This window comes from Bremerella cremea, from assembly GCF_039541315.1.
Lineage (GTDB): Bacteria > Planctomycetota > Planctomycetia > Pirellulales > Pirellulaceae > Bremerella > Bremerella cremea.
In genome coordinates, this window is record NZ_BAABFZ010000005.1 from 461,372 (window position 1) to 519,042 (window position 57,671).

The window sequence follows — 57,671 nt, forward strand, 5'->3', positions numbered from 1 at the left end:
ATGAAGTCGAGCCGCCACATCCCCTTCTTTTGCAGTTCGAGGATCGGTGCTAGTTGCTCGTCGGTAGCGCCGGCGGCCTGGGCGGCCCGAATGGCATCGAGCATCGACGTCATCGCCACCGCGGCCCGTTCGGTCAGGGCCTTGGTTCGATCCTGGATGATATGCACCCGATCGACTAGTTCCTGAGCGTTCACGTTATGGCAAGTCTGGCACGACTTGTCGGCCGTCAGCAGAGGGCTACCAACCCAGTGGCTACTGACTTTCATCGCTCCTTTACGTTCGTAAGGCATATGGCAGTCGGCACAGCTCACGCCACTGCGGGCATGGATCCCCTGGCTCCAAAGCTCGAACTCGGGATGCTGAGCCTTGTATATCTTCGCGCCCGTTTCTCCATGTTTGTAGTCGATGAAGTCACTTCCGTCGGGGAACTTGTGGTTATCGTACAGCTCTTCGATTTGCTCGACTTTCAGTCCGTTGCCCCACGGGAAAAAGAGCGTCTCTTTGGTTGCACAATAATACTCGACATGACACTGGGCACAGACGAACGTCCGCATTTCCTGCCGGGTCGCGTCGCGATTGGGGTCGTAGTCGCGATCTTTCTTGCCGTTTCTCCATCGCTGGATACTTGGCAAATGCGGGACCGGGTCGTCACTTTTCGCGAGCGCAGCGATCCCGTTCACGAAGCCTGGTCGAGTCACACGGATCGCCATCGATTCGGGATCGTGGCAATCGATGCAGCTCACCGGGTGTGCCTTGCCAGATGCCGTGGTGCCGTCGGGGGTCATTTCGATCTCGGCATGGGCGTCGGCATAGTCCATGGTGCTCATCTTCTCGAAGCCCTTCATCACGGCAGGCCAGTTGAAGTCGTGCGCCAGTTCTAACTCGGTAACGTCCATTTCGCCTTGTTCAATCAAACCAAGCCGCCGGTAAGTCGGCACCACCGACGCATGGCAATGCAGACACGCCCCGCCCTGCTTTCGCTCGGTCACCCGTTTGGTTTTCTCTTGATCGCTGAGCATGTAAGCGTGCCCGCGTGCCTCGCGGTAGTCGAGACTGAAGGCATAACCAGCGAACAGACGCTTCAGCCAGGGATGCGCCTCGAGCTTGCTGGCGGTCATCCCGTCGGAACCACCGTAGTCGCTCTCTTCCATGTCGACCGTTCGCAGGTACGAGTCGTACTGGTGCGGCCAATTCACGCCCCACGGAGCCGGATCGGTCGAAACTTCGTCGACCTCTTCCAGACGCACGAACGGAATCCGTGCTTCCTGCTTCCTCTCGAAGATATTCATCAACAGCGCTACGACGCCGAAGGTGATCACTGCGAACAACAGCATCAACCCAACCAGGCCAAAGAACGAGTTTCCGCGGCTTCCCTTCGAGGGGGACATGGATGGTTCAGAACTCATGATCAAATCCTGTTATCGTGAGTTGGGTTCCAAGATGGGGTAGACGCGAGCGTGCAGCGCGTGCCCGACATCGGCGTGACAATGCACGCACGACATCGTTTCTTCCTGATGATTCACCGGAAGCATGTTATGGACGAAGTCGGCGTGGCAATGCAAACAGGCATTCTGCGTGACCTGGCGATTGCGAGGCTTGATTCGTAGCGGCTCTGGATAGTCGTTCAGCGTGAACGCCAAAGAGTGAAAGAAGCCGTTATCGGCCTTGGTGACCCACTTGCCGATGGGATCGTGAGACAAATGGCAGTCGTTACAAACGGCAACATTGTGATGGCTCGACTTCTGCCATGTGTCATAAGGCTCTTGCATGACATGGCAGTTGATACATGTCTGGGGGTCGTTACTCAGATAACTGGCCCCTTTTCCATAACCAAACGTGAACGTACCCAGCCCGAGCACAATCCCCAGCAGGATCGCGAAGCAAGACGAGAAGAGCCCCACATAGACGCGGGCCCTTGAATATCGCTTCCATGAATTCTTGCGACGAGAGGTGGTTGAGCTCCCGTTTTCCATACATCCCAGCCTTCCGTTAGCCAATCAAACCCCCAGCTTTCAGGGCGGATTCGATCGCGGGCGTAGTGGTTGGACCATTTGGGTGCCTAAGATAGCGTTCGGGGGGAATCGCTTCAAATCATTTTCCCTGAATTCGTTATAAGTTTTTTATACCGCACAACCCGCACATACTTTGCGGGGGCTGAATACTCCATCGGGAATAAGATTCGCTAATATCCTCATCAAAACCACCCATTGAGATGGCAATCTAATTTCAACAAAGCAGATAACTTTTTCACATTGCGGTTTCTACGAACAACCTATCGTTGGGGGAATCTTCGATTCGATTCATTGTTTTCTAGAGGCGGAAAATCTACGAAACATTGGAAGAAGTAAACGGATGCCCTCACGTCGAAATCTCTATTTAATCGTATCTCTCCTAACGCTTGGCTCGCTGGTCGTCGGTGGATCACAGGCCTTTGCCGAAGCCGACCTGGCGGCCCCTGTTGCTGCCGTGGAAGTGGCTGCACCGGCAGAAGCCACGGCCGATGGCCACGCATTAATTGACTATGCGTGGGTGATCTTTGCCGCCGCGCTTGTCATGCTGATGCAGGCAGGCTTCATGTGCTTAGAGTCAGGCCTGGCTCGAGCGAAGAATTCGATCAATGTCGCCGTGAAGAACATGGCCGACTTTGTACTTTCGGTCGCCGGTTTCTGGTTCATTGGCTTCGGTCTGATGTTCGGAACCACCTATTACGGCCTGTTTGGCACGAACGACTTCTGCGTATCGTTCGAGAACGCTCCTTGGCTGGCTGTCTTCTTTGTCTTTCAGGCTACCTTTTGCGGAACCGCGGCGACGATCGACTCTGGTGCCGTCGCCGAACGATCCCGCTTTGTGACTTACCTGTTTATCTCGCTGATCACGTCGGCACTCATTTATCCCGTGTTCGGTCACTGGGCGTGGGGCAGCCTGTACCACAGCGACTCCAGCGGCTGGCTGGAAGACCTCGGCTTCATCGACTTCGCCGGCTCGACCGTGGTTCACTCCGTGGGGGCCTGGGTGGCGTTGGCGTCGGTCATCATTATTGGACCGCGACTGGGACGCTTTAACCAAGATGGCACAGCGAATCGCTTCCATCCCCACAACTTGCCTTTGATGTACCTCGGTACGTTCATCCTGATGTTTGGCTGGTTTGGCTTTAACTGCGGAAGTACCTTAGCCGTCGATGCCGAAGTCGGTCCAATCGCCATGACCACGCTACTTTCCGCCTGTTTCGGCGGGCTTAGTTCGACTTTGATTAGCTGGTCGCTCGGAAGTGCCAAACTGCCTCAAGCCGAAGACATCGCCAACGGCGTGCTAGGTGGCCTGGTCGGGATCACCGCCGGCTGTGCCACTGTTTCGGCAACAGGTGCCGTGCTGATCGGTCTGGTCAGTGGCGTGCTGGTCTTCCTCGGCATGATCTTCATGGAGAAGGTTTTGAAACTGGACGACGTCGTCGGTGCGATTCCGGTGCATGGTTTCTGCGGTGCCTGGGGAACGGTCGCGGTTGGCTTCTTCGCTCGAGAAGACGTCCTTACCGGAGCTGGTATGACCCGCTGGGAATTGATCGGTGTTCAAGCGATCGGTGTCGCGGCTTGCTTCGTGTGGACCTTCTGCACGGGGTTCGCCTTGGTCTATCTGCTGAAGTGCGTTACGCCTGTCCGTGTGAGTGAAGAAGACGAAATCATGGGCCTGAACGTTTCCGAACATGGTGCCAAGAGCACGCTGTTCGACCTGGCGGCCACCATGCAACAAGCCGCCAATGCCGAGCACATCGATCGCCGGTTCCTGGTCGAACCGGAAATCGGTACCGAAGCAGGCGATCTGGCCGAGGCGTTCAATCGTTTGATCGAAGCCATCGACTCGGAACGTCACCGCACGCGAGACGCCGTGCAATCGCTGGAACGCCAGAAATCACTCGCCCAGGCAGGCCTCGCCCGGTACAAACAACAAGTCGAGTCGAGCCTGGAGTCGATCGACGAACAACGTAACTCGCTTCAGTCGGTGGTCGAGACCTCTTCAACCAACGCCCAGAGGCTCGTCAGTTCGGTTCAGCAGATCTTCGCTCGCATCGATACGATGGTCCGCTCGCTGGGGGATATTTCGCAGCAGATGCAAAAGACTGCGTCGCTGGCCGAACGAGGCGTGGCGACTGCCAGCAGCAGCGGCGCAACGATGAGCCAGTTGAATGAATCGTCGACCGAGATCGAATCGGTGCTCGATATGGTTCGTGAAGTGGCCGAGCAGACCAACCTGCTCGCATTGAACGCCACGATCGAAGCTGCCCGGGCCGGTGCCGCTGGCAAGGGATTTGCCGTGGTCGCCACCGAGGTGAAACAACTGTCTCGTGCTTCGGCCGAATCGACTCAGCAAATTAGTGGACAGATTTCTCGCATTCGCAGCGATACCCGGGAGGTGGCCTCGAATCTGAGTGAGACGGCAAACGTCATCGGCCAGGTCTGTGCCATGAACGACGAAATGAATCGCTTCCTGCAGAACACTTCGACCGACCAACGGGCCTCGGCCGAACAGGTCCGTCAGATAGGTAGCGAGATTGAACAAATGGTCGAGCAAATGCTGAAAGGCATGCAGGAAATCCGTGTTTCCAGTGAAACGATCGGCCACCGAGTGCGGAATTCGTATCAGGAATTCACCACGGTGCTGGACCAAGCCGGCCTCGCCTAGTTCGCGAGTGCCGATGACCGGCTGGTTCGCCCCACGATCCAGCTTGCAGTGCCCCCACCTATTCGGGACTCCCCCCGAGTTTTTGGGGGCATTGTTCTTTTCGAGATCAATACCTGGAAGTGAGACTGTTGTCTTGACGTTTATTGTAATGACGCCTATCCTGGGGGGATGGCTGTATCTCCACAGAAATCTCGAACGCGTCCTCCTGGCGGAAAGTTTGACTCCCTGGAACAGGAAGTCTTCCTGAACCTTTGGCGCACCTACGACCGCCTGAAAACGATCGAGGAAGAAGTGTTCGGCAAAGTCGGCTTATCGGCTCAGCAGTACAACACACTTCGCTTGTTGAAGTCAGTGCATCCTGCTTCGATGCCCACGCTGGTGCTAGGCTCGCGCCTGATTTCTCGTGCGCCGGATATGACTCGTCTGTTAGATAAGCTCGAACAACGCGGTTTACTAACACGAGAGCGGCGTCCCGAGAATCGACGTGTGGTGGAAGTCACCATCTCGCCGGCGGGGCTTCAACTGCTGGAGCAGCTTGCCGAACAGGTTGAACAATGCCATGCGCGGCAATTGGGTCACCTCTCTCCTGCCCATTTGAAGCAGTTGGCCGGGCTGCTTCGCGATGCTCGTGCCCCGCACGAAGATGCCACGAACCTCTCGCTGGTTGACGATTGATATAACGCGGCTGCCATGCCGCCTGAAACGATAGGCCAAAGGACGATGATCGATACCCCGAAGACGACTCAGGTAGTGGTAATTGGTGGCGGTCCCGCAGGAGCCACGGTCAGCACCATTCTCGCCCAACAAGGCGTTCGCGTTGAGCTGCTCGAGCGCGAGAAATTCCCACGCTTCCACATCGGCGAATCGCTGATCCCGGAAACCTACTGGGTGCTGAAGCGATTGAACATGATCCCGAAACTGCGCGAGAGCGCTTTCATTAAGAAGTACAGCGTGCAGTTCGTCAGCGACTCGGGCAAAGAGTCGGCACCGTTCTACTTCCACGACAATAAAGATCACGACTGCTCGCAGACCTGGCAGGTCCGCCGAAGCGAGTTCGACGAAATGATGCTTCGCAATGCCGAAGAACATGGCGTGAAAACGCACGAAGGCACGCGCGTCCTCGACGTGCTGTTCGAAGGGGATCGTGCAGTCGGTGTTCAGGTCATGGGCGAAGATGGCGAGAAACGCGAAGTCCGAGCCGACGTGGTGGTCGATGCCAGCGGCCAGAGCTCGATGCTGCTGAACAAGCTGAAGCTGCGTGTGCCTGATCCAACGCTGAACAAAGGTTCGATTTGGACCTACTACAAAGGTGCCTACCGCGGTGAAGGTCGGGACGAAGGTGCCACGACGGTCCTGCAGGTCGAAGATAAAAAGGGGTGGTTCTGGTACATCCCCCTGCACGACGACATGGTCAGCATTGGGGTGGTTGGTGACTTCGACTACTTGTTCAAGGGCCGTGGCTCGCACGAGCAGGTCTTCGCCGAAGAACTGCAGCGCTGCCCTGCCGCCAAGATGCGAGTCGAAAACGCCGAGCAGGTCACAAAGATCTTCGCCACAAAAGACTTCACTTACAAGTCGAAGCAGGCCGCCGGCGATGGCTGGGTTTTGATCGGTGATGCCCTCGGTTTCCTGGATCCGCTCTACTCGTCTGGCGTCCTGCTCGCTTTGAAGTCGGGCGAATTGGCTGCCGATGCGATTGCGGAAGGTTTGACCAAGGGAGACACTTCCCGGGCCCAACTCAGTAACTGGGAAGCGGACTACATGGTCGGAATGGAACGGATGCGAAAGCTCGTCTGCGAATACTACGACGGCTTCAACTTCGGGCAGTTCGTGCGTCGGTTCCCGAACCACCGCGGCGACATCACCGACCTGTTGATCGGCGACCTCTTCAAAGAAAGCCTCGATCAGGTCTTCATCTCGATCGATTCGCTCAAGGCAGAAGCCGAGACGATGACGAAGTAGCCGCGCCGCATTACGCACGTCTGACACGAACGGTTGCCCACGCTCGCTGGCAACCGTTTTTTGATTCGAAGTGTTGGCGGTGTGGGTATCATAATAAATTCCCGTCAGGCGTTGAAATCTCACAAAACAACTGGCATTGCCCCACCCAGTGCCTAGCATAATAAGTACGCCCAAAACTGAACGTCCCCGAACGCAATGGCTGACGCTATGAGAATAACGACCTCCTTCCTACTGCTGGCTCTGTTTACGGTTCTGACAACGAGCGCTTCGGTATCTGCCCAGGAAGCCACTCCTGAGAAAGAACCTAGTGCCGAGCCAAAGGGCGCCGAACAAGACCGCGAAATTCAACGTCGCATCAGGTCGTTCGGGCGGATCGAACTCGGCCCCGACGATGTCGCGGTCTACGAAGCCCCGCCGGAAGGATTCAAGTCGGAACGAGCTGACATTCCGCACGGCAAGCTCGAGACGATTACCTACGACTCGAAGACGGTCGGCACCGAGCGGAAGATGCTGGTTTACACGCCGCCTGGCTACGATTCCGATAAGAAGTACCCGGTGCTTTATCTACTGCATGGCATCGGTGGCGATGAAACCGAATGGAACCGCTTCGCCAATCCGCAGCACATGCTGGATGGCTTGATTGCCGATGGCAAGGCAGTACCAATGATCGTCGTAATGCCGAACGGTCGCGCCCAGAAAAACGACCGAGCCGAAGGGAACGTCATGGCCAGCGCACCAGCGTTCGCCGTGTTCGAGCGTGACTTGCTTGACGATGTTATTCCTGCGATTGAAAAGAAGTACTCCGTCGATAGCGACCGTACCAAACGTGCCATCGCCGGCCTCTCGATGGGAGGCGGCCAGTCGTTCAATTTTGGCTTGCAGAATCTGGATACGTTCGCGTGGGTCGCCCCCTTCTCGGCAGCTCCCAACACGAAAGCTCCTGAAGAATTGATCCCAGACGTCGCCAATGCGAAAGACAAGCTCAAACTGCTATGGATCTCGTGTGGCAATCAGGATGGCTTGATTTCGATCAGCCAGCGGATGCATCGTTTCCTCAAGGAGAACCACATCCCGCATGTCTGGCATGTCGACGGCCATGGTCACGATGCCGCCCACTGGAGCAGCAGTTTATACTGGTTCGCTCAAAGCGTCTTTCAAAACGAGCCCTATGCTCTGCCGACAAAGTCTTACGGCCAGAAGTCCGATAGCTAGTCTCCGCACTCGCTGGCAATTCGACGTGCGCCGTCAGGGAAGCAGGACGGCGCACGAATTCTTTCGCGATCACAAAAGACCAAGGTCGATTTGATTTCTCTTTCTGATCGATGCACAACCTTGGGGGCCTGCGCCGCTGTTTTCGGCCTCGATTACCCACGCATGGTCGGACTTGCGTTGACCCACCTGCGGTAGCCATTAATACTGAAGTCGCCCATCCGAACGCCTTTTCCGCAACGAGGCCCTCATGCGACTTCTGCAACTATTGTTATCGCTCCTGCTTTTGCTGACGCTCTCGGCAACCAGTTTCGCCGCCGATTCGCCACCCAATGTGATCATGGTCTTCATCGACGACATGGGGTGGGGTGACTTCTCTTGCTTTGGGAACGAAGCGGCGACCACGGAGCATTGCGATCGTTTGGCAGCCGAAGGGGTTCGCTTCACGCAGTTCTATGTGAATTCGCCGATTTGCTCTCCATCGCGCACAGCGATCTCAACCGGGCAATATCCTCAGCGTTGGAAGATTTCTTCGTACCTGGCCGATCGCCAGATGAACAATCGGCGTGGCATGGCCCAGTGGCTTGATCCTGCCGCTCCGATGCTGGCTCGCCAACTGCAGAACGCTGGCTATGCCACCGGGCACTTCGGCAAGTGGCATATGGGTGGCCAACGCGATGTGGGCGAAGCACCGCTGATCACCGAATATGGTTTCGACGCGTCACTGACCAACTTCGAAGGCCTCGGAGACCGCGTGCTGCCGCTGCTGGATGCTTATAACGGAAAGAAACCTCGTCGGTATGCCTTGGGGAGCGACAACCTCGGCCGCGGTAAGATTACGTGGCAAGACCGGAGCGAAGTCACCCAGTCGTTTGTTGACGCCGCAGTCGATTTCATTCGCCAAGCCCAAGCCGACCAGAAGCCGTTCTACGTGAACGTTTGGCCTGACGACGTTCACTCACCATTCTTCCCACCGAAGGCCCGTCGTGGCGACGATTCAAAGCGTCAGTTATATCTCGGTGTGCTGGAAACGATGGACGAACAGCTCGGCACGCTTTTTGAACTGGTTCGCAACGATCCCAAACTTCGCAACAACACGCTGATTGTGATGTGCTCGGACAATGGTCCCGAGTTCGGCGCTGGCTCGGCTGGTCCTCTGCGAGGCCACAAGACAACGCTGTACGAAGGAGGCATTCGCTCGCCACTGGTGGTCTGGGGTCCTGGTTTGATTGCCCCCAAAGACAGTGGTCAGGTCAACGAGAGTTCGGTTTTTGCCGCCTTCGACCTGGTGCCTAGCTTGCTGCAAATCTGCCAGGCCGATGCCAACGGGATCGAGTTTGACGGCCAACCACTACCCGATGTGCTGCTGGGGAAATCGAAGGCGTCGCGCGAGAAGCCACTCTTCTTCCGCCGCCCTCCCGATCGTCCGGCGTTTAACCAAGAACAACTGCCCGACCTCGCTGTGCGGGATGGCAACTGGAAACTGCTTTGTGGATACGATGGATCCGAAGTGCAGCTATTTAACCTGCATGATGATGTCGGCGAGACCAAGAATGTTGCTGCCGACCATCCGGAAGAAGTTGCTCGCCTGAAGGACGAACTGATGCAGTGGAATGCCTCGATACCGGCTGACAACGGAGCCGATTGGGAACCGACCCCATAGCATCCGCCTTGCGGTGCGAGCTTCCAACTTGGTGGCTCGCCACCCAATTATTCGGTGCGATCGACCTAATTCCGAGGACTGGAACATCGCTTGCAGCAATCTTTCCTGGGGGACAACTTTTTGGACCTTAGTAAGGAGAAAGCCATGCATTCCATCAATGCAAGTGAATTGAAGACTCGTCAGAATCAAGGCGAACGACTTACGTTGATCAACACGTTGAACCAGGACAACTTCGAGAAGACGAAGATACCTGGATCCATCAACATCCCGAAGACCGCGCCCGATTTCGAGTCGCGCGTTGAACAAACTATTGGCGGGAAGAATCAGCCAGTGGTGTTGTATTGCGCCAGCGAAGAATGCCCTTCTTCAACCGAAGCGGCGAAGAGACTGGAAGATGCCGGCTTTTCGGAAGTGTACGACTTCGAGGGAGGCGCGAAGCAGTGGCAAGAAAGCGGAGGCACGTTAGCCACAGCTTGATCTTGGCCAAACTCGCTTCGCCAGCCTAGCATTGAGAAGAGAGTTGGCAGATCGTTCGTGAACGAAATGACTTATGGCGTTGTACTACTTAAGTGCAACGCCTATTTTTGTCTCACCAAGTTATCAAACGCACTTCGTTTTCGAACTCTTCATGAAGTCGATCACGGCATCAGCGCAAAACTTGCCATCCCTGGGCGGAATCGACATAGGCTTTCTAGAACTAGCCAATCTCGTCCTAAAGGGGTATCTATGCCCTCCCATTACGCCGGTCCCGACGCGCGTCGCTGGAAGTCGTTCGAAAACCTGACCACAATCATCGGGGGCATCATCATTGGATTTGCCGCTCTGAATGCGGTGATGTGGGTTCTTGCCAGCCAAGATAGCTTTATCGAAGAAGTGGCCCGCAAAGATTCCCGGATCAGTTTGACCGAGGCACGTCAGGGTGCCCACGATTTGATCCATGAATCGCGAATCTACGCAATCGCCTATTCCATCATGGGAACCGGAATCATTGGTCTGGGAATCATGATGATGGTTAGCACTCGGCCGCTACCGACCGTCGCGATTCTACTGGGCGGCTTTATCGGGGCGTTCGCTTTGATGAAAGGCTGGGAAGCCTTTCAAGCATTTCAAGACGGCGAGACGTGGTTCATCGTCCGCAACCTCGTTGCGATGATGTTCCTGGGCAGCTACGCGATGCAGGGCATTTCGCTTGGCATCGCGGACGAGCATCCAGCAACAGAAACCGCCGCGGAGGAATCACTTCCCGACGCGGCGGCAGGTTTTAAATTTCAGCCGACTAATTATCGAGATCTTTGATCCCGATCTTCATCTCGTCGGAGTTGCCAACCAGCTCTGGTGCATACATGGCCTGGGCGACGGCTGGCAACGCACTGAACTTACCTGGGATCTCGGCCCGCATGCGATAGGTCAGCGTATGCTTGCCGCGTGGCAGCTCTCGCACGAAGAAGTTGACCTTCTCGTCGCGAAGTTCCATGTAAGCCCCCAGCGAGTTGCCGTTGTATCCGCTTTGCAGATCAACCGGCTCGAACCCGGCGGCCTTCTGGTCCTCGAACATCAAGTACTCGTAGTCGTTCTTGCTCTCGATCACCAGGTCGATCTCAACCAGATCGCCGCTTGTGATCTGCGACTCGTTTTCAAGCAAGGTTCGCGTGTACTTGACCACTTTCTCATCCAAGGCCTGACCGCGAGCCCCCACCGCCTTGGCAGTGGCATCTTCGTCTCGATCGAGTCGATAGAAGCGACGTTCGATCTTCACTTCGAGGCCTGCCTTGGTGATGAAGTTCTCCAGCGTGAAGTTCGTCAGGTAAGCACTGAAGTAGACCGGGCCTTTGCCTTTGCGGCGTAGCTCGACCTTGTGCTTGCCATCGGTCACTTGCAGACCGGTCAGTTCCACCGTGTTATCGACCGTGAACAAGTTCTCTTTGGTGAACTCGGTTTCGGCCTTCTTTTCGCCGTCGATGAGGATTTCAACCGTCATCTCAGGATTCATCTCGTCGGTGGCCCGCAGGTAATCGGCCATTGCCTCGACGCACAAGGCGGTGTCGCGAGTCGACTTCCAGTAGGTGGCATGCTTCCGATTGTTCAGCAGGTACTTCACCAATCGGCGAGCCGTCACGTTCTGGGCGTCGGTCGCGGACAACAACTTCAAGTAGTAGGCATTGGCTTCGATCGCGTCGCCGTACCAGTACCACCAGTGGTTGTCGGCTGGCATCTTCAGGTAAGCCGTTTCGTTTTCCTCGTCCGAAACCAGGTACTGATCGAGGTTACGACGCAGCATCGTCAGCTTCTCAGCGTCCTTCACCTGGTGCGTGGCCAGAGCGAAGACCGACAAGCCATAGACCGAAAGGTGCGTGCGATCGCGATAGATGAACTCTCGCATCTCTGCATTGTCGTGCCCCAGTTCAACCAGCGTGGCATAGACGATTGCGTCCAGGTTGCCGGCGTTTGGTTTCCAAGGCTTCTTCTCTTGCGGCTTGGCGTTCAGCTTCTGGAGCTCTTCGTTCTGGTAATTGATCAGCCACTGGCGACCGCGAGCGATCACGTCGGGCACGACCGCGGCGTCATTACGCTGAGCGATCATCAGGCCTCGCACCACGACCGCGGTCGTATGGGGATAGCTACGTTCGCCATAGCCTGAGAACCATCCCCAGCCGCCATCGCTGTTCTGCATCTCGGTCAAACGCTGGACACCAGCATTGACCATTTTCTGCAGCTCCGCTTCGTCGAAGACAGGATTGTGTCCCACGTGCCAGCGTTTGCTGCGTTCTTCCGGATCGCCAAGTTCCTGAGCGTTCAGGTTATTCTGATGCTCGGCAATCGACTTCAAATCGATTCCCATTTCGCTCAGCACCTTCCGCGTGATCACGGTCGGAACGAAGCGGTTCAAGGTCTGCTCGGTGCAGCCATAGGGATAATCGCTGAGGTATGGTAACGCTTCGACCATGGCAGCTGCCAGACTTGGCGAATATCGCACGACCAGACGCGAATCCTTGGGACGACGGTCCTGTGGAACGTTGATCGTGAAACCGTTGGCATCTTGCTCTGGCTGAACCGTGCCAGCCCAGGCTTCCGTCTTCAACATGCCATGCACGAAGACCGGGAAGCTTTGCGACATGGCGTCCGATTCTTCGTCGGTGAGCGCCTTCATCGTGATGGCCGCTTCCCCTTCGCCGGTGACCTTCACGGTCCAGTCGACACGCACTTCGCCTCCAGCAGGAATGGTTACCTTCTGCGTCAGTGGCGAGTCGCTCGACATCAGTTTGCTCGGCACATCGAGCGAAACCATCGCGGTCTTTTCGGATTCGAGGTAGTTATGCACGTTGGCCGAAAGGACCACTTCGTCCGTTTGCACGAAGAAGCGAGGAGCCTGAAGCCGAACGATCAGATTCTTTCGAGTCACCACATCCGTTTCAGCGGAACCAACTTTGGTTCCCTGGCCCATGGCCCACGTGCGAATCTTCCAGGTCGTCAGATTCTCAGGCATATCGAGCTTGAACTCGGCCTCCCCCTTCTCGTTCGTTTCGACGCTTCCGACCCACAATGCGGTGTCGGCGAAGTTCGAGCGAACGGTCGGCTCGACCAGGTTGGCTTGCTCGCCACCCCCCATTTCTTTGTCGCCAACTTCCATCATGGCATCGGCCACCGGAGCTGCCGCCATCGGCGCGGCACTCTTGGCCAAAGCCCGCGACTGCATCATCATGCCGCCACGCCCCATGCCAGCGCCCTCCATTCCTCCGAAGCCTACGGCATCGTTTTCCATGACCATCTGATTGTTGAACTCGTCGGCCACGCTATTGCCGAAAGCTCCCAGGAACTGCAAAGCCCGCTGCCCCTTCGGAGTCAGATTGTGGCTATACAAACTGAGGCTATCTTCCGTATTGGGATGATGGTGGCGACGCCACTTCCAGAAGAACTCTTTGATGTCGGTGACGTTGGAACCACCACTAATGTACTCGACCGCTTTGTCGTAGACCGTCAGCACGGTCGAGCCAACGAAAGGTTCGCCCGTCAAGTCGGTCAACTTCAACTTGATCGTTCCCTGGCTACCCGGCAGGTATTCGGTCGCGTCGGTTTCAACTTGCAAGTCGAGGACGCGCGATTCTGGCGGGACCACGATATCTTTCGCTTCGTTGTGCACTTTGGCATCGGAAATCGTCAACGCTTCGACAAAGAAGTTCGGCATGTCCTTCTTCAGGACCGCAATCTCGTGAACGGTGCTCTTTCCGGTCAGACGAACAATCTTCGGCGGCAGATACACACTGTTGGAAGGTCGCACGAAGAGCAGCACCGTGCTTCCGACGCGGTTGGTGTTGATCTGAAGCTTGACGGTATCACCAGCTTCGTACTGCTTTTTGTCGGGAATCAGTTCCAGGTCGTTGAAGCGATACTCTGATCCGTCGAAGCCTTGGCCCCGAACGGTGAAGATGTAGCCACCTTCTTCGGTGTGACCGGCGTCGTCGGTGACGGTGAGGCTCAAACGATACTGACCGGCAGCCGATGCTTTCATCGACTGCGTTTTCGAGCCTTCCCCATTAAGTTCGACGTCCCAGGCCTGAACTTCGGTTTCAACGGGCTGCTTCTTATCGTCGTAGGTGATCTTCAGCAGCTTCAGCTTGCCCTTGCCAGCGACATCGCGGGAATCAAGCGTTTGAGCCAGGAACCGAGCTTCGATCGTGTCGCCCACATCGTAGTAGCCACGATCGACCCAGGTATAAACCTTGAATGGCTGACGAGCGACCAGCACCTTGCCGGTACCGACAATCGTGCGACGCGACTCGTCACGCACTTCCGCGGTGATGGTGTACTGATGGTCTTCGTTGCCATGCATTGCCTTGGCGATCGCCGTGTCGATCTCGACATCGACGGTGCCATCTTCGCCGATCTTCACTTCCTGTTCGGCGACCAGTTCCGGTGGGTTGTGCGACCAACCGATCCATGGCGGAATTGGACGGACGCAGCCGACCCAGCGGTTGAAGCCTGGGTACCAGGAATAGTCGTAAGCAAACCACCAATACCCCTTGCCGTAGCACCAATCCCAAGGTGCGGACGGATACCAGCGTTCGTTGTAAGGCGAGCGTTCGACTTTGTACTTCACCGTGGCGTTGGTCACTGGCGAACCGAAGTAGTACTTCGCGTTGATCTTCGCCGTGATTTTCTCGCCCAGCTCGACCGGCTTGGAAGGAGCGTCAACGGTGACTTCAAACTCAGGCTTCTTGTACTCTTCGATGCGGAACTGAACGTTGCCCCGGTCAGTGTACAAGTTGTATTGCCCCAGCTTCGCATCGGACGGAATATCCCAGGTTCCTTCCACGCCACCGTAAGCATCGGCAGTCAGAGTCTTGTGGAAGATCTCGTTTCCCTGGGGATCGTGCAAACGGACCGAAATCTGCTGGCCAGCGAACTGGCTGTTGTCGGGCATGTCGTATTGCGACCGGCGTGTCCAGAACTTGAACTTCATCGATTGATCCGGACGATAGACCAGTCGATCGGTAATGCCGTATGCACGAATCTGGGTGTAGTCGCTGTTATAGGACTGGCCATACCAGACGTGCTGGAAGCCCATGAACGCGAAACGACCTTGATCGGTGCGTGCCATGGTCAGCCACTGATAACGCTCGGTCATCTGGTCCGAGCCCAACGTCACCTGGCCGTCGGCGTCGGTGAACTCGGCGAAGTTCTTCACGTCGACATGGAACTCGTTCCGGTTGCGGACGTTTTCCATCTTGTAACCGAAGAATTCGACGTTGGCCTTAGCGATGGGCTGTCCGCTGACGGCATCTGCGACGAAGTAATACTTCTTCTTGTCGAGCTGCTTGCTAACGATGACCGTATCGACCACCCAAACTACGATCTTGCAAACGTTGCCATCCGCCATCTTGGCTGTCACCATGTAGGCACCGGCGTTATTCAGCGGGGCATGCACGTCAACGCGACGATCGAGATGGTCCGGGCGAGGCTCGAGTTCCATCGACCACTTGGCGACCTGTTCTTTCAGATAGGCTTCGCCACCTTGAAAGAGAATCCGTTCGCCAACCTGCTGGAACTGCAGCTTCTGATATTCAACCTGCTTCGGATTGGACTTCAGATACGCCTTTACGTCCGCCAAAAGCTTTTCGACGTCGATCTTGTGCGCAGTGAAGCTGACTCCCTTGCCGTTGCGAAACAAATACTGCAGCGTCGCTCCTTGGCCAGCGGCATTAACCTGCCCCCCTTGAAATTGTCCCAAGTTGCCCACAATCTGCTGCAGTCGATCATCGCGATACTTGTTCGATCCTGGCCCGACGTCGGCGATTGCCTGTTTCCAGACTTCGGCGGCCCGTGGGTATTGGCGCCGGTTCTCGAAGATCGAAGCCAACTGGTCGTAGGCCTGCGAACGCTGGGCGTTTTTGTCGCTGATCAGCTTCTGCCAAACCTTGATGTGATTGAATTCGTCTGGCAGATCGAAGCGTTTGATGCCGGTCGCCAGACGCGCGATCGTTTCGTTTTCCTTGAGTGTGCCAAGCGAAAGGAGGTGCGTCGTTTCGTCGTCGGCATCGGGACTGGCCGGTGCGAAGAACCATTGGAACTGACGGAGGGTTTGGACACCAAACTGCGAGTTCAGAAAGTTCGCCCAGCTCAGTTGCACATCGCCAACCTTCTTGGCGTTGTACTCGCCGACCTGTTCCATGGCCCAGCGCATCCGCTCGCCATCATTCTTGGCGGCGTCCCAGCTTTTGGGGACATAGTAATAGATGGGGTTCCCTTCGGCGTCGACCGGAGCCCCTTGGTTCGATCCGCCGTAGTTGTAGCTTTCTTCGTAGTCAGGCAGCTCGCTGATATCGGTCAGGTATTGCAGTTGCCAGGCGGCGCGGCCGTAGCCACCGCTTAAGAAGAACTGAGTCACGTCCTGATACAGATCGCCCATGTCAGGCTCGGCGTTCTGCGTCTTGGCGATGTTCATCGCTTCGACATAAAGCTGCAGCGCTCGGGTACGGTCGCGGTCGATGCTATTCACTCGCTTGCCGCCGCCCCGGACCGGACCACGTTCAAACTTGTTGTCGTTAATCACTCCCCAGTGATTCAGCCGTGCGTACTGTTGAGCACATGCCTGCAACACGCGCCACTGTCCTTTCTGAGCCTTTGCGGTCATTTCCAGAAAGTTGTCCACCTCGGGATAGCGTCCCAAACGCTGCAAGGCGTTGATCGGCAGATTAATCGTGCGAGCGAGCTGCTTGGGATCTTGTTTCGGATCGGCAAACAGCTTCTCGGCCGCTTCGAAAGCTTCCTTGAAATTGCCTTGTTTGAAGAGCTCTTCCATTTGCGTCACGGTCGGGGCATTTCCTTCTGCTGCATGATTCAGCGGGCCAATCCATACCGTCATAAGTGCGGCACAGCAAAGCAGCAGTGCCAAAGGAACCATGCGGACGAGGGGGTAATTTGTCATGGGGCGTCCTTGATGCGATCTATTTCTGATTCGACGGGGTTCATCATACCGCCGGCCTGTCGAAGTCTAGACGAACCTAACCTGAGTTCCGATTTCCATAAATGGCTGATTCATGAAGAGTTTTGCGTCTGACATTTTTCGCTATTTTTATCGATAAATCCCTTTCACAAAAGAAGTTTGGAGGAATCTCCCACTTCCCGGGAGTATCTCGGTAAGATGTCCGCGAATAGGACTAGGAGGCATAAGCCGCCACTTAGTAAGATGGCCTGGAACATACCCGCCAGGCGATGTCCTACCCCCCCATCATTGCCGATATAACCGATTATCGAAACAAAATCGGTCGCTTCCTCGTCGTATAAGCAGAGGCGAATGGCAATCCCAGTCCGGCAGCCGTCGTAAATGGCGACTAGCCTTGAGATAAACCTTACCTAGTGCGAGTGTTCGAGGAATGACTCAAACCACCAACCCTTACCAAACCTGGTTGGGTCTGAATGTAGCAGGACGACCTGATTGTTACACCCTTTTGGGGCTTCCCATGTACGAAGCCGATCAGGGGAAGATCATGGTTGCCGCTCAGAATGCGATGGCGCGCGCCTCCATTCCGATGGCGCCTGCCGACGAGCCACTTCGTCAGATGCTGGTTTCTGAGATCCAACTCGCCCAGAATTGCCTGCTCGATCCTGCCCAAAAGCAGTCGTACGACCAGCAGTTACACGCTTACTTCAGCAGCCAAAACACGCCTGCGGCCCCCGTGGCGACGCCGGTTCAAGCAAGTGCTCCTGTGCAAGCCGCTCCGGCTACAGTCGCAGCCCCTGCCGCGATGCCGATGGAATCGAAGCCATCCGATTCTTCCGGCGACATCAATTTGAAGTCGAAGAAGTCGTCGGCCGCCTCGAGCGCGAAGAACCGGGCTCGCAAATCGTCGTTCGCCCTTTATGCCGGTGGCGGCTCGATCTTGCTTTTGGCTGCCATTGCTGGGGGTGCCTATTACGCACTGAAAGAACCAACGCCAGAGCCAGTCGCGCAGCTCGACCCTGCTCCGGTTACCCCGGTGGAACAAGAGCCGGAACCAACCGACGATGAGACGGTCGATCCACGCGGCACCCGCAAACCGCCACGCCCTCCGAAGGGAGATCGTCCGACGTCGCAAGATCTGGCGAATTCGATCCCAGGCCTCGGCAAGCCTGAAGACACCATGGCGGGCATGCCCGAGATGAGTGCCAAGCCGCCGGAACCCAAAGCGACTCCCCAAGACGAAGCCGCCCTGAAAACGGCCCTGATGAACGCTTGGACCGGGATCGCTTCGCGCGACTTCGCGAAGGCATCGATCGCCCTCGACGAAGTTCGTAAGACCCCGAAAACTCCAGCCGGAACGGCCGATTTCGAGCGCGTCGATCAGTTCGTTCAAGACTTGATGGCTTACACCCGTGCCCTCAACGAGGGAACCTCGGGCCTTCGCGAGAACGAAGAACTGACGGTCGGCAGCACCAGCTTCACCGTGACCACGCTAGACGATAACCGCGTCGTGATTCGCTATGCTGGCCAGAACCGGGGTTACGACCGCAACGAACTGCCGGAAGGCTTTTTGCGGGCGATTGCCAAGAGCCGCTTGAAGGGTGACGACGCCCAGAAGAAGCGGATTGAGGCTTCGCACCTGCTGCTCTCGCCGAAGGCTGACATCGAATTCGTCCGCAACCTGTGGATGCAATCCGGGGCTGATGGTGGTGCGTTGACCGCCTTGGAAGCCGAGAAGAAGAAGTACATGCCCGGCGAAATGGTGGCTACGGCTCCGAAGCCAGACATGTCGACTGAAATGACGTCGACCGAGAACACTCCTCCAGCGATGCCGGCCGACACAGAACCTCCGATGAACATGGCCGGAGGCGACGTCGCATCCGCCGAGAAGCTGACTAGCCTGATGAATCAGGCCCGAACCCAGCTTGTCGAACGCAATCCGACCGCGGCCGCGCAAGCGATCGCCCAGGCCGAACCCCTGGCAAGCGTTCCCGCCCATCAAGAGAAAGTCGCGCAACTGAAAGCTCTGGTCGACCTCAACCAGAAGTTCTGGCAGGCCGTTTCCGGTCGCCTGGCGAAGTTGCCACCGGATGAAGATCTCGACGTGAACGGAAAGATCGTTCGCGTGGTCGAATCGGAAGCCACCCGCCTGGTGATTCGCGTCGACGGCGAGAACAAACGCTATACGCTCAGTGATTTGCCAGCCGGTCTGGCGAAGTTTCTGGCGGAAACCGAACTGCCAACCTCCGCCGATTCCAAGAAGATCATTGGTGCCTTCCTGCTTGTCGCCCCCGAAGGTGGCGCCGAAAAGGCTCGCGAAACCTGGGCCACCGCATTTCTGTCAGACGAAGAGATGGATGCCCTGATCGGGGCAATGGGAACGCCGTTGAACCTGGCGAACGATCTGATCAAACAGGTCCCGGTTCCTCCGGAATCGGAAGTGGCGGCGCCGGCAGCCAAGTTCCTCGAGAAATGGAACGCCCAGATCCAGTCGGCGATGCGACTCGACGACCACGCCAAGGTCGGCCGCGACATGGCAGCAGACGCCAAGAGCCTGCCCAACGGCTCACCGGGACAGTTCGCTGGCTTCCGCTATGCCTTAGCTGAAACAGCCCGAGGGGGCGACTTCGAAGCTTGCAATGAAATCATCACCGACTGGTCGGTTCGATTTGCTATCGAACCAGGCGAATGGCACCTCAAAGCGATGCAGCTAGCAGCAACTTCGAGCACGTCATCGAAGGTGCATGCCGCTATCGCTCAGCACGCCATCGATCAGGTGCCGCAGCTCAAAGCTGCCGGCCAAGGTCAGATCGCCACTCAAATGGTGAAACTGGCCGAAGAATCGGCCTCGAAGTCGCGCGACAAAGCGATTGTCGACGCCGTTAAGCAGCTTGGCGCCTCCCAATAACGGGGAGTGCGCAACTTTGACGATTTTCTAGAGTTTTCTGCTCTGGCAATTTGAAGCACCGGATCTCGGGATTCCGATTATTCCAATGAATGGTGTGATTGTTTGTTGGCTAACTCTTGTCACAAACGACCGCCGATGAATCCCACCAGAGGATGAGTTACCCGCCATCCTTCATTGTTTCGGCCACGGATCGGCAGAGACAGACTCGAGAGACGGGAAGGACGCCCCGAATGCCAGCTGCCAGAAAACTGACCTCCCAATTGGCGGTCGTGACCATCGGTCTCACGGTGATTGCTGCGCTATGGTTCTGGGGTGTCGCTCCGACGCCAGTCGCGGCAATCCCGCATGTGATATCGCAGCCGCATCCGTACGATCCCGACTGGCCCGAGATCTATCTGATCTTGTCGCAGAAGTGCTCTGGCTGCCACCGTCCTGATTCCAAACGGGTCGATCTTTCTTCTTACGAATCCTTGCTAGCAGGCAAGGCGGGCAAAGATCCGCTGATCGTGCCTGGCGATCCCGATAAGTCGGCCTTGTTTCTGTACGTCGAATGGGACGAACACGCCAAGCCATTCTCCGGCGTCTCCCGCACTCCCGAGATGCCACCGAACAAGCTTGAATGGCTTTCGCCTGGCCAGCTCGAAACGATGAAGCGTTGGATTACCAACGGGGCCCTCGAGTACTGCCTGCCCGAGAACTGCAACATCACGCCGCTGACCGAGATGGAGTTTCCATCGGCCAAGCAGTGTCAGGCCTGCCATCCGAAGCAGTACGACGAATGGTCGCGTTCGATGCATGCCTATGCCCAGCACAGCCCCGTGTTCGAGGCCTTCAATCTGACGTTGATGGAACGCACCAACGGCACCCAAGGAACCTTCTGCACTCGTTGCCATACACCCGTCGGCACTGCCCTGGGCGAGAACGGTAACCGCCGCAACGTCCATCGCTCGCGCATCTCGATGGAAGGGGTGACCTGTGTCACGTGCCACCGTCGTAACGCCAAGCATTACAAGTCGAGCGGTCGCGTCGGGATCGAGCCTGGCAAGATGCTCGATACCTGCATGTACGGCCCGTTCGACGACGCCTCGGCCAGCCAGGCCATGGGTGCCCACCCTTCGGCCGGTCAAGAGTATTTGAAGTCGTCGCAGTTCTGTGGCGAGTGCCACGACGTGACCAATCCGCAAGGTGTACGTCTGGAAGAAGCCTTCAGCGAATGGCAGAACAGCCCTGCCGCCAAGCAAGGCATCACTTGTCAGCAGTGCCATATGGGCCCAGTGCAAGGCGTCCCCTTCAAAGATTGCGAACGTCCCTTGGGGCGAGCCGCCGTGGTGCCCGGCGTGCCGGAAGATCAGCTCCCACTACGTCGGCTGAGCGATCATACTTTCGCTGGCCCCGACTACTCGCTGCTTCCCGATACCGAGTTCCCACATCGGTTGGATTGGATGTACGAAGTCGACTACCGCGACTTCGACTCTCTCACGCCCTACCAGAAGGAAACGCTAACCGAACTGCGAAAGCAGAATCGTTATCACCTGCGACTGGCGGCCGAGAAGCGTTACGAAGTCCTCTCGAAGGCAGCCGACCTGCACGTGCAGGCTCCTCAATTAGCGCGGCCAGGTCAGAAGGTTCACGTCAACGTCGAAGTCGAAAGCTTGATGTCGGGTCACAGTTTTCCGACCGGCTTTACCGCCGAGCGGCAAGCCTGGGTCTCGACGATCGTTCGCGATCAGCAAGGCCGCGTGGTCTTCAAGTCTGGTGATCTCGACGAGAATGGCGACCTCCGTGACGACCACAGCCACGCCGTGCTCGCCGGTCAGGTTCCTTACGATCAGTACCTGCTCAACTTCCAGAACAAGTTCGTCGCTTTGACGTCCGAAGGGACCGACCGTACCGTCATCTTGTCGGTCAACCGTAACCTCTCGCCGCTCAGCTTCGTGCGACCTGCGACCGGTGTTTCGGCCTCGTTCGGTCGTCCCGAGACCTTCCGAATTGCCAAGGGAAGTCTCGCGCCGCTGACCAAACAACGTCAGAGCTATCCAGTTCGTTTGCCGAACGAGCCTGGCACTTACCACGTGACGGTTCGTTTGAACTTCCGTCATCTTCCTCCAACGCTGTTGGATCGAATTGGTACGCCTCACTTGAAGCATCTGCTGGAAGTGGTCGTGCTACGAGAATGGTGCGGCACCATTGAGGTCGCCCCATGACGCAGACCTTAATGACGAAACTCCGACGAGCCATGGCTTCGGCATGGTGTGCGTTGGTGTTTACCTGCGTCTCGCCGTTGTCGGCCGACGAAGGGATCTTCGCCCCACCACCACTGCCGGGTCAAACCGATCCTCCACCGCAGTTGCCAGTCGACAAGCATCAGCTGGTCAAGTTTGGTCGCCCGAACCCAGCCGGTATCTTGCCGCCGCCGCTCGAAACGCTGCAAAAATCGTTCGACGAGCCAGTCCTGCTTCCGCCAACGAAGTCCGACTTCGGCGATCAAAACCGACCTTGGAAAGATGAACCACTTCCGCCACTGGATGAAGAACTGTGGCAGCATGGCGGTTCGTATATCTACACGGCGGAAGGAGATCGCCTGGGCTGGCCGGACGACGATGCCCACGCTCAAGATTCGCTGCTGCGACTTCCAGAAGATTACGTCGATCCAGAACCGCTGACCCTCTTCGCCCAATTCGAAGGGGAAGAGCCGATCAAGAATTCGATCTTCCATTGGTTCGGTCCAGGCGCCTACGACTGGGAGCCCCGCTTTGTGGGCTACGGGGCCTACCAGGCCAGCGCGATCGCGTACAAGCAAGGCAACACGCGGAGTGACGGACTGGGGCACCAGTTGCTGCTGGAACTTGACCTGCGTCTTACCGGGACGGAACGTTTCCACGTCCAGTTTCGCCCATTGGGTGAAGGCAACACGGGCGGTTCGTACTACCGCTTCAGCGATCCGGCTGGCTACATCGATAACAGCACCGGTGTGCCTCAGCGATTTTGGTTTGAAGGCGAACTGCACAGCATCTTCTCAGGCTTCCTCGATCCGTTCGCAGTTCGCGACGTGCACATGGTTGCCGGTAAGTTCCCGTTTCAGTTGCACAACCAACTGCTGATGAACGACGAGATCCTTGGTCTTGCGGTCAACAAGAACACGATCTTTCTGGGCAACACCAGCAACATCAACGTTCAAGGGATTTACGCTGCCAGCGACGTCGACAACGTGGCCGATGCCAACAGCGCGATGTACGGCACCAACATCAGTATCGACTACAAGCGAGTCTTCTACGAAGCGTCGTACTTGTATGTCAACACGCCCGATGCCCCGGGCCGCGATCAACACTTCGCCGCGATCAGTCGCACGCAGTTTCATGGCAAGTTCAACTACGCCGGCCGCGCGCTATTCAAGTTTGGCGACGAAGCAGGTACCGGCAGCGGCGAATTGTTCGTGCTGGAAACCAACTACACGCATCACATGCCGGCCCATCCACTCGGCATCGAGTTCGGCGTCGCCTATTGCAACTTGTTCTATTCCTCGGAAGGATGGAATTCGGCCGCCGGGGGCAACTTCAATCGCCTTCGCTCGGCATTCGATGTCAATCCACTGGTGGCCATCTCATCGGGCACTCAGTTGGGCGAGACCTATGGTGCTTCGCTCGGGATGCAGTTCTTCCGCCATCACGAAGACGAGTCGATTGCCCCGGAAATCGCCTTCCAAAGTCCCGGCGGCGATCTGGTTTACGGCCTCGGTCTGCGATATCAACGTAAGACTGGCAAACGTACCTTCTTAGAAGTGCTAGGCCTGTGGAACATTTCCGACAACGAGGCGCTCCGCCGCGACGGTGTCTTCGTTTCGGAAACGATCCTCTTCTAAACGCCCCACATCTGGCTCCGGGATCGAATAGCCCGTTGGTTAATATTTCCGGTCAGCGCTTCCTTGCCGATCTGCATGGTTTACAATCGGGCGAACTGATCTGACGTTCTCCCCTTCCGGAATTGGCCTGGTTATGACGCGTACACCTTGGCTATCGCTGGCTGGAATCTTCCTGGCCACGTTCACTTCGACCTTGCCGGCAGCTAATGTCGAGCAGCTCACGCAGACCATCAATGGCATCGGTGCCAATGCCGATGGTTACCCAGCGGCAGTCGACGCCGTCGAGTCCCTCAGCAAACTACCCGCCGACACGATTCCTCAAATCCTGGAAGCGGTCGACGATCACAAGCCAGTCGCGGCAAATTGGCTGCGAGGTGCTGTCGAAGCGATTGCCGATCATGGTCGTCGGTCTGGCAAGCCGATCAACAACGAAACGCTGATCGCCTTCATCGCCGAGACCGAGCACTCGGCCAAAGCACGCACCATTGCTTACTCGCTGCTGAAAGATCAAGACGAAGCCGCGGCGACCGATCTGATTCCGACTTTCGAGAACGACGCTTCGCTTGAACTCCGCTTGCTGGCCGTTCAGAAGCTGATTGATGACGCCGCCGCCAAGGTCGCAGACGATCAGAAGGAAGCCGCGATCGCGACCTATCGACAGGCCCTGACCGCGACTCGCAACGCATCCCAAGCCACCGCCATCGCCGATGCCTTGAAGAAGCTGGACGTTGATGTCGATACGACCGAGCACTTTGGCTTTCTGAAGTCTTGGCACGTGATGGCAGCGTTTGAGTACGACAAGGGCAACGGTTTCGACACAGCTTATCCACCGGAAGAAGCGATCGATCTGGAAGCGACTTACCCTGGCAAGCTGGTCGAAGAAATCCCAGGCCCAGCCAAATGGCTGCCGCTGGAGGTCCCCGCTGGCGAGAAGCGGGTCGACTTCAACAAAGCGTTCGCACCGGTCAAGGAAGTGGTCGGCTATGCGGTCACCACCTTCGATAGCCCAACCGAGCAACAGGTCGAACTTCGCTGGGGTTCCCCGAATGCGACCAAGGTCTGGCTGAATGGCAAGTTGATTGCCTCGAACAAGGTGTATCATGCCGGCGACAACTTCGATCAATACATGGCCCCGGCCAAGCTGAAGGCGGGCGAAAACACCATTCTGGTGAAGCTCGTTCAGAACGAACAAACGCAGTCGTGGACCAACGTCTGGCAGTTTGATCTGCGCGTCTGCGATTCGCTCGGCACCGCCATCCGCGACGCCAAACCATAAACCAATCTCACGCGAAAGAATGAACGATGCGTACCCTGCTCTGCCTGCTTTGCCTTGGCCTGGTTGCCACTGTCGCGCGTGCTGACTGGAAACAATTTCGCGGTGACGATACCACCGGCGCGGTTGATAAGTGCCCCGTCCCGGATAAATGGTCGATCGATGGCGAAAACATTGCCTGGTCGGTCGAACTTCCAGGCCGCGGTCCTTCGAGCCCCATCCTTGTGGGCGATAAGGTTATTCTGACAACCGCCGACGGCGCGGACCTGCAGCGGCTGCATGTGCTGTGCTATTCGACCACCGACGGAACGCTGCTTTGGCATCGCAACTTCTGGGCAACCGGTCGCACGTTTTGCCATCCGCAAACCACGCCTGCTGCCCCCACGCCGGTTAGCAACGGCAAGTCGGTCTATGCCTTCTTCGGGTCGAGCGACCTGGTCTGCCTTGATCTCGACGGCAACTTGAAATGGTACCGAGGGCTGGGGCACGAGCATCCCAAGGCAGGCAACGACGTCGGCATGGCCAGCTCGCCGATCGTGGTTGACGATACGGTGATCGTGCAGATCGAAAACCAGGGCGATTCGTTCGCCGCCGGGATCAACGCCGAGAATGGTCAGACCCGTTGGTTCCTACCAAGAGCCGAACGAGCCAACTGGGCTTCCCCGATTTCGTTGAGTGTCGCTCAGCCTGATGGCCAGCATGTGGCGCTGCTGCAAAGTGGCGACGGCATCACGGCCGTTTCGGCGAAGGAAGGCGAAGTGCTGTGGGAACTGGGGGGTGGTGCGTCGACGATCTCGACTTCGCTGACCACCGACAATCGAGCCTTCATCGTGTCGAACGGCCTGACGGTTCTGAATATCGAAGATCCGAGTCAGAAGCCAGAGATCGTCTGGGAAGCCAACAAGCTAAACCCATCTTCGATGAGCCCGATTCTGCACCACGGGAAGGTCTATACGATCAACGGCGCTGGCGTGCTGAACTGCGGCGACGCGGCCACCGGCGATCTGGAATGGGCCGTGCGTCTGAAAGGGAAGTTCTGGGCCACGCCGGTAATCGTGGGCGACAAGATGTACGCATTCAATTTCGACGGTCTCGGCATGGTGATCGATCTTTCAGGCAAGAAGGCTCAAATCGTCGAAGAAATCGACATGGGCGAGAACATTCAGGCCACGCCTGCCTTGGGCTCTGACGGCATGTATGTCAAAGGAGAACACCACCTGTGGAAGATCGCCTCCAAGCAGTAAAATGGGGTATCCCATCCATGATCCCTCGTGCTTGAAGTTGCCCTGTGGTAAGCGAAATTGAAATCACGCCGTGCGGTCCGATCTTCGGATCGATCCGTCCTCCTGGTTCGAAAAGCCTGACCAACCGTGCCTTGATTATCGCCGCATTGGCTCAAGGGCGTTCGCTGCTGACCGGGGCGCTCGCCAGTGAAGATACCGAGGTGATGATCGAAAGTCTTCGTGCGATCGGCGTCGCGATCGATGTCGACGATATCAGCCACACGCTGCGTGTCGACGGTAACGGAGGGCAATTCCAAGGCGAGAACACCGAGATGTTCATCGCCAACTCCGGCACCTCGATGCGATTTCTCACGGCGCTGGCAACCCTCGGCCAAGGCACGTTTCGCCTCGATGGCATCGAGCGAATGCGCGAGCGGCCAATTGGCGACTTGATCAAGGCTCTGCAGCAACTAGGTGCCGACATCCAAACCGAAAGCGACAACGGCTGCCCACCGGTATTGGTTCGCGCCCAAGGCCTGCCAGGCGGCAAGGCGACCATCGCCGGGAACATCAGCAGCCAATACCTCAGCGGCCTGCTAATGGCTGCACCGTATGCCCGAAGCGAAGTTCAACTGGAAGTCGACGGCGAACTGGTATCGCAGCCATACGTCCGTATGACGACCCAGATCATGCGCGACTTTGGCGTCACCGTCGAAGAGAACGACTGCCGCCGCTTCGTGATCGCTGGCCAGCAGCAGTATCAGGCCCGGCAATATGCGATCGAACCCGACGCTTCGGCGGCGAGCTACTTCTGGGGCGCGGCCGCAGTCAGCGGCGGCAAAGTATGCGTCGAAGGCCTCACCAAGGATGCCTTGCAAGGGGATGTTGGTTTCGTCGAAGCGCTGCGTCAAATGGGCTGTGAAGTTGAATATGGTAAGGACTCGATCACCGTGACCGGCGGCCAGCTGAAGGGGATCGATATCGACATGGGCGAAATCAGCGATACCGTCCAAACCTTGGCCGCGGTTGCCCTGTTTGCCGAAGGCCCAACCCGAGTAACCGGCGTCGCCCATAACCGCCACAAAGAAACCGACCGCATTGGCGACCTGGCCTGTGAACTTCGAAAGTTGGGCGCAACGGTGGAAGAGCTAGAAGACGGGATGGTGATCACACCGGGGACGCTTCAGCCCGCTCGCATCGAAACGTACAACGACCACCGCATGGCGATGAGCCTCGCCTTGGTGGGCCTGCGTCAGCCGGGAGTCGTCATTACGAATCCGGCGTGCACCAGCAAGACCTATCCACTCTTCTTTGAAGACCTGGCCGCGATCTGCCAGGGAGCTTAGATCCTTCGTCCTAAAGCAGGACGTGGCCACGACAAGAAATGAGAAAAGCCGCCTCAAGGGCGGCTGTTTTCATTTTGGTCGATCCCCGAGTCAATGGAATGAGCCATTGCCGAGGGACCTCGCCGTTTTAATTGGTTCCGAACGTCGCAGGAAAGTGCGACGTGGGCATCCCTTTACCTAAATAGGCATCGGCCCGATGAAGCGCGTCTTCGATCGGATTTACGATCGGAGCAGCCAGAATCGTCGGGTCTTGGGAAGTGAACTTGGCGCCGCAATGTTGGCAGGAAACCTCGAGTCCTAAGTACTCGACCTTCACCTGCAACTTGCGACCGCAAGTCGGACAAGGCTGGACGAAGTAAGTGATTTTGCACACAACGGCATCTCCTACTACCGCGACCAAGAGATAAGCATCACCAGGTGACGACAACCCGGCAACGTTCCCGCAGTATAAGAAATGGGCCTAACAAATCAACCGAAATCCGTGACGAATGCATATCAATACCACGTTATGACTACCGCTAGGGGAATTAATACTAACTTACCCGTTTAATTGAATTTCGTGCTGGCACCCCTGATTAGTACGGTAAATCGAGTCGATATCGCGAGACTTTGCGGTAATGCCGCGATCTGCGGATAAACACACCCCTATGCTAACTTTTGTCCTATCCTTTACTTGTAAGGACTACTTTTTCTGCCATTTCAGGCCTTTACCCCCTGCCTAAATTGTGCAACCGGACTCTGGAACACTTATGCGACCGTCCCCTCGCTACTGCCTGGTACTCACTTGCTTGATGCTGTTGACCAGTGTGGTGTCAGGCGTTTCGCCGGTGCATGCAGATACTCCTTCGCCTGATTTCAGCACGTTGGAGAAGCTGGTCCAGCAGTATTTCCTGCACGCGAGAACTCGATCGACGCCGATCCTGCTCACCCAAAGCAAGGTGCATGACCTGCTGGAAGAGTTGCGTGGGATGCGAATCTATATCCCGGGACGCGGCCAAATTGTTCGCAGCTTCCCGCACGACAAAGAATTCTTCGCACGGTTCGTCCTCAGCGAGCTCAGCCAGGAACCTGCCCGTAGCTATCCCGAAGATCCAACATTTCTGCTTCAGCGTATCGATGCGATGTGCTCTTCGTACGATACGATCCGGCATCTCAATCGAATCGCCGGACGAGGCGAAGCGTTCTCTGAAGACTGGATGGGAACCGACGCGATGTTCCCTCAGATCGAGGATGCCGCCCTAGAAGATATCCTGGACGATCTAGGTGTGCGAAGCGCCGCCGACGCCAAACCGCGACGGCGGAACTATACCATCGATCACTTGCTGGAAGTGCTCAAAACAGCCTACGAGCCAGCGACCCCGCCAGCCACGAAGACCGTCTCACTTGACGCGCTCGGCCGATAGAATCTGCACTGGCTGACGAGGCAGATTGGCGAAACCATCGTTGGTTTCGACTTCCACCTGCGAGATCGCGTCGGCCACTTCCATTCCGTCGATCACTTCGCCAAACACGCAATAGCCGTAGCTACTCGAATCATCATTGCCGATGTGATCGAATGCTTCGTTGTCAGCGCAGTTGATGAAGAACTGACACGTCGAGCTATGAATGAAGTTCGGATCGCGCGACATGGCGATCGTGCCTCGCTTGTTCTTCAGCCCATTGGTTGCTTCGTTCTGGATTTCGCTCCGTACGTCACGTGGGCTCATGTTCGAATCGAACAGACCTCCCAACACCATGCGGTCGGCATGGACGTAGTGGAAGATGGTTCCGTCGTAATGCTTGGTGGCGACGTAGTTGGTCAGAAAGTTATCGACTGTCGCCGGAGCCTTCTTAGCATCCAAACGCAGACGAATCTTGCCCATCGTGGTGGTCAGCACCACCTCCGGAAATTCTTCGCCACGGAAGTCCGACTGCTGAAGTTCGGACATCGACATTTCCGTCGTCATTGTTGGTGAGTCACCGCTCAGCGCGTTGGCACCAGGATCACCAATACTTGCTGCCGGAGGGGTCGCGGCGTCGGAGCCACCACATCCGGTGATCAACAGAATAAAGCCAAAAGCCAACCCAAGCTGGGTTGCCCAAGATAAGTGCGGGGATTTCATCAAGCACGCCTCCTTGCGCTGCGCCTGAAGGTGGATCGAACGGGTCAGGTTCGGGTCGGGAATTGCCGATATTGTCGAGATTTCGCCAAACGATGCAACACGAGTTTCGCCAGCATGGATAGCATCGAAATCTAAATACCAGCATTCACCCCAGGCAATGTAAGGCTGGCTCGCGATGATTACTCGAGCCAGCCAAGATACGCGAAATAGTTGTAGATCCAGGGATGAACCCACGGGTTGAGCGCCGAATAGCTGGCCGACGCCGCACTCAACAGCAGAAGCAAAGCGAATATTCGTTGCCCCCACACAAAGTTCTTCCAGCGGTCGAGGACCGGAATCATCGCGGTTAACCACATAGGGATCAACCAGAAAGCCCAGCGAAAGCCAGACGTCATCCCGCCATAGTTGCGGTCTTTTAACGGTCGGAAAATATAGAACAAAAGACAGACCGCCGTCAGCAAGACAATAAAGATGGCGACCTGGCGGAACGCTCCCTTGTCACCCAGCCACATGCCCAGCCCCAAGATCGAGAGCAGCCAGACCGGCGTCAGCGACAACACGCCATGGTGCCCGATCAGCACATGGAATGCGTACAGCGGGATCGAAGCTTCGCCTTTGTCGACTCCCTGCTTCACGCCTGGTTTCCAGTAACTGGTGTCGTAGTCGTACCAGTTGTCCCAGTCGCGAAGCTCGATGGCATCCTCGGTTCGCTGCAAGGCGTAGCGTCGATCGATCCCGCGATCGAGCAGCACCCAGCGGGAACCTGTTTCACGGGTGATTACCTCGGCCTGGTCGCTAAGCTGGACGTCGTGTTCGGCCAGAATATCGTTCACTTCCGCCGGCACTTCGTTCTTATCAAACGCGCCGTGCATCTTCTCTTCGACCGCTCCCAATACCGGACCGTCGGCCCGATGAGCATAAGGGGGACGCCACGATTGATGGGCAATGTAGTTGGAACCGACCGAAAGAACCAGCACGATCACCGCGGCCGGCAGCCCGCACAAAAGCGTTGGAATGGGGCGACGGATTAGCATCGCCAGCCCGAGGAATGCCAGGAAGCTGAAGGCAGGCAAATCGTTCACCGCCGCCGAAGCCGCAAAGAAGCCAGCCCCGAGCAGATAGCGAGCCTCGCTTCGCCCATCGCACCAGACGCGCAGGCCGCAGTACAATGCGATCGCCACGCTGGTTGCCGCCACCAGGTGATTATTGATCGTCACGGCATAGGTCGTCAGAAACGTTCCAAAGGCGACCGTCGCCACGATTCCGATCCGGGCAAAGTCGGATCGGGCATAGCGTTCGACAATTAAAATCGTCGGCCATAGAAGTCCCAGAAGCAGCAGCCCGTTGGTAACGATCAGAATGATTCGTCCCACGTAATAAGGATGCTCCGAGATCTCGATTCCAACCGTGTTTTTAATCAGCCAATATTCGCCTGCCAACACGCAGGCCATCAGTGGAGGCTTGCTGCTGTAGTAGTGATACCGGCCATCGGGACCGAGGTGATACACCTTGTCAATCGAATCCCAGTATCGGTCCTGAATCACTTCGTCGATGGCGAAGGTCTGATGATCGACCAACGAGCGCACCGTCGCCCAGCGACTTCGATCGTTCGCACTTAAGAACGGATGACGATTGTGATTGGCCGTGACGGCGTAGATCCGCCCGATCGCTCCGCCGAGACATATCGCCAACAGCAACCAATAAACGGCCCATCGCAAGCGATCGGCATCGGTCATCTGGTCGTCTCGCTTCCGAGAAACTCTAGTTGGTTTCATCGCGCGAGCCCACCTTCTGCGAAACGAAGTACGACTTTGTTTGTGGAGCCATCGCCGAACGAATAATCTCGGCCAGCAAGCCGACCGTGACAAACTGCGTGCCGAGCAGTAGCGAGACGATTGAGTAATAGAACACCGCGCGCTTGTGCAGTTCAATCGGTTCTTCAACGCCGATCAACCGATCGATCACCCACCAGCCTGAAAGCCCGAACAAGCCGACAAAGCCAAGGGCGAAGAACAAAAGGCCAATCCCCCCAAGCAAATGCTGCGGCCGCTGACCATAACCGGTGATGAACGCCACCGTCGTCAGGTCGAGGAAGCCTTTCAGGAATCGTCGTACGCCATACTTGGAATGCCCAAACTGGCGTGCCCGGTGATTGATGACGATCTCGCCCACCTTCCAGCCGTGGGCCGCTGCCAGGACCGGGACGAACCGGTGGAGCTCGCCATACAGACGCACTTCGTTGAAGATCTCGCCGCGATAACACTTCATACCGCAGTTGTGGTCATGCAGCGTCACGCCGGTCAGCGTACTGACCATCCAGTTGAACACGCGTGACGGACCGACCTTGTGCCATGGATCGTGACGCACTTTCTTCCAGCCGCTGACGACATCGTTACCGGCGTCAAGTTGTTCGAGGAACCTTGGAATCTCGTTGGGGTCGTCCTGCAGGTCGGCGTCCATCGTGATGATGACGTCGCCGGTTGCTTCCTGGAAACCAGCATCCAGCGCGGCGGCTTTGCCAAAGTTCCGGCGGAACTTGAGCCCACGAATCCGCGAGTCCTTTTCGGTCAGCCGGGTGATGACCTGCCACGAATCATCCTTCGAACCGTCGTCGATAAACAGAATCTCGACATCATAGTTGTTCGCTGTCACGACCGCGCAGATCTCTTCGTGCAGCTTGTCGAGACTTTCGTCTTCGTTATAGACCGGGATCACTAAAGACAGCTTCATGGGCTCTTACTCTTCCAAGCATATTCGTTATGCAGGACGTTGGGCGGGATCGGTGTTGGGGCTCTCTTCCGAGGGGGAAGGCTCGCCGAGGGAGCCATCGGTTTGAGGTGCCCGGGCGGGAATAGCATATAGGATAGTCGCCAGAGCCACTTCCGCCAAAAGCCACGATACTCGCAACAAGACGGCCGAAACGACCGCGACCACTGGCCCGAATACCGGAGCCATCATTTCCATGATGACATACTCGCGAACCCCCATCCCGCCAGGAATCGGGGTCACGAAACCAACCACCATCGCCAAACAAACCGTGGCAGCCAGTAGCGGGAACATCGTCAGTCCGCCAGCCATATGGACATCGGCATCGGGAATACTGGCCATCGTTGCGAACAGACTGCCCCCCAGCAGCGTCCACCCAATGACATTCGCGCACCAGCCCCAGGCCATCACGCGGTAGTTCAGACCGGCCAGGTTCTGCTCGATCTCAGGGTTGATCTTCGAGACCTTCAGAAGCAGCACGATTCTGCGAAAGACCGGCGGCAACGTCACGAACCCAGCAGCCAGGCCAATTCCAACGGCAATCAGTAGTAATAGATGATGATGGGAGAACCAAATGGCGATCAGAGCCGCAGCGTAAACGGCCCCGACCGAAACCATGGTCAGCGTTTCTGCAAAGACGGCGGTTGCTACGACGGAGCGCTGCAGGCCGGTTCCTTGCACAAGTGAAGTTCGCAACACCACGACCAGTGCCTTGCCGGGCACATACTTACCGAGATGCCCAATGAAGAAGGCCCGAATCGCACTCCAGAACGTGGGGTGCTGCTTCATGGCGGTCATCAAGCGGTACCAGAAGATCCCCATCGGCAACGAGCCCAACAGGTACAACAGACCTGCGGCGATCACCCAATGCCAGCGAAGTTGGCCAAAAGAAAAATTATTTTGGTGAACTTGATCGATTGCTTTTTGGATATTCTGCCAAACGCCCCAGACTACCAAAGCCACCACAATCAACTGAACCGCAGTCATCGCGCGCGACTTCCACAGCTTCGCTTTGCTCACTGGGCGATCATCCGGGCAATCTGGGCTTAATGGAGAATCCAACGAAGGTGCTTCTAGCGGTGTGACAGCTTATGTGGATAACTTGGCGATGGTAGTCTATCGCAAAGCCGCTGCGAACCCCAAGGGGCATCATGCCGTAATGCTTTACCGATACCGAGATAGGGAATTCTCCTCGCGGCGGTGCTGGCGACAAGAATGCTGGCAAATGTCGCTTTCCTGTTTCCAGGATAATAGTTAGGATTAGCGGCACAAGTTGCATGATGCACGTGCTGTGCGAGGAGTATGAGACTGTGTACGCCGCCTGCTTAATCATTACGTCCGCCGTTCTCGGGGTTGATTTCGGCTATCAAACGACCGATCAGGGACAACTCGAATGTGTTGTTCAGATCGAGCCGGAAGCTCTGGAACGCCTGAAAGCTGGCGAAGCTATCCAGGTTGGGATCCCTCCGCAAATTGACCGGATTGAGGTCTTTCGGATCCAAGTTGGTTCCGATTCTTTGAACTTGCCGGTCACCTATGAAAAGCCGGTCAGCGATCGCGCGAACGATGTCGGTCTTATCCCGACCGAGGCGCCTAAGTTAACTTCTCCGCCGGAAGTCGCCTCGGAAGCGGATATCAAACCGTCGCTGGGTGACGAGTTAGCACAGTATATCCCGCGGTCGACCAACGAACTTCCTTACGGGGCCACGCAGCCAGCGACTGGTGCTTCCTCGCATAACACCACCAACCCCGGATCGACCACGGCCACCAACTTGCCGCCAATTCCTGGCGCCGACGAACGGTACGGCAATACGGCCAGCAACGGTTCGCGTTTCTCGGTTCCGAACACGCCTGGCAGTCCTTACAACGCCGTTCAAACCAGCGGCACTACTCCGATCACGCCAACCGCCGGCACGAGCACCACACCTGGGAGCACGCCCACCAGCGGTAATCAGTACAGCACCACTGGCTCGCCAACCGGCGGAGCAGCGAACAACAGTGCCGCAGTCAACGGCACAGAAAATCGCTGGAACACTTCCTCCGGCACCAACACGGGCAGCACGGCCGGAACGCCAACACAAACTGGCGGCACGACCGCTGGAACAACTGGAGCGACCAATCCTTATCGCTTCAACAATCAGACAACAACCGGCTCGAACAACAACAGCGGCGTCGTCTCGCCATCCGACTCTTGGGTAGGCCAGTCAGGTTCTGGCACTGGCAACTCTACCAACACCGGTGGCACGCAGAACGGAACCAACAACGGCAACATGGCTCCACCGCTGAACAACTCGACGGGTGGATACAACTATGGCACCGGTTCTCAGCAACAACCTCAGCAGCCGAACAATAACAACAACACAACTCCGAACAACGGCGTGCCGAACTTCGATAACTCGTGGTTGACCGGCGCGTTCGGCAACAACAATCAGCAGAACGGCGGCACCACGGCTCCTTACAGCCCACTGCCAAATACCAATCAGCAGCAACAAGGCAACGGCCAAGTGGGCCAGCAGCCACCGTACGGGCAGCAGTACCCGAACAACAACTACAACAACCAGCAACAGATGCCGCCTCAGCAGCAGTATGGCCCTTATCCCAATAACAACTACGCCAACCAGGTACCTTACAACCAGTACGGCAATCAGCCGAATTATGGCTACAACGTACCGGCTTCGTACCAGCAGCCTTACATGCAGCCACCCGTTCAACAAGTAGCTTCGCTTCCTCCGCCTGCCTCGTCGCCAACTCAGACGACCGGCACCACGACTGGCGATGCCAAGGAAACCGAAAAAGAAATCGTCTACGAGAAGGTTACCGAGCTACCTACGTGGTGGCCACTGCTTGCCTTCGGTGCGTTGATTTCGTTCGGTGCGAACTTCTACATGTTCACCACCTCGCAAGAGTTCCGCCGCAAGTACCAAGACTTGCTGGAAGACGTCCGCGACCTGCGAACGCTGTCGAACGATTAAGCGAAACGAGATTAAGCCAAAGGCCATCCCGGTCGTTACCAGGATGGCCTTTTTTCGTTTCGAAGCAAAGCCCCGGCCAGGCCCCCTCTGAGACGGCTGCCAAATCAATCTCGATCCGAGACCGATTCACTTTTCCTCAACCGCAGGGATCGTTTTCAACAGCTCCCATTTGCCATCTTCGCTGTAATAGATGGCGATCCCTTTTTCCGTCACGACATACATCTCGACGTTATCACGTTTGAAGAAGGGTTCCATGGAGCCGTCACGGGTGATCACCGCTTTGATCTTACCTTGAATCTTGATCGGCTCTTCAATCACGTGCCCATGCTGGGGTTCCACGTCGGGCAGTTCCACCTCCAGCCCGGGAACCACTGTCGAGTCTCTCCAAGAGGCCTCGATCGCCTTGGCCGTTTGCACAAAGCAACCCAGATGATAGAACTCGCTGAACTTCTGCGTTTCTTTCACCCAGTCTTCGTTGTATCGTAGCCCTAAATGGAATCTCGGGCCCTCGATCTCGAAGTCGTCACGCACCAGGAACAGGTGCAATCCATTGATCTCCTTCTGCAAAACGCCGTCTTCCCCGGGAACTTCCTGGACCTCGCGGAAATTGAATTCTCGAATTCGGTCGTAAGCCTATTTCAGGTTCGCCACGAACGCCTTATTCAGCCCGGCAACTTCCGCACGGCGATAGCCAGCATATCCGCAGAACACAAATGGATAGGTATCCTGCAGAGAGTAATCAACCACATAGGGTGCCGACTGCTCCTCAAGGTTTTTGAGCATCTCCGCCGTCAGCGTGACGTGAAAGAAAGCATCGCCAGGCAAAAAGTAACTATTGGTGGCCATCGCCGGCGTCGTCATCCACAGCAAGGCGAGCAGTCCAAAGGCTAGACGAATCATCGCTGGCTACCTTTTCTACGGTGCACAATGGAAGTGAGGGGAGAGTTGAATTTTCAAATGAAAGCACGATTCAAGACGACCTGTTTTTACAGCTCCCAGTATCGCAGCGTTTTTTTCGCGGCCTCTTGAACGAACCGAACCCGCTCTTCTTGCTGTTGGCCGTCGATGGTCCGAACTTGAATCGATTCGCTGGGGTCGTTCAGCAAAGAGCGGACACGCTGGATGTTCTCGTCCGTCTTGAAGTATCGCAGTGCAGCAGCTCCATCAGCACGCTGCCGGGCGTTGCCGGTCACCCACCACTGGGCAAGTTGTTCCAGCTGCGAATCGACCGGCAAGTTGAGACGGACATGGCCTCCGGTCCGATAGTATTTCGCCCACTGGGTATCGGCGACAACATCCTCAGGAACCACCACCCGAAATGCTTGTCGCCGAACAATTCCGACGGAATCCTGGGCAATTTCACGCACAGTGGTGATCAATTCGGCAGGGCTGCGAATCACTTGCAGGTCAGCGGTTAACACCTCAACCGGCTGTTTCTCTCCAATGGGAATTGCCACCTGAGACTGCCCCTTCCCTCCATCAATCACCAAAACCGAAGTTCCTTCGGCATGCGACTTCAAGAGCGACTCGGCCAGATACATTGCCGGCAATTGTCGAGATGCCTGGAAGGGGCCTTTGATCGACTCGTCGACCTGGAAAACCAATTTCCCCCAGCCACTGCGGGAAGGGTCGGGGTGGATATTGGAGATCGTGGCAAGATAAATCAGGCGAGCGTCACTTACTTGCAGTTCCAGACTATCAACCTGGGCCGTCAGCGGCTGGGCCTCTGCGGAGGAAGCTGTTAGCACTCCCCAAACAGCAGCGGCTAGAACGACAAGGGAACGAACACGCATGATTTTTTCCTGGGAACATCGCGAATTCGTTTTCAAGATAAGAAGAACTTTCCATGTCGTCAATTTTTAGGATGGCCCAAGGCCAAGTTCTGGCCTCGCCCTATTCGATCCAGGCATGGAATTCACTGAACACAACGCTCCCTTCAGTCTCCGCTTCCGTGATACACGCTTGGGCATCTTCGTCGTCAGGGAACTCCCAATCGAATTCGTCGATCGCGACACACCATCGCACGGCAACCAGTTCGAGGCGTTGTTCCTTCAACGCTTCCTTCACTCGGACAATCGCCGTTTCAACGTCGAATTCCCGCACATAGCAGCGAACGGCAGCCCCCTTTGTCTCTCCGTCATCGAGTAACGAACCCTTGCCGGGGCGCAGCTCGAGAAGCAAGCAAAACATATCGTCGCTGGAACTGATCATAAGAACTCTGACTCTGCGAGTGGGATCGAGATTTCGCTGGGGCCAGCTTCAAGCGCCGATCTTCGCTGAACGAAATTTCCATAAAGAAGGCCATCCAGGATTACCCCTTGGATGGCCTAACTAAAGATTCGTACGTTCCAAGGCTTGCTTAGAACGGCGCTTCGTCGCTCGACGATTCCGCAGGCTCAGCCGCCTTCTTTTTGGTGGCTTTCTTGGTGGCTGCTTTTTTCGTCGTGGTCTTTTTGGCCGTCTTCTTCGTAGCGGTCTTTTTCTTGGCCGCTTTCTTTTTGGTGGTCTTCGTGGTCGTCGATTTCTTGGCGGTCTTTTTCTTCGCCTTCTTCTTGGTGCCACCCTTAGCGGCCCGATCGGCGAGAAGTGCCAGAGCGACTTCCATAGTCAGTTCGTCAGGCGAAGCCCCCTTCGGCAGCGAAGCGTTCGTCTCGCCGTCGGTCACGTACGGACCGTAGCGGCCGTCCATGATCTTGATCACTTCTTCGGTGACCGGCGACTTGTCGAGCGTCTTGAGCGGCTCTTTCGGAGCACCACGGCGACCGCGTGTCTTTGGCTGGGCCAGCAGTTCCAGCGACTTCTCCATATCGATATCGATGGGCGAAATCTCGGCTGGCAGCGAACGGGTCTCGTCGTTCCACTTGATGTACGGCCCAAAGCGACCGTTGTAAGCAACGATCGGCTTCTTATCTTCTGGATGCACGCCAACTTCGCGTGGCAACGAAAGCAGCTTGATTGCCGTTTCGAGATTCACATCGCCGGCATTCATCCCCTTCATCAGGGAAGCATTCTTCGGCTTCTCGTCATCGTCGGACGCCCCCATCTGGACGTACGGTCCGAAACGGCCCGTCTTCAGATAGATTGGCTTGCCTGTTTCTGGATGCTCGCCGAGCGGTTCTTCCCCCTTTTCGGCCTGCTCCAGCAGGTCCATTGCCTTCGGCAAATCGATTTCGTCGGGCGGAAGTTCATCCGGAATCGAACCACGGCGTTCGCCTTGTTCCACGTAGGGTCCATAGCGACCGACACGCACGAAGACTTCTTCGCGATGCTCGCCTTCTTCCGGGGTTCCGAGCGGAATCGAGTTCACGCTGCGGGCATCGACGTCTTTAATGCGTTCTTCGACGACCTGTTTCAGGCCCGAATCTTCCACGCCGAAGTAGAACTTGCTCAGGTAATCGCTGGCGTCTGCTTCGCCGCGGCTGATGCTGTCGAGGTCGTCTTCCATCTTTGCGGTGAAGTCGTAGTCGACCAGCTTCGACAAGTGAGCTTCCAGCAAGCCCACCACGGCAAACGATGTCCAAGTCGGAACGAGTGCGTTCCCCTTCTTGAAGACGTATTCGCGTCGCAGAATCGTATCGATAATCGAGGCGTATGTACTTGGACGACCGATGCCCATTTCTTCCAGGCTGCGGGTCAGCGATGCTTCGCTGAACCGGGCAGGTGGCTGCGTGGTATGGCTCTTCGGGTCGAACTCTTTCTGCTGAACACCCTGCCCGACGGTCACGGCTGGCAGCAGCGTTTCACGGTCGGCCAGTTCGGCCTGGGGATCGTCTGAACCTTCGACGTATGCACGCAAGAATCCGGGGAAGTCGATCGTCTTGCCACTGACATAGAAGACCGCGTTTCCACCTTTGATATTGATCGAGATCCGGTGACCGCGAGCATCTTCCATCTGGCAGGCGATCGTTCGCTTCCAGATCAGCTCGAACAGCTTGAACTGCTCGTCGCTCAATTCTTTTCGCAGCGATTCTGGTTTGCGGAACTCGTCGCCAGCAGGACGAATCGCTTCGTGAGCTTCCTGCGCGTTTTTAACCTTCGAGGCGTAAACGCGTGGCTTCTCTGGCAGGTATTCCTTGCCGTACTCACTTTCGACCAGCTTACGCGAAGCATCGATCGCGACTTGAGCCAGGTTGGTCGAGTCGGTACGCATGTAAGTGATGTAACCGTTTTCGTACAGGCTCTGAGCGACCTGCATTGTTCGCCGGGCGGTGAACCCGAGCTTACGGTTAGCTTCCTGCTGCAGCGTACTGGTCGTGAACGGTGCGGCTGGCTTGCTGGTATACGGCTTGTTCTCGAGGTTACCCACCGAGAAGTCGGCGTTACGAATTCGCTCGAGCAGGTCGTTCGCGCCCGCTTCGTCCAGCAGCAACAGACCTTCTTTATTGACCTTACCGGTCGAAGGATCGAAGTCACGACTGGCTGGAACGCGCTTGCCATCCGCTTCGATCAGGGTCGCATCGAAGGTCTGGCCGTTGGTTTCAAAGGTGGCGACCAGGTCCCAATAGGTGGCCGAGTGGAACGCCATCCGTTCGCGTTCGCGCTGGACAATCAATCGGACCGCGACACTCTGCACGCGGCCGGCCGACAGTTTCGGCTTGATCTTTCGCCACAGCAGCGGCGAAACTTCGTAACCGTAGAGGCGGTCGAGGATTCGACGCGTTTCCTGGGCGCGAACCAGTCCATCGTCGATGGCCCGTGGATGTTCGAGCGCCCCTTTAATGGCGGACTCTGTAATTTCGTGAAACACGAGCCGATGGACTGGGACTTTCGGCTTCAATATTTCTTGCAGGTGCCAGCTGATCGCTTCCCCTTCGCGGTCTTCGTCCGTCGCGAGGTAAAGTTCGTCCGACTCCTTCAATAGCTTCTTAAGCTTGGTGACCTGCTGTTTTTTGTCGCTGGGGATGATGTAGACCGGATCGAACCGATCGTTGACGTTCACCCCCAGGTAGGCCCAGTCTTGGTCCTTGTACTCCTGCGGGATCTCTTTCGCACCCTGCGGCAAGTCACGTACGTGACCGATCGATGCTTCGACAAGGTAGTTCTTGCCCAGAAACTTCGAGATCGTGCGAGCCTTAGCCGGTGATTCGACAATCACCAACGCCTTCTTGCTGTTACCCGATTCCGCCATGAATGATCCAATTCAATCTACTGTTGCGATTCCGCCGTTGGAGTTTTGCCCGTGGCAAAGGAGACGAGGTTACCAGGCCGTAGTTTTCTTATCCGTCGTCGGAGGCCTCTGAATTTAACGCATCGCCATAAGGTTTCCGCCTGCGGAAAAATCGTTGCCGCCGGCAGCTAATTTTTGAAATCTTGACTTGGCTATCAAAAATCGATGAAGCTTTCGCAAGTCTCGCAAATTTTGCCGCAATCTGCCCTAAAGGATGGCCGCTGCTGCGTTTGCGGGTGTTGATTGGGATTGTACAAACCACGAATGCCCCTACAATCGTTGAAATTGTGCATCCCCCGCCCAGCATCAATAGTGCCACTTGAATCAATATGTCAAGGGGGCGGGACATTTTAACAACCCACCGGCGGTTCCATTTTTCGATAGGCGACAATGGCCACTCCGTTCAAAGTCTTCCGCGATAACCAGAAAATCTTGATGGTTGTTTTTGGCGCCCTGTTGATGGTCGCCTTCATTATTCTGCCGCCAGTTCTGCAGTATGGATTCCAGACCCAGACGGTTGATAACGAACGCGGCAATATCGTGGTGGAAGTCGACGAGGAAAATTTGTACCGCGTCGACGTCGACAACTTGCGCGATAAGTACAACCTGGTGGCTCGCGTCATGGCCGAAGCCATTGGCCAGTCGCTGATCCTGAAGGGTTCGCCGCAGCCGCCGATGCCACCGATTCCAGGTTTGGCCATTCGCCCCGCAACAGCTCAAACCCCTAGCCTACCTGAATTCCGCCCGGTCGGTGCCGAAGAAGCGGTCCTTTATTATGCCTGGGTCAAAAAGGCCGATGAAATCGGACTGGTCGTCGACGACGCTTCGGTTCGTGAATTCATGCGAGAGACGGCTGGTGGACAGCTTAGCGACTACGACTACAACGCCATCCTGATGACTGTCACCGGTGGCGAACGCAGTGGAATCACTTACGACCATTTCTTTGAAATGCTGCGTGGCGTGCTGATGGCCCAGAAGCTTCAGGCTCTGGTCTTCCGTGACGGCCGCGTGGTCACCCCGGGTACTGCCTGGGTTGCTTACCGCAACTTGAATCGTTCGCTCTCGACCGAGATGTTCCCCGTCTCGGCTAGCGAATTCATGAGCAAGGTGGGTGAGCCGACCAGTGCTCAGATCACCGAAATGTTTGAGAAGTTCAAGCACCAGCCAGCCAATCCAGCCATGAACCAGACTGGCTTCATGCAGATGGACAAGATCGCCTTGGCTTACATCAAGGGTGACATCAACGACTTCCTGGATGCCGCCAAGACCGAGATCACCGACGCGGAAATCGCGGCTCATTACGAAGCCAATAAAGATTCTTACCGCAAGCCACAATTGCCTTCGGCAGAGCCGGAAACTCCAGCCAATACCGAAGAGAAACCGGCTGAAGAAACGCCAGCGGAAGAATCGAAGCCTGCCGGCGAAGAACCCGCTCCGATGGAAACACCGGAAGCTCCGGCAGAAGAAATGAAGAAGGAAGAGGCACCGGCTGAACCGACCAAGACCGAAGAGGAAGCCAAGCCAGCCGATGATGCCAAGCCGATGGAAGAGCCAAAGCAGGAACCTGCCGCGGAAGAGAAGCCGGCGGAAGAACCAAAAACCGAAGAGCCCAAGTCGGAAGAATCGAAGCCAGAAGAAGCCAAGGCGGAAGATTCGTCGATGACCGCTCGCGACGGTGGCGTGCAGTTGGTCAGCTTCCTGCAGGAAGAAGGCGAAGAACCTGCCAAGACCGAAGAAGCACCTGCCGAAGAAAAGCCAGCGGAAACCCCAGCTGCGGAAACTCCAGCCACCGAAGCACCGATGGAAAACGAGGCTCCTGCCACGGACGCTCCAACGGAAGAAGCTCCGGTTGAGTACAAGCCACTGGCCGAAGTTCAAGATCAGATCCGTACCCGTCTCGCCCAACCTAAAGCTCAAGCGAAGATGCAGGCCGCCTTGGCGGAAATTCGTCACGAGTTGCAAGGCAAGTACGAAGATCACCGTAGCCAAGAGAACGCCGACGACACCAAGTCGCCTTACGACTCGGATAACCTCGAGAAGCTTGCCAAGCACCTGGGTCTTTCGTTCGGTGCCATGCCACTGTCCGATTACTTTGAAGCTTCGCAGACCGCCTTTGCCCAAGACGCGATTCACTTCGACTTCGTCTTCGAGCCAACCGGTCCTCGTACGCTGAATCGCTCGCTCGTTGCCGAAGCTTTCGAGTCGAACAACCCAATGTTCCAGCCACGTGCGTTCCCTGGCGATTCGCAGACTCGCCGCTTCAGCGAACCGGAAGTCCAGTACCTTTACTGGAAGACCGACGCCAAGCAGGGCTATGCTCCGAACCTGGAAGACGTCAAAGACCTGGTGATTAAAGCCTGGAAAGAACAGGAAGCTGCCAAGCTGGCCAAGGAACATGCCGAGAAGCTGGCCGAGCAGATCAAGACCAAGGAAGAACTGGCCAAGGCTGCCACCGAAGCAGGTGCCACGGTGATCGTCGCCGAAAATATCACCTACTTCAATCAGCTCTCGGGCAACCAGAACCTGTCGCTGGGCACCATCCCTGGCGTGGAAGACGTGGCTCAGACCACCATGGAGGCCTTGTTCAGCACGCCAGTCGGTTCGACCACGGTTGCTCCGAACTCGAAGGACAACGTTTACTACGTCGCCCTGATCACCGGCGAAGGCGAAACCAACGAACAGCTTCGCGACAACCTGATGGCCGCCATCCAGGGCGCGTTGCCAGCCAGCGTTTCAATGTACGCTTCGCAGGAAGAAAACATGGTCACCCGAGCGATCCTGCTCGACTTCTTCGATCCAACGCGGATCGACTGGAAGATCGACCCAACCGATCTCGACTCGAACTCGTAGTCGACTTCAATTCAAGGAAAGGGCCGGCAGATTTGCCGGCCCTTTTTTGTTTCTTGCCTGGAAACTTGACACGCCTCTTCCGACCGCCTGACAATGTGCCCCACCACTTGTCTTACCTCCTGGCTCCTCCTCGTTCCGTTACGGTCACCACCCATGGCTAAGATCTCCAGCGGCAAGCTCCATCAAGGCTACGACTCCAGCATGGGCTTTGGTATCGCGATCGGAGACATGATCAGTCACATCCGGAGCGACATGCCCTCTATACCCAAATTTAAACGGGCCGACCTGATCACCACCGGTACGCTGCACGCCCTGGCCAAGGTCCTAAAAGGAGAACCGAAGTCGGCTTACATGACGAAGCTTTACAAGCCGGAAGTCGAAGAATGGCAAGCGACGCTGAATGCCTGGTTTAAACAGGTACGCTCGAAGTACACGCCGGAGGCGGCCGAGCAGTTTCAAAAGAACCTCGACGCCGACTTCCAAACGCTGCTGAAGTATGCCAAGGACAAAGACGAACGATACTGGCGAGCCGAGTCGCAAGAGACCTTCCTGAAGATCCGCTTCAAGTCTCACGAAGAGAAGGAAGCCGCCGAAATCGCGGCCGAGCGTTTGCATCCCGTCAAACTAGGACATGCGTTGTCGAAGTATCTCGAGCGATGCATTAGCGATCTGCATGGCGACACGCCGCCGAGCCCCTCCCCTGCCCCGAACGGCGAGCCCTGGGAACCGCTGCGACTCTCGTTGGGTTGGTCGACGGATGAAGAGGACGTCGACAATCATTCCGAGAGTACTCACCTGACGACCGACAGCTTCAGACGCTTCATGATCGATCCGGATGACGATACGGAGATTACGGCGTATGACATCGAGGACGCCGTGATTAATTATCTGAAGAAGCATGAACGAAGCCTGCTGAAGACGTTGGACTTCGACTGCGAGAGTTCTTTGTTCTGCGTCGGATCGACGGAGCCATCGTCGCTGGCGACGGTTGCCGAGCTCTTGCTGCGGTTTTCGCGAGATCTCGAGTTATTCGAGAGCTATTGGCAGCCCAAGAAAAAGAAATAGCCGCAAGGCCTGGGAAGCAAGCGAGGCCTGCTTCCCGAAGCAATTTGCGGCTTATCTCTGGGCTCGATTCGATTAGCGAACCGGCTTGATCACCACGGTTGCCATCGGAGGCAAACGGAACTGGATCGAGTTCTCGCGACCGTTCCAACCGATGTTGTCGGATTGGATATCATCGGTATTGATCACGTCGCTACCGGCGTAACGCGAGTTGTCCGAGTTGAAGATTTCGCGGTAGGCACCGGCAACTGGCACACCCATGCGGTAATCGTCCCGCGAGCTTGGGGTGAAGTTGCAGACCACAGCGACGAAGTCTTCTGGGTTCTTACCCTTACGGATGTAGCTGATCACGCTGTTTTCCCAGTCGTTGCATTCGATCCACTCGAAGCCACTGTCGTCGAAGTCCACTTCGTGCAGGGCGGGCTCGTGAACCAGCATCGCGTTGAGGTCCGAGATCAACTTCTGGATACCCTGGTGCGATTCCCATTCCAGCAGATCCCACTGCAGGCCTGCTTCCAGGTTCCACTCGTTCCACTGGCCGATTTCGTCACCCATGAAGATCAACTTCTTGCCAGGGTGCGTCCACATGTACGAGTACAACAATCGCAAGTTCGCGAATCGCTGCCACATGTCGCCAGGCATCTGATCCAGCAGCGAGCCCTTGCCGTGCACCACTTCGTCGTGCGAAAGCGGCAGCACGAAGTTTTCAGTGAACGCGTAGATCAAGCTGAAGGTCAGTTCACCATGGTGATGCTTGCGATAGAGCGGGTCTTTTCGCATGAATCGCAGCGTGTCGTTCATCCAGCCCATGTTCCATTTCAGGCTGAAGCCGAGACCGCCGTCAAAGGTCGGACGCGAAACGCCACCCCAGGCAGTCGATTCCTCGGCGATCGTCATCACGCCAGGATGCTGCAGGTGGGACTGTTCGTTGAATTCTTTCAGGAACGAGATCGCGTCGAGGTTTTCGCGACCACCGAATTCGTTCGGAATCCATTGATCATGTTCGCGGCTGTAGTCGAGGTACAGCATCGAAGCGACTGCGTCGACTCGCAGGCCATCGATGTGGTACTTGTCGAACAGGAACAGGGCGTTCGAGATCAGGAAGTTCCGGACCTCGTTGCGTCCGTAGTTGAAGATCAGCGTGCCCCAGTCTGGGTGTTCGCCACGGCGTGGATCTTCGTGTTCGTACAAAGCCGTACCGTCGAAGCGACGCAGGCCGTGATCGTCTTTCGGGAAGTGAGCCGGCACCCAGTCGAGAATCACCGACAGACCATGCTGGTGGCAGTAATCGACGAAGTACATGAAGTCTTCTGGCGTTCCGTAACGGCTGGTCACGGCGAAGTAACCGACCGTCTGGTAGCCCCAGCTACCGGTGAACGGATGCTCGGAGATTGGCATCAATTCGATGTGGGTGTGGTTCTGCTGCTGGCAGTACTTCACCAGCTCGTGTGCCAGGTAGCGGTAGTTGAACCAGCCATGTTCTTCTTCCGCATTGCGGGCCCAGCTACCGAGGTGGACTTCGTAGACCGACATTGGTTTGGAAAGCTGATCTTCCTGGCCACGCTTGTCCATCCAGACCTGATCGTTCCACTTGTAGGTGTTCAAGTCGGCGACGATCGAAGCGGTGCGCGGTGGCATTTCGGCAGCGAAGCCGTAAGGATCGCACTTGTCGACAGCGCGGTCGGCCTGACGGACACGGTACTTGTACTTTTCGCCAGCGGCCATGTCCGGGATGAACAGCTCCCAGACACCGCTGGTGCCAACACGATTCATCTGGTGGCTGCGGGCATCCCAGTCGTTGAAGTCGCCGACAACCGAGACAGCCTTGGCATTTGGTGCCCAGACGGCGAAGTTCACGCCGCTGACGCCATTCACCGTTCGCAGGTGAGCGCCCAGCTTGTCGTAGGATTGCCAGTGCTTACCTTCACCCAACAGGTGCAGGTCAAAACCGGTGAAGAACGAAGGAAACGCGTAGGGGTCGTGCATGGTTTTCATTTGGCCACTTCCGCCATCGATTCGAAGTTGATACTGGCCCTTTTCCGTAACCCCATCCATGGGACACATGGCTTCAAACAATCCCGCCGGATGAATCATCTTCATCGGCGTGTTTTTCCCGTGTCCCGGATGGAACAGCCAGGCTTGTTCTTTTCCCGGCAGGTAGGCTCGAACCGCCGCGGATTTCATGCCCGAGGCTTCCACTGGGTGCGGACCCAGAAAGCTACTCGGATTGTCGGAACAACCGTCAATAAGATCCGTTATTTTACCCAAACCACCAATTGTATGCACGTCCTGCTCCTTGCCGATGCTGCGGCCTTGCCGGGTTTTCAGTTGGGGGAGATTTTCCGAAATACTGCTCACGAAATCCACTTTCTGTTAGGCACACGCTGCCAGGTCTTCAAGGGATCCGTGATGTTCCACTTCACGCTGTGCTTTCTGCAGTGCGAAGTGGATGTCTTCGCCCATCGAGGCGAATTGAGGCCATGGCTCGGTCCGCCCCGAGTCGGTCAGCGAAGATTCGCTGTACTTGGCCGTCAGGCGGTGAAACTGGCGAGCTTGAGCTACCCGGCCCCACAGGTCGTGGTTCCGTACGGTCGAGCGGCGGCCCATGCGTTCCACCTTGAATCCTTGGTCTTCCCAGGCACGAAGGCCATGCCGAATTCCATTGAGGATGTATCGCGAAGGTGTCAGCAGCAAAACTCGGCTCGGTTCTGGAATCGCTTCCAGACCGCGAACCACTGCCAACAATGCCACCCGATCGCCGAAGTGATTCATCTCGAAGTCGGACTCGGCAATCTCGAATTTGCGGTCAGCTCGACGCAAAACAAACTGCCAACGTCCACCTTCGATGTCGCTTCGCGAGCCGGTGGCGAGGAGATATAGGGGAGTACTCTCTCTCATCGGTTCTCTTCAGGGGGGAAAGAACATTCGTCATAACTGGTCGTTGCCGCACCAAAGTGCTAGCAAAACTGGCTGTCACGCCTTGCTTATCGGCAGCGATAACCTAGCCGCAACACTCTAACCAAACGTTTTTCCTTACCTTTTTTACCTGTCTTGTGAGGCGAGCTCGCATAAACCGACCTGGGCAAGGGAAGTTGCGACTCGAAACTGGTATCAAGGTTTTGCTAAAATCATGCCGACCACTAGCGAAAAGCATGTTGTCGTAATTGCTGGCCAGGCAGTTGCGACGAAACGACCTCCATGCTGAGCGAATCCCCACTCGCCTGGATAGAAGGACCAATCGCCGTGCATGACCAAGAAGTGTTTCAGTGGCTACAGACGAAGATCGCGGCAACGCGTCAGATTCGTCCGGAAGTGGTCCAACTGGATAGCTCGTTGGCGGAGGATCTCGTACCCGATTCCTTTGAATTGATCGAATTGGTGTGCGAGATCGAGAAAAAATTCGGCTTCACCGTCGACTTCGACGAGTTCGCCGGCATCCAATCGGTACGGGATGTCGTGCAGTTCATTCAACAACGCAGCCAAGCCCCCCATTGATTTACCCCAAAGGAGATGAAGCCCTAGATGGCCGCTAAAAATATCTTGATGCTCGTCGGCGACTTCGTGGAAGACTACGAAGTAATGGTTCCTTTTCAGATGCTACTGATGGTTGGACATAACGTTTCGGCTGTCTGCCCCGACAAGAAAGCAGGCGAGAAAGTCGCCACCGCGATTCACGATTTTGAAGGGCATCAAACTTACAGCGAAAAGCCGGGACACAATTTCGGTCTGAACGCGACATTTGATGAAATCGATCCCGCAAACTTCGATGCGTTGGTCATCCCTGGCGGTCGTGCACCGGAGTACCTGAGGCTTAACGAGAAGGTGCTGGACATCGTGCGACACTTCGCCGATGCCGACAAACCAATTGCCGCCATTTGCCATGGTCCCCAGATCCTGGCAGCTGCGGGTGTGCTGAAAGGCAAATCGGTTTGCCCTTACCCAGCCGTTGGCCCGGAAGTCACCATCGGCGGTGGCGAGAACATTCCACCAAGCGATGGCTTCGACAACGCCCATGTCGATGGCAAGCTGGTCACTGGCCCTGCGTGGCCGGCCCACCCAGCTTGGATCCGATCGTTCCTGGAAGTGCTGGGAACCAAAATCGAACCGTAAGCTCGGCGATTCGATTACAGACGAACGCCCGATCGGGCTGCTTTCCTTCCCCTCTGGCATCTCAGCCAGAGGGATGCGGCGAACTCTCTTCTCGACGCACCATTCAGGCATGCTCTCTTAACCGATTTCGAGAGCTCCTCGGTCGATAATTCCCCACGTTCGGCGATGCACGCACAAATCTGCAGATTCACACTGCACTACCTTCAGGGGATGCATCTCTCTCTAAATAATCCCTTAGCGTGGGGGAACTGCCCCTTGAAAAAACTAATTTCACTTTATAATTGTTTCACTACTCAAATTGAGCCGTCTAAGGCCAGCTTACTCCTCGATGCGTGAAGTGCGGAATGGGCAATTCTTCGCGCGACGACCTTTTCACCTGCAAGAGTCTTGGGATTGTTCGGCCAATGGGCTGAAGTGCGGCATCCCAGGGGAACTATTTGTTCTTTTCATTGTGAGTCGCCTATGCATTGTTTCATCTCATCGCGTTCGATCTCTGCTTTGGTTTGCCTTGCCGCAATTGCCATGGTTGGCTGTTCGGGCAAATCCAAAGGGCCGGAAGTTTCTGGAACGGTTCAGTTCGACGGGAAGCCTCTTTCTCAAGGCTTGATCCACTTCGAACCAGAAGGTTCCCAGGGACGAAGTGCCGCTCGTGTGATTACCGACGGCAAGTATGCGTTCCCACCGGGCGACAATCTGACGCCAGGCACCTACAAGGTTTCGATCCGCATGACCGAGCCAGACAGCGGCCAGGACGCGGATGCCGCCATGAAAGAGGGCGTGAACGGAAGCTCCTTCAAGAACCCGATTCCCGCCAATTACAACGACCGCAGCGAATTGAAAGTCGAAGTCACGGCGGAAGGCCCGAATGACTTTCCCTTCGATCTCAAAGCCAAATAGCCAGCCTCCATGTGCCTGCCTATTGATCGATTACTCCCTTTTCTCATCCATCCAAGTCTGAGAGTCTAATTTCGTTATGTCTAAAAAGCGCTTCGGTTTCACCCTGGTCGAACTGCTTGTGGTCATCGCCATCATTGGCGTATTGATCGCCTTGCTTCTGCCTGCCGTGCAGCAAGCTCGCGAAGCAGCTCGACGTTCGTCCTGCCAGAACCAGCTCAAGCAAATGGGCCTGGCTCTGCACAATTATCACGACATCTACAATTCGCTTTGCTACGGCTATACCAGTTCGGTTCCTGCCGGTTCGGACCCAGGTGTTTCCGGCAATGGCTGGTGCAAGGCGTTGTTGCCTTATATCGAACAAAACAACCTGGTCGAAAAGTGGGACTACACCAAGACCTACCATCACGGCACCACCAACCTGCTGTTGATTCGCCAGGAAATCTCGCTGTATCTCTGCCCTAGCGACACCGCCACTAAAACCTGGAACAGCGTGCCAAATTACAACTATGCCGCGAACTATGGCACGACCGACCGCGTTCGTACCAATCCGCTCAACGGTGTCACCTTCCAGGCCGCTCCGTTCGAGGCGTTCGGCAACATCTACAAGTTCGCGTCGATCACCGATGGTCTTTCGAACACGATGATGTTGGCCGAAGTTCGTCAGGGCCAGGTCGACGGCGACCTGCGTGGGCTGGTTTGGTATGGCTATCACTCCGGTTTCACCACGCACTATGCTCCGAACACCAGTTCGCCAGACCAGTTGGCGTCGGGCTTCTGCAAGAACGCCGCGATGGAACCACTGGGCATGCCATGCATTAGCGGCACCAGCTTATTCTCGGCTCGTAGTCGTCACCCTGGTGGTGTCCAAGCGGTGCTGGGGGATGGCTCGGTGCGATTCATTCCAGAAACGATCAACATCGATACCTGGCGTGCGTTGTCGGGCATGCGTGACGGCCTGGTGCTCGGTCAGTTCTAGTCGGCAGTCCCCTGCCCCGCTTGCAGCCAACACCCCATCTAGACCTGCGAAACACTCCTTCGGGATCTGTCTTCGCAGGTCTTTTTCGTTCCTGGAAGAGAGAGCTTGCGAGAGCCTTAGACCGCTTCGCGTAGCGTCATCGTTTGCCGAGCGGCAACTTCGAGCTGGCTTAGAACGCCACGCCAGTTGCCGGGACTGCCAGGCGTGATTCGCCCGAGAATTCTGGCAGCGGTCGCCCCGGTCAGATCGGGTAGATTGCCACTGACTTGATCGATATGCAGGGCGGCGAAGATCGCAGCGATCGATGCCCCTGCCGCGCCCGAGATCCAACCTCGCGAGACCTCTGTCGAAACCGGAATCCCTGCGAACTTATCAGCCAATTGCTTCACAAACATCTCGCGCCGGGCACCTCGCCCCAGCACCACGATCTCGGCAAACTCAGGAGTCGGTGGGAAGTGATCTTCAATCTGATGATGAATCTCGCCGGCCCAATAGTTTTCGAGCGTTTGATTCAACGTCGTGCTCGATTGAATCAACTCTGGAACCTGATCGACGATTGATTCGATCAGCGTTGAAAGCTGGTTTTCAGAATCGGCGGCGATGTCGTAAGCGTCCGCTTTAAGCATCGTCTGCCGTAGCGACTCGACGAGCGATTTCCCGGCGGGCAACTGATGACCGCACATCGTCTGCAGTCGCTGGAGCAAGGCAAAGCCAGGTCCCATGCGGCGATAGGCAACGCCGGGGATCGGACGGTTCTTTCGGCGAGCCGGTAGATAGAACAGTTCAATTGCCTGATCGAGTCGAACCACGACCAACGGTCGAGCACTGATCGAATCGACGGGCCGCGTCAGCAGCAGCCACATCGGCAAGACATCAATCCCAGTGGCTGATCCGCCTTTGGCGATGTCGCGTTGCTCGAAGTGATCGATCACGGTCACGCCGGTCGATTCCGCGAGAATTGTGGGGTCGCCAACGACGATCGCCGAGCCGGTTTGTTTCCAGAACTCTCTGCCGAAAGCTGGCCCGCGCTGACCGATGGCCGTGACTTTTTCTGCCGAGATACCACACGAGTTCAACAGTCGTTCGACATTAACGACTTGCAACTCAGCCACCAGACGCGAAGCCATGCCAGGTAGTTGCGTTCCGGAAACCAGACCGGTGCCGCCTTGTTCAAGCAGTGTGCGAACATCGGGCGGGGTGCGAACGTTGAGTTGGTGAATGATGTCGAAGTCGGCGTTCAGACCGCGACCGTCGACTTTCAAAATGGAGGCACTCATGAAGCGCAGACAGGGAGTCATCGCGGTGCCAACAAAGTAGCGCCGCGCATGTTCCGCGAAACTCGACATTCCGAGTGTCTTGGCGGGCATCCGTGTCCCAGCGGGTTAGAGTGTGCGCAGTAAGAAGCGAGAAAAAGAGGGGGAAGCAGGAACCAATGGCCTGCGGTTCCTGCTTACCCCATGCTGAACGTGCGAGCTGAACTCACTAAACGGCAGCAACTCGAACGCCACCGGCTTTACCAGCCGCGACGCCTTCGACGAACTCTTCAAAAATACGCTGATCGAGGGCGGAAGCGGATTCGGCTTCTGGATGGAACTGGGTTCCAATCGCAAACCAATCTTCGTGAATCGATTCGATCGCTTCGATCACACCGTCTGGGCTACGTGCCGAGGCAATGAAACCTGGGGCCAATTCATCGATCGCCATGTGATGGCTGCTGTTCACGCGAACTTCGCCATCGCCGAAGATCTTTTCCATCAGCGTACCAGGGACCACATCCAGTCCATGGCGGTGATGCTTGTCAATCGTGTCGTGATGCGGCAAGGCACCCGGCAGGTCTTCCGGAATGTGCATGAACAAGTTGCCGCCCATGGCGACGTTGATCAATTGCATACCGACGCCAATACCGAATACCGGCAGACGCATCTGAGCGATCAATTTCATCATTGATCGGTCGGCATCTTCACGACGCGGCTCCATCATGCGGATGGAAGCGTGACGCATGAAACCGTCCCGATTAGGATCCAAATCCGGACCACCAATCAGCACCACTCCGTCCAGCCGGCTCAAAACGGCCTGCTGATCTTCGGGGCTGCTCACTGGGGGAAGGACCACAGGAATCCCACCTGCTGCAATCACTGCATCGTAGTAACCAGCAGAAATGAAGGAGAATGCAGGCCGGTCGTGGGTTGCATTCCGAAAGTTGGCATTCAAACCGATAACAGGTTTTGAAAACATCTGGGGACTCCTCGGGCGCTTCATGCGCTGAAAAAACGAAGATCCTCCCAAGGCCTAATAGATCGCTCGACTTCGGCTTGATCCAGAAAGAAGAATTTGCGAATAAGAGCTAACGATGAAAAACCAAGTTCGTCCAAAACTTTTCTTCATCTATGGCCGATAACTTTGGATGTGTAGTCCGACACATCTTTGGCTATGGCTCACTAGCAATCGCAGAGACCCGTCCTGGGTTATGGCTAAAGCGATGACCTCCCTATCATTGAGCCTTGATCAGATCGCACCGTTCCGTGCGTTCCCAGATCAATCACAAGATGCGAAGAGTCTACCGATCCGTTAAAGCTTGCCAAGCTTTTTCCATATCTTGTGCTTAAACTGGGCTGGCGTTGCCATATCTTCCAGCTAGCGATGCCACCAGACGCACTTTCTCATGGGGATTGGCCCACCGATTCACGACGGCTGGTCGGTTCTCTTGAGCCCTCAAAACCGATAGAATAACGGCTTTACGGGTTCCTCTTTTCCGCTGTCCAGAGTCGGCATGAAATATCAGAACGTCTGCATCGAAGGGCTGGGCTACTGCCTACCGGATGAAATCGTCACTTCGAGCGAGCTCGAGCGGCGTCTTGCCCCCCTTTACGAGCGACTTCGCCTGCCTGAGGGGCGTCTCGAGCTGATGACCGGCATTTCGCAGCGGCGATTTTTCCCCGAAGCGGTGAAGCCTGGCGACGTCAGTATTCACTCGGCTCGCAACGCGATGGCCTCTACCGGAATCGATCCCAACGACGTGGGGGCCCTGATTCATGGCTCGGTTTGCCGAGATTTCATCGAGCCAGCGACCGCGTGCCGCGTTCATCATGCCTTGGGTCTTCCGCAGGACTGCGTCGTTTACGATGTCTCGAATGCCTGCCTGGGGATCCTGAATGGGGCGATCCAGATCGCCAACATGATCGAACTGGGCCAGATCAAAGCTGGGATCGTGGTCGGTACCGAAAGTGGTCGTCACCTGGTAGACAACACGATTGCCACGCTCAACGAAAGCGAAAACCTCAGCCGCAACGATATCAAGTTGGCGGTTGCTTCGCTGACGATCGGTTCGGCAAGCTGCGCGATGGTGCTGTGCCACAAAGAACTGAGCCGCACCGGCAACCAGTTGGTCGCCGCCAGCGCCCGCGCCCACACCCAGCATCACGATCTTTGCCACAGCATCTCTGGTAAAAACGAGACTGGCGTCGGCAATCCTTTGATGCAAACCGATTCCGAAAAGCTGATGGCCGAAGGGATCGCCACCGGCGCGGCCACGTTCGCCGACTTCCTTTCGGAGACCGGCTGGTCGCCTGAGAACATCGACCGCTCAATTTGCCACCAGGTGGGCCTCACCCATCGTCGCCTTGTGCTGGAGAAACTTCAGCTTCCGGTCGACAACGACTTCGCGACCGTGCAGTGGCTTGGCAACACCGGAGCCGCAGCGCTCCCGACCACACTCGCCTTAGCAGCCCAGACGCAGTTTATCGAAGCAGGTCAGAACGTCGCCCTGCTCGGTATCGGCTCAGGCATCAACTGCGTGATGATCGGTGCCCACTGGCAAACAACGCTCGTGAGCGGCACCGGCGAGATGCCGCTGGGCATGCAGCGTGGCGGTGCACTTCAGGCCGGCTAGACCAACAGATCAAAGACTTCTTAGCGGAGACCATCTTCGACGATGGTCTCTTCGGTGACCTTGCTCACCTGGCGATCTTCGTCGGTGAGGCGAGTCTGTTTCCAGCCTCCATGCATGAACCACCCCATGGCCACAATCGCCATGACGATGTGCATCACCGGGAACGACCACCAGATTCCGTTCGCTTCCAATGGCGTGTGCTTCGACAAAATGTATGCCAACGGGAATTGAAGCACCCACTGCGACAACAGGGCGATCACCATCGAGATCAGCAGATTGCCAGAGGCCCGGAACGTCGCGACCATGCAAAGCTGGATCCCCAAGCCGCCCCACGCCAGGCACATCACCCGGATGAACTCGGCACCGTGTGCGATTACTTCGGGATCGTCCGGCACGAAGAACGCCACGATCTGCGGTGCGATGAAATAAGCGATTACGCCCACCGCAGAAAGAATCGCAAAGCCCCACGCGGCCCCAAGGATCGCAATCTTCTGGGCTCTTGCGGCATTGCCAGCGCCGATGTTTTGACCCACCAACGTCGAGACCGCCATGGACAAACCCATTGCCGGAATCATTACAAACTGCAGTACATTCGCGCCGACACCGTACGAAGCGATCGTTACTGTACCGAAGCTCGCCACCAGAAACGAAAGTACAATCAAGCCCAGTGCCCGAGTCGAAAGTTCGACCGAACCAGGTGCCCCCAGCAGAAACGCCCGCTTGATGTAAGGGAAGTCAGGCTTGAAATCCCGCAGTTGCAGCTTGATTCCGTTCTGGCCTCGTACGAACACCCACATACCGAGCAGCGCCGCAATGCCTTGCGTGCTGAGTGTCGCCAGCGCTGCCCCGCGCACGCCTTGCTCGGCAATCGGTCCCCATCCAAAGATGAACAGCGGATCGAGTACGATGTTCAGCAGCACTGTTCCCAGCACAATGAACAGTGGCACGGTCGTCTGACCAATCCCACGCATCAGGGCCTGAAACATGGCGAATAGAAACACGAAAATAATGCCGACGAACGAGACACGCATGAACGCGAGCGCGTCTCGATAGACATTTCCATCGACTCCCATCCAGTGCAACAAATGAGGGGCGATCAGATAGCCGGCTGTCCCCAGCACCACCGAAGTGAGAAAAACCATCAGCATGGTCTGAGCGGCGACATGGTTTACCATCTCTTGCTTGCCCGCACCCATGTACTGAGCTGAGAGGGTCGCTCCGGCAATCCCGAGGCCCGATCCCATGGCGATCACCAGGAACGTCACCGGAAAGCTGATCGAAACAGCCGCGACCGCCGAAGCCCCTAGTCGCCCGACCCAGAAGGCGTCGGTCAACTGATAAGCCGTTTGCAGAACGTTAGCCAGAATGATCGGAACTGCCAAACGAAAGAGCGCCGTGCCGATCGGCCCCTCGAGGAATAGCTTTTGTCGAGCGTGTTGCTGCATGGAAAGGTAAGAGGGACTCGCGGTCGATCAACGGAGAGATATGGGCAGTATTCTACGCGTTGCAGGCCAGTCCACCCACCACCGAGAGGGCGGGTCCACGATCTTCACCAAACTGCGGCTTGCCACCCTCGACTGCGGCCATTGCACTCCAGAAGCACTGCCAGGAAAAGAACTTAGCCACCAATCATCACATTGGGGCAGCCCATCACGACCGTTCCTCCATGGGCGGTGGAATCGCCCATCCGTGCTGCCGGCATAAAGCCAATGAAGACGGTTGATGAGCCCATCGCAATCACATCTGGCGGCCCCACGCACGTCGCAATATCTCCGACCCGAGCCGCCGGCATGAAGCCGATTAATACCTGGGGACATCCCATCGAAACCGGCCCACCCACATGCGGCTTCGGACCGTCACACATCGGGCAGGCATGCATATCTCCGATTCGGGCTGCAGGAGGCATCACAGGGCTCTCTATTGGAAGTCAAACACATGTGTACTGATCGGTGCCCATTATCAGGCACCTTTCATCACCACCTCTTGATTATCTACGAACTTGCGACAGGGTTGCCAACTTTTTCAAGCTTTCCTTCCCAACGTATCTTCCGGCCAGTTCGCAAGGTGTGCGCAAACCAGCCCCCATTTTTGCCGGTTTCAAGCAGCACCTGTTTGACGCTTTACAGAGACACCCCTATAACAACCACATACATCTCATATATATCCATCTACGTTCACTAATATTGATTTGATCGCAGCGTTTTCTCGTTCACTCTCTTCATAATGCACTATCAGAGCGACTTAAACGCTGTACTTGCATTCGCGTGTCTGTCTTTTGACTTGAGCGATATAAGGAACGATCTATGAACGTGTTGATTGGGAACGGAAAGAGTATTTCAGGCGATGGCTGGTTGAAATCGGCCTTAAAGCTAGGGCTTTTGGCCATCATGGTTGGCGCGGTCACCACTGCTTGGACCAGTGAAGCAGTGGCACAATCTGGTTCGCCGACGCCAGAAACGCGATTCTTGGATCCCCGCGATCCTCTGTTAGGCGCCCGCCCGCCGCAGACTGTGTATATTAACCCCAGTAATAATTATGTTACCGTTCAGGTACGACTGGTACAGCTTTACTACTCGTACTGGGATCCCAATGCCAAAGTGGCGGTTTACAATAAGCCGGTCTCGATTTACATCCCAGGCGTTGTCGCCCAGACGGTTTACACCGACGGCCAAGGTGTCGCGTCGCTTTACGTGAATAATCTCCCCGCCGGTACGCAGCAGTTTACCTGCTATGTCTCCTTTGCCGGGGGCGGCTACAACGGCACGATTTTGAACCCAGCGTCGGCTTCGTTTGCCATCATTCGGCAGTCTCCGTTCTAACGTGTCCCGGTAAACGATCTGAAGTTGAAGATTGCCCTGTAGGCATTCATTTCGCACCCCACCCACCAACCATCGCAAGCCGAGGGAATCTACGTCCAGCAGCGAACGTAGGTTCCCTTGCTTCTTTCTTTCTAACCCTCTGCCAACGGGCCGCGACGCCTAACCAATTACTGGCTTGGCCCCGCTCTTTCAAGTTACGATGGCATTCGATCACGATCGAACTTTTGCTCTGGTGAAAGGTGCCCTGCGATGTCCCGCGGTTACTTGATTCTTCTGATGCTGCTCTTCCCCACGATGTCACTGGCGGAGATGCCTTCTCCCATTTTGGATCAGGCAAAACTTCGACGGGGAAGCGAACTCTTTCCTCGAACTTCCATCGAGAAGAACTGGGCGCCGACCTATCAGATAAAATCACAAACCCTGCGGGTGCGCGGACACGAAGTCATCGACGTGTCGGCCGACGATCCGAGCCAACACCAAAGCGCAGCTGTCGATCCTTCGTT

The 57,671-nt window shown here is 56.4% G+C and carries 43 protein-coding genes (2 of these 43 running past the window's edge); 24 read left to right on the forward strand and 19 right to left on the reverse strand.

Annotated features, from left to right (window positions below):
- Positions 1-1,406 carry the 5' portion of an ammonia-forming cytochrome c nitrite reductase subunit c552 gene (locus ABD890_RS18815; RefSeq protein ID WP_345093370.1) on the reverse strand. The gene continues 190 nt to the left of window position 1, outside the view, so the window shows 1,406 of its 1,596 coding nt (coding positions 1-1,406); it begins with the start codon at positions 1,404-1,406; its stop codon lies beyond the left edge, outside the window.
- A gap of 12 nt (positions 1,407-1,418) precedes the next feature.
- Complete coding sequence (nrfH, locus tag ABD890_RS18820; protein ID WP_345093373.1) at positions 1,419-1,901, reverse strand: cytochrome c nitrite reductase small subunit; 483 nt, start codon at positions 1,899-1,901, stop codon at positions 1,419-1,421.
- Positions 1,902-2,352: 451 nt separating this feature from the next.
- Between nrfH and amt the strand changes: the two genes are divergently transcribed.
- The 7 genes from amt (at position 2,353) to ABD890_RS18855 (ending at position 10,807) form a co-directional block, all read left to right on the forward strand.
- The gene (amt, locus tag ABD890_RS18825; RefSeq protein WP_345093376.1) at positions 2,353-4,677 is read left to right on the forward strand and encodes an ammonium transporter; all 2,325 of its coding nucleotides are present in this window, start codon (positions 2,353-2,355) and stop codon (positions 4,675-4,677) included.
- A gap of 168 nt (positions 4,678-4,845) precedes the next feature.
- Positions 4,846-5,352, forward strand: a complete 507-nt coding sequence (locus ABD890_RS18830; protein ID WP_345093379.1) for a MarR family winged helix-turn-helix transcriptional regulator — start codon at positions 4,846-4,848, stop codon at positions 5,350-5,352.
- A 45-nt stretch (positions 5,353-5,397) separates the two neighbouring features.
- Positions 5,398-6,639 carry an NAD(P)/FAD-dependent oxidoreductase gene (locus ABD890_RS18835; protein WP_345093382.1) on the forward strand — a complete coding sequence of 414 codons (1,242 nt, stop codon included), beginning with the start codon at positions 5,398-5,400 and terminating at the stop codon, positions 6,637-6,639.
- 207 nt (positions 6,640-6,846) lie between these two features.
- Positions 6,847-7,851 (forward strand): alpha/beta hydrolase, encoded by a 1,005-nt coding sequence (locus tag ABD890_RS18840; protein ID WP_345093385.1) that lies wholly within the window; start codon positions 6,847-6,849, stop codon positions 7,849-7,851.
- 247 nt (positions 7,852-8,098) lie between these two features.
- Positions 8,099-9,511: a sulfatase-like hydrolase/transferase gene (locus ABD890_RS18845; RefSeq protein ID WP_345093388.1), complete on the forward strand. Its 1,413-nt coding sequence runs from the start codon at positions 8,099-8,101 to the stop codon at positions 9,509-9,511.
- 144 nt (positions 9,512-9,655) lie between these two features.
- Positions 9,656-9,988 carry a rhodanese-like domain-containing protein gene (locus tag ABD890_RS18850; protein WP_345093391.1) on the forward strand — a complete coding sequence of 111 codons (333 nt, stop codon included), beginning with the start codon at positions 9,656-9,658 and terminating at the stop codon, positions 9,986-9,988.
- Positions 9,989-10,045: 57 nt separating this feature from the next.
- Positions 10,046-10,807 (forward strand): hypothetical protein, encoded by a 762-nt coding sequence (locus ABD890_RS18855; RefSeq protein WP_345093394.1) that lies wholly within the window; start codon positions 10,046-10,048, stop codon positions 10,805-10,807.
- Here the strand turns inward: ABD890_RS18855 and ABD890_RS18860 are convergent.
- Positions 10,788-16,934 (reverse strand): alpha-2-macroglobulin family protein, encoded by a 6,147-nt coding sequence (locus tag ABD890_RS18860; RefSeq protein ID WP_345093397.1) that lies wholly within the window; start codon positions 16,932-16,934, stop codon positions 10,788-10,790. The genes ABD890_RS18855 and ABD890_RS18860 overlap by 20 nt on opposite strands.
- Before the next feature lie 535 nt (positions 16,935-17,469).
- Here ABD890_RS18860 and ABD890_RS18865 point away from each other — a divergent pair.
- The 6 genes from ABD890_RS18865 to aroA all read left to right on the forward strand — a co-directional run bounded on the left by ABD890_RS18865 (position 17,470) and on the right by aroA (position 27,558).
- Positions 17,470-19,857, forward strand: a complete 2,388-nt coding sequence (locus ABD890_RS18865) for a hypothetical protein (protein ID WP_345093400.1) — start codon at positions 17,470-17,472, stop codon at positions 19,855-19,857.
- Between the two features lie 230 nt (positions 19,858-20,087).
- Positions 20,088-22,061 carry a multiheme c-type cytochrome gene (locus ABD890_RS18870; RefSeq protein WP_345093403.1) on the forward strand — a complete coding sequence of 658 codons (1,974 nt, stop codon included), beginning with the start codon at positions 20,088-20,090 and terminating at the stop codon, positions 22,059-22,061.
- Positions 22,062-22,072: 11 nt separating this feature from the next.
- Positions 22,073-23,716 (forward strand): hypothetical protein, encoded by a 1,644-nt coding sequence (locus ABD890_RS18875; RefSeq protein WP_345093405.1) that lies wholly within the window; start codon positions 22,073-22,075, stop codon positions 23,714-23,716.
- 133 nt (positions 23,717-23,849) lie between these two features.
- A complete protein-coding gene (locus ABD890_RS18880) occupies positions 23,850-24,992 on the forward strand; it encodes a hypothetical protein (protein WP_345093408.1) in 1,143 nt (380 codons plus the stop codon).
- A gap of 26 nt (positions 24,993-25,018) precedes the next feature.
- Positions 25,019-26,233 carry an outer membrane protein assembly factor BamB family protein gene (locus ABD890_RS18885; RefSeq protein ID WP_345093412.1) on the forward strand — a complete coding sequence of 405 codons (1,215 nt, stop codon included), beginning with the start codon at positions 25,019-25,021 and terminating at the stop codon, positions 26,231-26,233.
- 44 nt (positions 26,234-26,277) lie between these two features.
- On the forward strand, positions 26,278-27,558 hold the full coding sequence (aroA, locus tag ABD890_RS18890) for a 3-phosphoshikimate 1-carboxyvinyltransferase (protein WP_345093415.1): 1,281 nt from the start codon (positions 26,278-26,280) through the stop codon (positions 27,556-27,558).
- 127 nt (positions 27,559-27,685) lie between these two features.
- Here the strand turns inward: aroA and ABD890_RS18895 are convergent, their stop codons facing one another.
- Complete coding sequence (locus ABD890_RS18895) at positions 27,686-27,931, reverse strand: hypothetical protein (protein WP_345093418.1); 246 nt, start codon at positions 27,929-27,931, stop codon at positions 27,686-27,688.
- 376 nt (positions 27,932-28,307) lie between these two features.
- Between ABD890_RS18895 and ABD890_RS18900 the strand changes: the two genes are divergently transcribed.
- The gene (locus ABD890_RS18900) at positions 28,308-28,961 is read left to right on the forward strand and encodes a hypothetical protein (protein WP_345093421.1); all 654 of its coding nucleotides are present in this window, start codon (positions 28,308-28,310) and stop codon (positions 28,959-28,961) included.
- On the opposite strand, the gene ABD890_RS18905 is transcribed toward ABD890_RS18900, so the two are convergent.
- The 4 genes from ABD890_RS18905 to ABD890_RS18920 form a co-directional block, all read right to left on the reverse strand.
- Positions 28,938-29,660, reverse strand: a complete 723-nt coding sequence (locus ABD890_RS18905) for a peptidylprolyl isomerase (RefSeq protein ID WP_345093425.1) — start codon at positions 29,658-29,660, stop codon at positions 28,938-28,940. The genes ABD890_RS18900 and ABD890_RS18905 overlap by 24 nt on opposite strands.
- 179 nt (positions 29,661-29,839) lie before the next feature.
- Positions 29,840-31,435 carry a hypothetical protein gene (locus ABD890_RS18910; RefSeq protein WP_345093428.1) on the reverse strand — a complete coding sequence of 532 codons (1,596 nt, stop codon included), beginning with the start codon at positions 31,433-31,435 and terminating at the stop codon, positions 29,840-29,842.
- Positions 31,422-32,390, reverse strand: a complete 969-nt coding sequence (locus ABD890_RS18915) for a glycosyltransferase family 2 protein (RefSeq protein WP_345093431.1) — start codon at positions 32,388-32,390, stop codon at positions 31,422-31,424. The genes ABD890_RS18910 and ABD890_RS18915 overlap by 14 nt, the downstream gene beginning before the upstream one ends.
- 27 nt (positions 32,391-32,417) lie before the next feature.
- Positions 32,418-33,446, reverse strand: a complete 1,029-nt coding sequence (locus ABD890_RS18920) for a lysylphosphatidylglycerol synthase transmembrane domain-containing protein (protein ID WP_345093434.1) — start codon at positions 33,444-33,446, stop codon at positions 32,418-32,420.
- A gap of 290 nt (positions 33,447-33,736) precedes the next feature.
- On the opposite strand from ABD890_RS18920, the gene ABD890_RS18925 reads away from it, so the two are divergent.
- Positions 33,737-35,398 (forward strand): hypothetical protein, encoded by a 1,662-nt coding sequence (locus ABD890_RS18925; protein ID WP_345093437.1) that lies wholly within the window; start codon positions 33,737-33,739, stop codon positions 35,396-35,398.
- A 126-nt stretch (positions 35,399-35,524) separates the two neighbouring features.
- Here the strand turns inward: ABD890_RS18925 and ABD890_RS18930 are convergent, their stop codons facing one another.
- The 5 genes from ABD890_RS18930 to topA all read right to left on the reverse strand — a co-directional run bounded on the left by ABD890_RS18930 (position 35,525) and on the right by topA (position 40,526).
- Entirely contained in the window at positions 35,525-35,944 is a 420-nt protein-coding gene (locus ABD890_RS18930) for a hypothetical protein (protein WP_345093440.1), read from the reverse strand.
- 87 nt (positions 35,945-36,031) lie between these two features.
- Positions 36,032-36,298: a hypothetical protein gene (locus ABD890_RS18935; RefSeq protein WP_345093443.1), complete on the reverse strand. Its 267-nt coding sequence runs from the start codon at positions 36,296-36,298 to the stop codon at positions 36,032-36,034.
- 86 nt (positions 36,299-36,384) lie between these two features.
- The gene (locus ABD890_RS18940; protein WP_345093446.1) at positions 36,385-37,191 is read right to left on the reverse strand and encodes a hypothetical protein; all 807 of its coding nucleotides are present in this window, start codon (positions 37,189-37,191) and stop codon (positions 36,385-36,387) included.
- A 100-nt stretch (positions 37,192-37,291) separates the two neighbouring features.
- The gene (locus tag ABD890_RS18945; protein WP_345093451.1) at positions 37,292-37,609 is read right to left on the reverse strand and encodes a hypothetical protein; all 318 of its coding nucleotides are present in this window, start codon (positions 37,607-37,609) and stop codon (positions 37,292-37,294) included.
- Between the two features lie 148 nt (positions 37,610-37,757).
- Positions 37,758-40,526: a type I DNA topoisomerase gene (gene topA / locus ABD890_RS18950; protein ID WP_345093454.1), complete on the reverse strand. Its 2,769-nt coding sequence runs from the start codon at positions 40,524-40,526 to the stop codon at positions 37,758-37,760.
- 474 nt (positions 40,527-41,000) lie between these two features.
- On the opposite strand from topA, the gene ABD890_RS18955 reads away from it, so the two are divergent.
- The gene (locus ABD890_RS18955; RefSeq protein ID WP_345093457.1) at positions 41,001-43,415 is read left to right on the forward strand and encodes a peptidylprolyl isomerase; all 2,415 of its coding nucleotides are present in this window, start codon (positions 41,001-41,003) and stop codon (positions 43,413-43,415) included.
- 153 nt (positions 43,416-43,568) lie between these two features.
- Positions 43,569-44,480, forward strand: coding sequence for a hypothetical protein (locus tag ABD890_RS18960; RefSeq protein WP_345093460.1), 912 nt, complete (start codon positions 43,569-43,571; stop codon positions 44,478-44,480).
- Positions 44,481-44,552: 72 nt separating this feature from the next.
- On the opposite strand, the gene glgB is transcribed toward ABD890_RS18960, so the two are convergent.
- Both glgB and ABD890_RS18970 read right to left on the reverse strand, forming a co-directional pair.
- Positions 44,553-46,763, reverse strand: a complete 2,211-nt coding sequence (gene glgB, locus ABD890_RS18965) for a 1,4-alpha-glucan branching protein GlgB (protein WP_373356484.1) — start codon at positions 46,761-46,763, stop codon at positions 44,553-44,555.
- An 87-nt stretch (positions 46,764-46,850) separates the two neighbouring features.
- Positions 46,851-47,375, reverse strand: coding sequence for a ribonuclease H family protein (locus ABD890_RS18970; protein WP_345093466.1), 525 nt, complete (start codon positions 47,373-47,375; stop codon positions 46,851-46,853).
- 300 nt (positions 47,376-47,675) lie between these two features.
- Between ABD890_RS18970 and ABD890_RS18975 the strand changes: the two genes are divergently transcribed.
- The 4 genes from ABD890_RS18975 to ABD890_RS18990 all read left to right on the forward strand — a co-directional run bounded on the left by ABD890_RS18975 (position 47,676) and on the right by ABD890_RS18990 (position 50,460).
- The gene (locus tag ABD890_RS18975; RefSeq protein ID WP_345093469.1) at positions 47,676-47,972 is read left to right on the forward strand and encodes an acyl carrier protein; all 297 of its coding nucleotides are present in this window, start codon (positions 47,676-47,678) and stop codon (positions 47,970-47,972) included.
- Positions 47,973-47,999: 27 nt separating this feature from the next.
- Positions 48,000-48,587, forward strand: coding sequence for a DJ-1/PfpI family protein (locus ABD890_RS18980; protein ID WP_345093471.1), 588 nt, complete (start codon positions 48,000-48,002; stop codon positions 48,585-48,587).
- A gap of 522 nt (positions 48,588-49,109) precedes the next feature.
- Positions 49,110-49,484, forward strand: a complete 375-nt coding sequence (locus tag ABD890_RS18985) for a hypothetical protein (RefSeq protein ID WP_345093473.1) — start codon at positions 49,110-49,112, stop codon at positions 49,482-49,484.
- 76 nt (positions 49,485-49,560) lie between these two features.
- On the forward strand, positions 49,561-50,460 hold the full coding sequence (locus tag ABD890_RS18990; protein ID WP_345093477.1) for a DUF1559 family PulG-like putative transporter: 900 nt from the start codon (positions 49,561-49,563) through the stop codon (positions 50,458-50,460).
- A gap of 116 nt (positions 50,461-50,576) precedes the next feature.
- Here ABD890_RS18990 and ABD890_RS18995 read toward each other — a convergent pair whose 3' ends face one another.
- Both ABD890_RS18995 and ABD890_RS19000 read right to left on the reverse strand, forming a co-directional pair.
- Positions 50,577-51,806 carry an anhydro-N-acetylmuramic acid kinase gene (locus ABD890_RS18995; protein WP_345093480.1) on the reverse strand — a complete coding sequence of 410 codons (1,230 nt, stop codon included), beginning with the start codon at positions 51,804-51,806 and terminating at the stop codon, positions 50,577-50,579.
- Positions 51,807-51,942: 136 nt separating this feature from the next.
- Positions 51,943-52,719 carry a gamma-glutamyl-gamma-aminobutyrate hydrolase family protein gene (locus ABD890_RS19000; protein WP_345093484.1) on the reverse strand — a complete coding sequence of 259 codons (777 nt, stop codon included), beginning with the start codon at positions 52,717-52,719 and terminating at the stop codon, positions 51,943-51,945.
- 511 nt (positions 52,720-53,230) lie between these two features.
- Between ABD890_RS19000 and ABD890_RS19005 the strand changes: the two genes are divergently transcribed.
- The gene (locus ABD890_RS19005) at positions 53,231-54,349 is read left to right on the forward strand and encodes a 3-oxoacyl-ACP synthase III (protein ID WP_345093487.1); all 1,119 of its coding nucleotides are present in this window, start codon (positions 53,231-53,233) and stop codon (positions 54,347-54,349) included.
- Between the two features lie 20 nt (positions 54,350-54,369).
- Here the strand turns inward: ABD890_RS19005 and ABD890_RS19010 are convergent, their stop codons facing one another.
- Positions 54,370-55,731 (reverse strand): MATE family efflux transporter, encoded by a 1,362-nt coding sequence (locus tag ABD890_RS19010; RefSeq protein WP_345093490.1) that lies wholly within the window; start codon positions 55,729-55,731, stop codon positions 54,370-54,372.
- A 236-nt stretch (positions 55,732-55,967) separates the two neighbouring features.
- A complete protein-coding gene (locus ABD890_RS19015) occupies positions 55,968-56,255 on the reverse strand; it encodes a PAAR domain-containing protein (RefSeq protein ID WP_345093493.1) in 288 nt (95 codons plus the stop codon).
- A gap of 397 nt (positions 56,256-56,652) precedes the next feature.
- On the opposite strand from ABD890_RS19015, the gene ABD890_RS19020 reads away from it, so the two are divergent.
- Both ABD890_RS19020 and ABD890_RS19025 read left to right on the forward strand, forming a co-directional pair.
- Positions 56,653-57,168 carry a hypothetical protein gene (locus tag ABD890_RS19020; protein ID WP_345093496.1) on the forward strand — a complete coding sequence of 172 codons (516 nt, stop codon included), beginning with the start codon at positions 56,653-56,655 and terminating at the stop codon, positions 57,166-57,168.
- Positions 57,169-57,417: 249 nt separating this feature from the next.
- A protein-coding gene (locus ABD890_RS19025) for a hypothetical protein (protein WP_345093499.1) crosses the window boundary here: on the forward strand, positions 57,418-57,671 show its start. Its footprint extends 1,510 nt past the window's final position; the window shows 254 of its 1,764 coding nt (coding positions 1-254); it begins with the start codon at positions 57,418-57,420; its stop codon lies off the right edge, out of view.

Bases quoted from the DNA above. Each gene is read 5' to 3' on its own strand.
- amt (WP_345093376.1), top strand. From the start codon at position 2,353: ATGCCCTCACGTCGAAATCTCTATTTAATCGTATCTCTCCTAACGCTT.
- ABD890_RS18830 (WP_345093379.1), top strand. From the start codon at position 4,846: ATGGCTGTATCTCCACAGAAATCTCGAACGCGTCCTCCTGGCGGAAAG.
- ABD890_RS18835 (WP_345093382.1), top strand. From the start codon at position 5,398: ATGATCGATACCCCGAAGACGACTCAGGTAGTGGTAATTGGTGGCGGT.
- ABD890_RS18840 (WP_345093385.1), top strand. From the start codon at position 6,847: ATGAGAATAACGACCTCCTTCCTACTGCTGGCTCTGTTTACGGTTCTG.
- ABD890_RS18845 (WP_345093388.1), top strand. From the start codon at position 8,099: ATGCGACTTCTGCAACTATTGTTATCGCTCCTGCTTTTGCTGACGCTC.
- ABD890_RS18850 (WP_345093391.1), top strand. From the start codon at position 9,656: ATGCATTCCATCAATGCAAGTGAATTGAAGACTCGTCAGAATCAAGGC.
- ABD890_RS18860 (WP_345093397.1), bottom strand. From the start codon at position 16,934: ATGACAAATTACCCCCTCGTCCGCATGGTTCCTTTGGCACTGCTGCTT.
- ABD890_RS18865 (WP_345093400.1), top strand. From the start codon at position 17,470: ATGTACGAAGCCGATCAGGGGAAGATCATGGTTGCCGCTCAGAATGCG.
- ABD890_RS18870 (WP_345093403.1), top strand. From the start codon at position 20,088: ATGCCAGCTGCCAGAAAACTGACCTCCCAATTGGCGGTCGTGACCATC.
- ABD890_RS18875 (WP_345093405.1), top strand. From the start codon at position 22,073: ATGACGAAACTCCGACGAGCCATGGCTTCGGCATGGTGTGCGTTGGTG.
- ABD890_RS18880 (WP_345093408.1), top strand. From the start codon at position 23,850: ATGACGCGTACACCTTGGCTATCGCTGGCTGGAATCTTCCTGGCCACG.
- ABD890_RS18885 (WP_345093412.1), top strand. From the start codon at position 25,019: ATGCGTACCCTGCTCTGCCTGCTTTGCCTTGGCCTGGTTGCCACTGTC.
- ABD890_RS18900 (WP_345093421.1), top strand. From the start codon at position 28,308: ATGCGACCGTCCCCTCGCTACTGCCTGGTACTCACTTGCTTGATGCTG.
- ABD890_RS18905 (WP_345093425.1), bottom strand. From the start codon at position 29,660: ATGAAATCCCCGCACTTATCTTGGGCAACCCAGCTTGGGTTGGCTTTT.
- ABD890_RS18910 (WP_345093428.1), bottom strand. From the start codon at position 31,435: ATGAAACCAACTAGAGTTTCTCGGAAGCGAGACGACCAGATGACCGAT.
- ABD890_RS18915 (WP_345093431.1), bottom strand. From the start codon at position 32,390: ATGAAGCTGTCTTTAGTGATCCCGGTCTATAACGAAGACGAAAGTCTC.
- ABD890_RS18935 (WP_345093443.1), bottom strand. From the start codon at position 36,298: ATGATTCGTCTAGCCTTTGGACTGCTCGCCTTGCTGTGGATGACGACG.
- ABD890_RS18940 (WP_345093446.1), bottom strand. From the start codon at position 37,191: ATGCGTGTTCGTTCCCTTGTCGTTCTAGCCGCTGCTGTTTGGGGAGTG.
- ABD890_RS18945 (WP_345093451.1), bottom strand. From the start codon at position 37,609: ATGATCAGTTCCAGCGACGATATGTTTTGCTTGCTTCTCGAGCTGCGC.
- topA (WP_345093454.1), bottom strand. From the start codon at position 40,526: ATGGCGGAATCGGGTAACAGCAAGAAGGCGTTGGTGATTGTCGAATCA.
- ABD890_RS18955 (WP_345093457.1), top strand. From the start codon at position 41,001: ATGGTTGTTTTTGGCGCCCTGTTGATGGTCGCCTTCATTATTCTGCCG.
- ABD890_RS18960 (WP_345093460.1), top strand. From the start codon at position 43,569: ATGGCTAAGATCTCCAGCGGCAAGCTCCATCAAGGCTACGACTCCAGC.
- ABD890_RS18970 (WP_345093466.1), bottom strand. From the start codon at position 47,375: ATGAGAGAGAGTACTCCCCTATATCTCCTCGCCACCGGCTCGCGAAGC.
- ABD890_RS18975 (WP_345093469.1), top strand. From the start codon at position 47,676: ATGCTGAGCGAATCCCCACTCGCCTGGATAGAAGGACCAATCGCCGTG.
- ABD890_RS18980 (WP_345093471.1), top strand. From the start codon at position 48,000: ATGGCCGCTAAAAATATCTTGATGCTCGTCGGCGACTTCGTGGAAGAC.
- ABD890_RS18985 (WP_345093473.1), top strand. From the start codon at position 49,110: ATGGTTGGCTGTTCGGGCAAATCCAAAGGGCCGGAAGTTTCTGGAACG.
- ABD890_RS18990 (WP_345093477.1), top strand. From the start codon at position 49,561: ATGTCTAAAAAGCGCTTCGGTTTCACCCTGGTCGAACTGCTTGTGGTC.
- ABD890_RS18995 (WP_345093480.1), bottom strand. From the start codon at position 51,806: ATGTCGAGTTTCGCGGAACATGCGCGGCGCTACTTTGTTGGCACCGCG.
- ABD890_RS19000 (WP_345093484.1), bottom strand. From the start codon at position 52,719: ATGAAGCGCCCGAGGAGTCCCCAGATGTTTTCAAAACCTGTTATCGGT.
- ABD890_RS19005 (WP_345093487.1), top strand. From the start codon at position 53,231: ATGAAATATCAGAACGTCTGCATCGAAGGGCTGGGCTACTGCCTACCG.
- ABD890_RS19015 (WP_345093493.1), bottom strand. From the start codon at position 56,255: ATGCCTCCTGCAGCCCGAATCGGAGATATGCATGCCTGCCCGATGTGT.
- ABD890_RS19020 (WP_345093496.1), top strand. From the start codon at position 56,653: ATGAACGTGTTGATTGGGAACGGAAAGAGTATTTCAGGCGATGGCTGG.